Origin of the sequence: Cellulophaga baltica (genome assembly GCF_900102165.1) — a bacterium.
Classification (GTDB): domain Bacteria; phylum Bacteroidota; class Bacteroidia; order Flavobacteriales; family Flavobacteriaceae; genus Cellulophaga; species Cellulophaga baltica.
Window position 1 is genome coordinate 274,732 of the sequence record NZ_FNBD01000006.1, and the last position, 46,554, is coordinate 321,285.

Below are 46,554 nucleotides of genomic sequence, written 5' to 3' on the forward strand. Positions count from 1 at the left end.
AGTATTGAGTATTGAGTATTGAGTATTGAGTATTGAGTATTGAGTATTGAGTAGTATAAAAAAGCCTCGAAGAAAATTCTTCGAGGCTTTTTTAATTGATTTAAGTAGCAGAACTCTGTTCTAATTTTAATCGATATGAGGGCAATATCCATAGCATAAAAGCGTATTAAGTACAAGAACTTAAAAAGTATCCCATGAAAAAATCCAGATTATTTTTAGGAATGGTATTCGCTGCAACATTGTTTGTTTCATGTTCAGACGACGACAATGATAATGATGTCGAAGAACCGCTAGACCAGCGTGAACTTATATTAGGAGAATGGAATTACATCTCACAAACTTTAAACGGTGAAGATATTGAATTTAATGATGAGTGCCAAAAAGAAAATGAATATCAGATTTATACTAGTGATGGTGTTTACCATCAAACCGAATTTGAAAACATTACAGGAAATGGATGTGAGCAAGTCGCATCGACCGTAGGTACTTGGAGTATTGAAGATTCAATTCTAAACCTAAACATAGGCAGCGATCCTGAAGACCATAGCGCCCTAACTATTTTAGAATTATCAGAAAACACCTTAAAGTATCAAATCATGACTGATTATGATGGTGATGGTGTCCTAGATGATTATATTGGAATTTTATCTAGACGTAATTAATGTCCATTAATAGGCATAAAAAAACCCTCGAAGAAAATTCTTCGAGGGTTTTTTGTATAAAATAGTCTTTAATTATTTCGCTTGTTCGTTGATCGCATTGATACCAATATTCCCTTGAGCAATAACTGTTTCTAAATCACTTGCACTTTGGTGTACTCTAATGTTTCCATCAAAAAACAACAATTCATCAAACGTAATTGCCGTACCGTTATCTAACATAGAAACTTCCGTTGTACTTTCTTCACAATTACATTCAATAGGTGCTAAAGTAATGGCAACTTCACCTGTAGAAGTTACATCATCTAAATAAATAAATGCTGGGTGAATATCATTATTAGAATTGGTTAAACTCAAGAAGATGGTTGTTGTACCGTCTTCTTTTTCTGTAAATGTAGCCGTTCCAGAAATTTCTGCATTATCAGCAGCATTTAAAGCAAATACTTTAGTACGTAATTCATTTTCAGTAGTTTGGTTTTCATCTTTAGAGCAACCAACAAAGGTAAATGCCGCTGCTAAAAACAATACTAGGGAGATTTTTTTCAAGTTCATATTTAGTTAAAATTAGTGTTAATACTCGCGCAAATGTATATAAAGGAATTCACATTTATTGATGCAATCAACGCATTTTTTATTGCGAAAAATGCAATTCTTTTAAGTGGTTCAAAAAAGACGATAATAGGTTTATTTTTAACGCTCAAAAGCAGTTATTGAAAATTATTCCTACATAGAAAATTATCCTAATTGGCCCTAGTTTATTCTTAAAAATCAATTCTTCAGATAATGGAGCTCTCCATGTGGGTTACAATCTGTAAATTTGAATCCCAAATAACAAGCACCCATTAGTTACCTTTAATACGTAGGATGAATTGAACGAGTTTATTCAAGAAAATTCAAAGGCAATTTACCATATTCTAGCAACCGTTGGAACCGTAATTATATTACTCGTAATCACCAATTACTTTCATAAGTGGTTAAAAGCTAAGCTAAAAGCAAAATTTCCTAATCAGGATTCTAGTACCTTAGACTTGCTACGTCGTATTCTTAAGACCTTGTGGATTGTTTTAGGGTTCATTTCTTTGATTTTTGTATTTATAGATGAGCAGTATTACCAGCGGGTACAGAAAGATTTCTGGCTGATTTTTTACTTAGGTTTTGTTCTTATCCTTACCATTATTGGGGTCTCTGTTGTGCAAATGCTTTTTGCGCATGTTATTGCCAAACGGGTAGAAGAAAAGAGCGATCCTACGAGTTACAAATTTTTACGAAATCTGGCCGTATTTGGCGTGTATTTTTTAGGTGTCCTTTTTGCTGTGATGGCCTTCCCTTCATTACGCGGTTTGGCACAAACAGCCTTGGGTGGGGCAGGAGTCATTGCCGTTATTGCCGGTGTAGCCTCTCAAGAAGCCCTAGCAAATTTAGTGGGCGGTGTGTTTATTATCACCTTTAAGCCTTTTAAAATTTTTGATATTGTTCGTATTTCTGATGATATGGTAGGTACGGTTATAGATATTACCTTACGCCATACGGTGATTAGGAATTTTGAGAATAAAATGATTGTGGTTCCAAATTCCATCATTAACAAAGAGAAGCTCATTAATTATGATTTAGGCGATCGTAAATGTTGCCAATGGATAGAGATTGGTATTTCTTATGATAGTGATATTGATACCGCTAAAGAGATCATGCGCGAACAATGTACCCAACATCCAAGTATTTTAGACAATAGAAATCCATTAGATATAAAGAACGGAGATCCTAAAGTGCTGGTGCGCGTTATAGGTCTCAATGAATCTGAAGTTACGCTTAGGGCATGGACCTGGGCAAAAGATTATCCGTCCTCATTTGTCATGAAATGTGATCTCTTAGAAAGCATTAAAAAGGAGTTTGATGCCAAAGGCATCGAAATTCCGTTTCCACACCGTACTATGGTTTTTAAAGAAAACCAGTTAGCTGAATTAAAAGAACAATTAAAGCCGAAAGATTCTTAGTACACATTGGGATATAGTTTTTTTATACCTGTTTTTTATTGTTATACCGAATCAGAATACTTGTGTATTTGAGATTATCCTGCGGATGATTTTAAATAGCGACGAGATGAAGCGTTGGACTTTTAAGTTTTATAGATGAACCTACAGAACAGATGATAATTTAGTTGATTTTGATTCAATTGAGAGAGGAGTCCCTATATTTTATATTTTACATACGCGAGCTTTTTGAATTATCCTGTGGATGATTTAGAAAGTCGGCGAGACGATGCAAGTGGCATTATGTATTCATTGACTTATAAGTCTAAACGGGATAGCAATTTTACAAAAGTGAAGAGGTTCTTAAATATTCTATTTTACATAATATAAATTATAGTACAAATAGACGTCATAAGTAAAACGGCGCATAGTGTTACAGCTAATTTAAAATCAAGACATGAATAAATTAAAATCAGTATAGTATTTGTCAATTATTCTCCAATTTAATTGCCTTATAGAAAATAACGTAACATTCCATTTTCGATTTTTGCTATAACAATATTATCTTTAATGTCTATTTGTCTAATTTTGCCCTCTGCTTCTATGTCTTTATTCCAAGTAACACCTCCGTCGGTAGTTTTAAAAATTATATTGTCAAGAAAAGAATAACCTACTGAGGTATCTAAAAACACAAAATTTGTATTAGGTAATAAAGTTTCTACTGTTTGCCAAGTAAATCCGCCATCTATAGTTTTTCTTAAACGAAATGGACTGTTGATATCACGAAATGTTAGCATGTAACCATTATTAGGATCTAAAAATTGAATTTTATAAACAGTAGTACTTTCATTAAAATCTAATTCTAAATCGTGCCAAGTTACACCACCATTATGAGTAAATAGTAAAGAAGGTTTTATACCATAAGATACATTACCTCCTCCTGCCCAAAAATGGTCATCGTCTAAACGAAAACCTGTACGAATAGTAAGGTATTCATAATTTGGATCATAAATAACGTCAAAATTTTCTCCATCTTTAGTTTGAAAAACTTTTTTGTTTCCACTTACAAATAATCCATTTTGTAGATCATCGCTAACACTCATCGCCGCAATGCCTCCATTCACATCATCAATTTCGCCAAAAATAATTTCATCATTACCATCAACACTACCTCCTGCTGGTATTTTTAATAATTTTAAACTTTCTGCCCAACCCTCATCGGTTGGAGTAGCATGAAAAGCATTGGTAAAACCTTGATAAACCCAACGTTCAAAAGTTAATCCACCATCTAAACTTCGTTCTACAGATCTAATAGTAGTATTATTTACACGAATGGCTCCATAATAAATTCTTTCAGGTGTAACCAATTGTGATGTCCATATCGTTTCATCAAAAGAGTTTTCCGTTCTAGTAAAAGCCCATTTTCCAGGAATTTTAGCTAAAATTCCTATATTTCCGCTATAATCGTTAGCTACCTCGAAATCAATCTGACGACCTTCCATATTAATTTCTAAATCAGGAATTCCATTTTCAACCAAAGGCAGCTTTACTTTAATCGTGGTATTGCTTAAAGCTATAATTTCTGAGTTAGTCCCGTCAAATAAAACACTTACTTTATCACTATCTTCAATAAAATTGGTGCCATTAATTTCTATGATGTCACCGGTATACCCAAAGTTTTTAGAATAAAATTGAATCTTGGCAATTTCAATTTGCTGTTCTGGTAATGAATCATCAGTTGATTGCTCATTTTCTGAACAAGATAATATTAATGTACATAGAATTCCTATTAAAATTGAAGGTGAAAAATATTTCATTAGTTTAGTTTTTTAATAATATTTTAAACGATTAAAATTATGAATTATTATTGCCTTTATAAGGCTTTAGAAATTATATAGATTAAACCACCTGCTTACTCTTTAGCTTTTTAATAATTAGGTCCATTAATTATAGTACAAAAAGGTTGCTTTGTAGCTTGTAGGGGAATTCACGTTTGTAAACTATAATGATATTATGTAAAATAGCATATTCGAGAAAATTTCAATTTACAATCTTAATATCTATAGATGTTCTACTCTGCCAACCGGTTTGATCAGTTACCAGTATGCACAATGATAATCACCAGTATCTATATCATTTAGCAAAAAATCCGTTTTTAGCATTCACATTACTGAATACTGTTTCAGATGTTATACCCTCAGAAACAAAACCGATGCTTACACTTGCATCTGCTTCGATACCTGCGGTATTCCTTAAATTATTTTCATGTAATTCAAAAATGTAGTTTTCAAAATTGATTTGATCTGTCGGTACTTTATAGTCTCCATAATCTCTGTACGTAAGCCTGGTTCGATAAAACCACTTATCTTTTATAGAACTTAAACCCGCAGAAATGCCTAATAAATCATTATTACTTTCACCAAGAATATTCACTTCGCCATCAAAATAATTCGGAGATGGTATTTTATTGGCTTGTATATCAACAACTCCGGCAATGGCATCAGATCCGTACAATAAAGAAGCGGGGCCTTTAATAATTTGTATGTTTTGAATACCGTGTTGGTCTATTTCTATTCCATGGTCACTTCCCCATTGTTGTGCTTCATGTTTTATACCGTTTTGTACAACAGCTACACGATTAAAACCTAAACCTCTAATGACAGGTTTAGATTGCCCAGAACCAATTGTAATAGTGCTTACTCCAGGTATTTTACTTAAAGTTTGCATTAAACTATTCTCTCTATTATTATTTAGAAATCCTTTAGTAACCGTTTGAGAAACTATAGGAACTTCCATAGCTTTTCTTTTTTTAGTTTTTTCACTAACTTTTACTTCGTCGAGAACAGTGGTTGATTCCGTTAAAAATATTTTAAGTTCATTCATATTTGGACCCACATCAATACTAATTGTTTCAGATTCACAACCAATATGAGATATAGTAAACACGTACTTGCCTTTGAACACATTATTTATGGTAAAAGCACCAGTTGATGTTGACACTGAAAAAAGTTTTTCTCCGACGATAGTTGCACCCTTAGCAGGTTCTAAGGTGTTCGCATGTATTACAAACCCTTTTATTTGATAAGAATTTTGCGCAAGCGCGGTTGAGCACAGACTAAAAAATAGTCCTACACTCAATATTTTATAAAGCATATTTTTATACTATAAGATTTAAATTGGAGTCCTTTAAAATGAACCAAGACAAAGCCTATAAGTTTAACCATTTGAAGAATATGGTGCATCACGAATTCCAAAAACACTTTTAGGGTAAAAAGGGCTCAAGGAGAATTCAAAGTGCAAAGGAAAAAATGTATAGAAAACTTATAGCAAAAAAGGCGGTGGTCTACAAAAAAGCTTGCTTGTTACTATAGTATTTATAACGGTAGTCTTGTAATTGCTCGCAAATTTTTTTTCGATTGGAAACACCTTGTTTTCAATATGAAAATCAACTGTGGAAGGGAAAATAATTGGGGTTAAATTATGTGCAATGGCATGGTCACAAATGGCACAGACATCATCTACTGTATCGTCAGTCGTATGTGACAACGCATGAAGACCTGTTATTTTCATAGATAGAAAAAGAACAAGCAACAAATAGGTGATAGTATGTTTTATGCGACTAGGCTTCATTAAAAATTGAAACGTTATGATGTGATTGGGCTGTTAGTGATATGTTACTTATTTTGCAAAGATAGTATCTTTTTTAAACTAACGCAACTAAGTTGCGTTAGTTATTTTAATAGTAGACCATAGCAATCTGTAAGTATATAATTAAAATGCTCCACATCATCCTTATTGAGTTTTAAGATGCCCGTTATGCTAACCACTTGATCTGTTTTGAACTTGGGATGCACAACAAATTGAAGTTCTATAACCGTTTCTGGACCGCCTTGACCACAAAAAAAACAAGCAGACATAGGACCTTTTGATAGTATGAACAATTTCCCATTTGGGTCAATATTTAGAAAATATCCTGTCACGGTAATTTGTTTTCCTTCCAAATCTTTTACGGATCCAGAAAATTCAGGATACAAGAAATAGTCATCATACGCAGGGAAAAACTTATCTGTGTATCTAACTTTGGCTAAATCTGCCCATGAAGTTTCTCGTTGACTATACCCTAGAGCGTATGTAAACAGTATAAATGTGAATAAAATTTTATTTTTCATTACTTAAAATTGTTGCTATATCCATCTTTAAAATTGGATATATAGCCAATAAAACGGATACTGTAGTTAATATAATAATTGAACCTCCGGTGTGTAAAAGGTCTTGATAAGGCAATTCTTGGAGCATATATAATTTATCATCTGCATTCATCATTTTGAAGACGTACTTAAGACCAATTTTCAAGAACAAAAAACCTAAAGCAAAAGCTGTAAAAGCGATTGTAAACCCTTCGTAGGCTACTATTTTAATCAATTGAAAATTACGTGCGCCATAAGTTCTTAACAACGCCAAATCAAAAGCACGTTCCTTGACCATTTTATAAAGACTTGTGAAAATCATAATTCCAGAAATTATAAGTATGATATAGGCAACTGCTGTGATTGTCTTAAAGCCAACACCGGTATAAGCATAAAGGCGATCTAACTCATATTTTGGCAACGCAGCTTGCAAACCCACCTGTTTATTAATTTTTCTGGGCAGGGTAACCAATCCCCTTGGGTTTCTAAATGTGATGAGTAAGGAGGTTATTTCTTTGGAATCGTCATGTTCTTCATGGGCATGCCCATCATGGTGTTCTTCTGATTCTTCAAGATGTTCTTCTTTATGATCATGAACATCCCAGACACTTTGTAAATTGGTTATAATTAAACGATCTATGACTTTTTTAGTAGGCTTTAAAATACCTACTATCGTTAATTTATCAGAATGTACTTCAACAGTAGCATCCACTAAACCATGAGTGCTCAAAATAGTATCGCCAATATTAAGTTTAAGGTGTTGTGCAACACTGTTTCCTAAAACCACATCCATAGATTTTTTAACACCACTCCCTTGTTCCAATTCAGCATGATAAAGGGATCCAAAATCTGCCGTTGTTCCCACAATTCTATATCCTTCATAGTTATCGCCATACGAGATTGGTACCGCCGATTTTATCATTGGATTTTTGCCGATCTTCAGTGCTTCTTGGTAAGATATATTTCCCGTAGGATTATCTAGATGCAACACTGAAGCCAATACAAGTTGTAACGGACTTCCTTTAGCACCCACGACCATATCAATACCACCCAAATTACGTTCCATTTGGTATTCGAAGGATGTTTTTAGTTGCTGAATTCCTAAAAGCAAGGTAATACTCAGCACTAAAACAAAAACGCTCAAAAAAGTATAAAGCGGTTTAGATTTTATATTTTGCAGGCTAATCTTCCAAATATTCATAGGGTAATGACGTTTTGAAAGAATGGTTTTATTCTAGAGTCGTGCGTAATTACGATGAGGTTTACCTTAGTTTTTTTTGCTTGCGCTATCAATAGTGCTATTACAATCTTACAGTTTTCATCGTCTAAGTTAGATGTTGGTTCATCTGCCAAAATTAAACTTGGTTCGTGTATAATGGCAGATGCAATACCTAAACGTTGTAATTGTCCTTCGCTGAGTTGGTGCGCTTTATGATGTTGAATTTTGTGTAGGTCTAATTGTTTTAGTAAAACATCAATAGCGGAAGGTTCTATTTTGTGTTTACTAAAATAAAGGCGTGCTTGTAAATTTTCTAGAACACTTAATGAGCTTATAGCGTGATTCTTTTGAAATACTAAGCCTATTTTTTCTCCTCTAAATTTATCTAATTGACGATTGCTTAGTGTATTGATAGCTATAGCATCAATCCTAATTGTTCCATGTTTAGGTTTTAATAACCCTGCTATTAGATGCAACAAGGTTGTTTTTCCAATACCCGATTTTCCTAAAATGAGTAGATTTTCATTCTGTTTCAAAGTGAGATCTGGGAAGCTAAAGCTAGTATCCTTTTTTTTATATTGAAAAGTAAGGTGATCTGTTTGTATCATTTTTAATTCTTTAAAACCTTCTTTAATTTTTTTTTAAGCTATTGGCCATGCATCTTGTTGAGGAAATTGTTGATTTTTCCAAAGGTCTATTTCACAAGCTGTAAGTAAACATTCCTCTAACTCCCTTAGCATTTCATCTTTGTTCATATGCTGCCCTATAAAAACCAACTCTATTTTTCGGTCTCCAAACAAAGGATCCCAATTTGCTTCAATTTCATCCTTATGATCAAGAAAAGAGGCGTAAGCTAAACGTTCTCCAAAAGTCATAGAAGCCCACCAAACACCTGCATTATCTGCTTTACATGAACCACCTGCAGAGCTCCACAATAAAGCATGATTAGTTCTTGAAGCTAACCAAAACAACCCTTTGCTTCTGATAATATTTTGAGGAAAATTTTGGTTCAGATATGTTAAAAAGCGCTCTGGATGAAATGGCTTTTTACTTCTAAAAACAAAAGAACTTATTCCGTATTCTTCTGTTTCAGGTACATGATCATTTTCTAATTCTCTTAACCATCCAGCAGACGCTTCTGCTTTTTCATAGTCAAACAAACCTGTATTCAGTACACTTTCTAAAGCAACCTTAGATTCATTGGCAGTAAGTATGCGCGCTTCTGGATTTAATTTATGTAGAATAGCATGTAATTCATCAAGCTGTTCTGGACGTACCAAATCAATTTTATTGATAATAATAACGTTAGCAAATTCAATTTGATCGGTCAATAAATTAACAATAGTCCTATCGTCACCTTCAATAGAGGTAAGCGCTCGTGTGGTTAAATAATCTGAACTTGAAAAGTCTTTTAAAAAATTAAATGCATCTACTACGGTAACCATAGTATCTATAAAACTAAACCGACTTAAATCTATTTTACCATCTTCACTTTCAAATGTAAAAGTCTGTGCTACGGGAATAGGCTCACTGATCCCTGAGCTTTCAATAAGTAAATAATCAAATCTGTTTTCGGCTGCCAACTTTTCAACTTCTACCATAAGATCTTCACGTAAAGTGCAACAAATACAGCCGTTAGACATTTCTACTAATTTCTCCTCCGTTCTAGAGAGCGTGTTTTCATTTGCAATGAACTGAGCATCAATATTAACCTCACTCATATCGTTAACAATCACGGCTACTTTTATTCCTTTTTTGTTATGGAGCACATGGTTTAACAAGGTGGTTTTACCAGCACCTAGAAAACCACTTAATACAGTTACAGGTAATTTTTTCATGTGATTTATTGTTTTGTATGCTTACTACTTCTGCTATTCTTTTTGTGGGGTATTTTTATCAATAACTTGATTTTTTGAAAGAATGGATGTAATAATTTTTTGTAATAGATACGTCTCACTTCCTGGGCCAATTGTCAACAATTTAGAGCCTGTTATAGGAACACCATTAAAAGGCCTTATATGCACTTCGCCATCTGGAGTGCGCTCAAAATAAGTATAATGTGCATCGTCACTAATTATCGTACAACCCTTAACTCTCAGTAAACTTTTAGGAAGTGCCGCACAAATACCATCAATAGCTTTGGAATGGGGCAAATTTGGCAAATCTACAGCGCATGAAGCCCAGTGTGCTTTTTGATGGTCTAACTTTTGAGCAGAATTTAGAGAAGGTCCTAATTCAGGTAACAATAAAACATCTAACTGCTGCATGGGGATTACTTTCGCGGTTGGATTCCATATTTTCAATTGCTGTATAACTTCTGCTTTGCGATTCTCTGATACCTGTTCAAGATGTGATAAAACCAATAGAGAAGAAATTTGAATTTGGTTTGCTTCCAGTTCGTTATGTGCTCCCCTTTTTTGCCAGTTTTTAACATCTACCACAGAAATTTGAATGGGTGGTAAAAACCGATCATGAAGCCCTACCCCCAAAAACTCCATTAAGGAACAAGCATCTGATGTTCCGTTGGCTTCGATAAGTGTAATCCCGTTTTTTCTATCAGGAATTCTGTTTACCGTATTTCTAAGTTCCATAATACCACTACAACAGATACAGCTACCGCTTAAAGGCTTAATAGCATTTGATGCCATCTGCTTGGTTAATTGTTGTGCATCTAAATGGGCATTTTCATAATCGTTTAGAATCACATAGGGGTTAAACCCTTGTTCAATAAAACTGTTAATTAAGAACCTTAGTAAGGTAGTTTTTCCTGCTCCTAAAAAACCTACCACCGTAATTATAGCCTCCATAATGCAATAGGTTTTATTCGTTAGATTATTTCAAATTGATTCAACTTGTTCATTTTTTCGATTAAATCTCCTGTAATGGCAACTACAGCAGGTTTTGGGATACCATCTTCATCAAAAGGCCATGTACTGGTAGGGTTTTTCAAATCTGTAGTTTGTTCCCCTGGGTGTTGCACACTTAAGAATAAAGTTTTTCCGTCTGGTGAAAACCAAGGTCCCGTTAACTCCGCATCTTTTGGTGCTGAAGCGACACGAATTACCTTGCCTGCATCTTCACCAAGTCTAGGAATTACGAATAGACTATTATTTTTGAAAACCATATAAGGCTTATCTTTTTTATTCATAGAATTACCCGACATATCTGAAGTTAACCAAAGGTTTCCTGATAAATCAAACGCTAAATTATCTGGACAAGAAAAACCTTTTTCTTCTCCGCCAGCCAAATAGGTAGAAGCTTTAAAATGTAAAGCATCAAAGGCACCATTATTTTCTTCTATTTTTAAAATAGAACCGTGAACATCTCCTTTCTGTTTATTATTTGTCAACGAAATAAAAATGTTTCCCGTAATTGGGTCTATTTCGATATCCTCTGGTCTATTTAATGCAGTACCACCAAGAAGTTTGGCTGCTTCTCGTGCCCGGATCAATACCTCGGTCTGATCTTTGAAATTACTTTTTAAAACGGCTTGAGTTTCCCAATCTAATGCCAACCAAATACCATTGATAGTATCTGCTACAAATAAAGTTCCCTCCTTTAAAGAACCTGGCTCAGATGAAATAAACTTGTATAAATGTTCATCATTTTTATCATCTGCGGTATAGGCTACTACCCTTTTATCTTCTAATTCATATAAGGTGCAACACTCGTGCGCAAATCGTCCTAAGGCAATATGTTTTTGAGCTGTGCCATCTTTTGGGTTTACTTCTACCACCCAGCCATAATGTTCTGGTGGATAGTCGTAAAAATTTTCCCAACCGTAAGAACTAGGTCTACGTGTAGCTACATTATTTGTATCGTATTCGGTTTCTCCAAAGAAACCATCATAGTTTTCCTCACAGGTAAGAAAGGTTTTCCATGGTGTAATGCCGCCAGAACAGTTGCTATTCGTGCCAATAATAGTCGATTTGCCTTTTATGGGGCTGTCCCAATTAACGCTTATTGGTGTTTTACCATTAATTCGGCGATTATGAGGGTCGTTTTCAACGACTTTCCATACGCCATTCTCTTCTTTGATCCTTACGATGGTACCCCCCACATCATACATCTCTTTATCAACCTGCTCTTTGGTTCTATGTTCAAAAGGATTTTCATATTTTCTAGCATCAAAATCAGAAACAAAAAGTGGATTCACATATTCATGATTAACCCATAGTAAACCGTCTTTCGGGTTGTTTTCATCGAAAGGTATAAAACATGTGAAATCATTATTAAACCCAAATGTATCTGTATCGCTTATTTTATCTCCCCACTTTATAATGGTATGATAATTTAATCCCTTGGCTAATAACAAATCGTCTGTATCAGAAGCAACTAACCCTTCCAAAGCAAAAGCTTTTAAAGTGTTTAGTCTTTCTTTTGAAATGTTTCCGAATCCGTTAGTAGGTGTTGCCGTGCTACCACAGCTTACTAAAAACTGTGGCATAACTACAGTTCCTAGTCCTACTTTACCCATAAAGGAAATAAATTTTCTACGGTTGTATTCCATACTTTTTGTGCCTAAAAATTTTATAAATAGATTTAATGTAATCGCTCTTGTCCTATAATTTTTAAAAACTCATTCCGGGTATCTGAATCTGAAAAACAGCCTCCATATTCCAAAGTCGTAGTAAAACTGCTTTGGTCTTTTATTCCTCTGGAAGACACGTACAAATGTTTTGCAGTTACCGAAACAATAACATCTCTAGTATCCAAGATATTTTGCAAATCATTTAAAATTTGAAGTACTAAGCGTTCTTGCACCTGAGGACGGCGCGCATAATAATCTACCAAACGGTTAATTTTAGATAACCCAATAACCTTATCTTTAGGCACGTAGGCCACATGGGCATGTCCTACAATTGGTAAAAAGTGATGTTCACAAGCTGAGTCAATATTAATATTTTGTTCCACAAGCATTTTTTGATACCCGTATTTATTTTCAAAAGTTGAAAGTTTTGGTTTGTTCACTGGGTTTAAACCATAGAACAGCTCTTTTACATACATTTTAGCAACACGGTATGGAGTTCCTGATAGGCTATCATCTGTTAAATCTAGTCCCATTTCTTCCATGATCATTTTAAAATGATGTTGAATGTTAATGATCTTTTCCTCATCTGATTTCTCAAATGCATCTGTACGCAGCGGCGTTCTAATACTTGCTGAGAAGTGATTATCTCCCGTAATTTCTACTTGACTCTTATCCATTATTTACACAACATTTATCAGCATTACATTTACAGTGTTTTCTATTATACAAGTGCAGTGCGACCAAGGCAATAGCAGGTATATAAACGACTGGTTCTGGTAAGGCTATTAGTTCTAGTTTTTCATTTAATAGTATTGCAGCCAATACCAACCAACTTAGCCAAAGCGCTGGTGCCAGCCATTTAATTGTTGTGGTTTTTGTAGACCATTGAATGGCAACAAATGAAATAGCTAAAAATAAATAGTCCATAAATTTCCACCATGCTGGAGGATCCTCACAACAGAAAACTGAACCCGCTTGAGCCATAAAAAGAAATGGCGTGGCCATACAATGTACAAGGCACAAGCTACTTGCCAAAGTTCCAAGAATATCTGCTTTCTGTTTTAATACGATCATTCTATTTCATTATTATTACAACTGAGTTGCAAATGTAGAAATAATATTTGTTATTGCAACTCCGTTGGGTTATATTTGTTTCATGGGAGTAATTAGAAAGACAAAAGCGGTTGAAGTTTTGTTAGCAGCATTTGATACTAAGGCTGTAGCACTTTCTGCCAAAGCACTTATTGATCAGCTAGGTACTACATTTAATAAAACCACCATCTATAGAGTTTTAGATAAACTGGAAGATGATGGTGTACTACATTCTTTTTTAGGGAAAGAAGGATTAAAATGGTATGCTAAATGTCATGGTTGCACTTCAACTGCGCACCATGACGTTCATCCTCATTTTCAATGTCTTAACTGTGGGAAAGTTGAATGCTTAGCGGTAAGCGTTACGCTTCCAAAAATACCGAACAGAAAAATAGAAGTATCCCAATTATTAATTCAAGGGAAATGTGAAGAATGCTTTATTTAAATTTACTTTTAATCACCTCTTAAGAAATTCTGAACTAAATTTTCCCTTTGTAAATTTTCAAATTAAAGAACACAATCAGATCACCCAAAGAAAAGGATAGTCTCATTAAAAGTCCATGATAAGTACTACTGGCCGTTAATTAATAAATGTTTATTCCTAGGGTTTTATTACTTTTTAAAGGAATTCCTGAACCATAAATGAAGCTTGACTATTGCTTAAGCAGTGCTCTATAGGAATAAAACTAATTTAGCGTAGGATATAGTGATAAGCGTTCTGTTCTATGAAAAGTAATGTGGCCTGCAAATGGAGTTGGTGCAGTAATCGTGGCTTCAAAAATAATGCTATTTGTCTCCATATCTATTTCTATACTTTTACCAAAAGGTTGAGCGCCTGATGTAATACCTCCAGGAGAAAACAACATATGATTATTTGCTTCTAAATAGTCTACATCAGATACCACCCTAGAATAGGTTTCTTCTCCCCGTTCTTTACCATAATGCCATATTTGTTGAATAGTACCATTAGTTTCGTCTATTTTATACTGTACTGCCCTACTGTATGGTCCCAGACCAGTATAGTTTCTATTATCGCCATTATCAAAAAGTATAACAGACCCATCTGCCAATACCTTAGTGGCATGTTGGTACCAATTCCATTCAAAATCAGAATGATTTTCTGTACCATCTAGAATAGCTTCATTGGTAATTGCTGAACCGGAAGCATCTAACGGTTGTAATAAATTAGAGCTAAGGTCCTTTAAATTACCTGAAGTTTTCCAATCTGCATGTGGTGCCATTATCCAAACCACTTCATTTGCTGCAGTAAGTTTTACCACACCTTGTGTTCGTCCTGAAATAACTAAAGTATCATCACTAGCATCATAACTAACACCGTTTACATGAATCCAATCCTCGGAATCGGTAGTCAATGTAGTTCGGGTATTATCTAAAGATTCATTTAAATCCCAAATAGTTATAATTTCATTAGCAGACCTGTCTATTTCTATAATATAATCTTCTATCGTACTCGCATCATGCTTGTCTACCAAAACAATAAAATTTCCATTAGGTTTTTCTAGTACTTCATGGTGAAAACTAAAACCAGGCATATCCCAAGTATTTATAATGTTTCCAAAAAGATCTACTTCATAAATTGCATCTGGCTCATTATTCGCAAAATAAAAATTACCATTTGCCAAACGACCTGGACCGTTATCATAGTGTAAATTACTTAATATAGGATGTTCCTTGTAATTTAAATACCACCTAATAGCTCCGTAAGAGTCAAAAATAAAGGGCCTAAAAGGGTGAATGTCAGTATCGTAGCCATAATAGCTTACCAAGGTCATTCCTGCTGCCATTTGGCTTCTATCTGCTGTGTTTATTGTAATTTCTGGCATAGCAGAAATAAGGGAAGCTGTTTGTATTTTAAGTGTTTGAGTGCATAAGGAAACCTTGTTGGTGTCATAAAAAGTGAATTCTACTTCATTTTCATAATCTGGATATAGTCCATGAACCGGTATCTCAATATTAGTTCCAATTTCAGGAAAACTTTGAATAATATCAGCGTCAGCGCCATTTTTTCCGATAACACGCATAGTTACAGAAATAGGTTCATCGGTATTGAAAATAACAAGTGCGGATAAAGGTGCGTACCCTGAAGGGTTTAGAAGCGTTTGTACTTCAATGGCTAATTCATCCGAACAACTAAAAATTTCATTTTCAGTAGAATCAGTAGCTACATTGGAAACCGAATCATCATTATTACAGGATACTATAAACAACCCCAATAAAACAAGTAGTTTAATTTTTCTTATATCCAAGGTATCATTATTTAAATTAAAATGAGTTAAAATGTAAATATACACATTACACTCCCTTCCTATTGTCTACTCGCATAAATAGTATGTTATTAGCATCGGCAAAAAAAATGTAACACCAAATTTTGTTAAGGCAACTGCTTACTCAAAAATCTTAAGTTTATATACCATCTTAAGTTTTTATACCATAAACAAAGCTCAAATTACCCTACTACAAAAGCCGAAACTAACTCCACTTGGTTTATTTGGTTTTGGAACGGGCATCATAGCTTTTATTTTTAGTATTCTTATTTATCAGTCTAAAACAAAGGTTTATCACCTCTTTGCGGAAAACCGCAGTTTAGACAGCTTTTTTAATTTCAGAGGGAAAAAAAGGCTTTGTAGGTAGAATTCTAGGACAAAAAAAAGAAGTGCCTCCTCACCTACTATTGTTATCATAAAAAAGTATTTTAGCTGCTAGATGAAGGATATATTTAAAAAATTTAAGAAGTATCTAACAACGCCCTACCCGTATTACTATGACAATACCAAAAGAGTGCTTTTTTTGTTGTTACTTATTTCAGTCTTAAGTTTTGGCTTCTCGTACTTTTTTGAACCTTTTGAAGTGAATGCAGCAGAGCATAAAATTAATTCCATAGCCATACTACTCGTGCATGCTTTTATTCCATTTCCTATAGCCTTTTGTTATTTCAAGCTAGTAGATAGGACCTTAAAAGAAGATACCAAGTGGACACTCGGTAAAGAACTTTTTCACCTCTCCATAATTTTGTTACTTATAGGCATAGCCGGTTTTTTAATTCGGGATTTTATTTATACTAACCCAGATAATTGGTCTCTCACCTATTTTTGGGAAGAAATACGGAATACCTTTTTAGTAGGATTTCTATTAATTATTATTGTGCTCCCCTTAAATCTAGAGCGGCTGATACATAAACATGCACATAGCGTGCAACAGCTAATCAAGAAGCAAACCAAAGCTGCACACAACAAGCTTATTTCCATTAAAGATGCTGCTTCACAGGAGATTTTTGAACTACATAGTAGTGAGTTTCTTTTTGCTAAAGTAGAAAGTAATTATACCGAAGTGTATACGTTTTCCGCTACGGGAGTTCATAAAACTCTACTTCGTATCACCCTTAAGGAATTAGAAGAACAATTAACCCCCATGGCTCCCCAAGTATTCAAAACACACCGTTCTTATCTGGTACATTTAGGGGCTATTGAAACTATTACAGGAAATGCGCAAGGATATCAATTAAGCTTGAAGAACTGCGCTACAACAATCCCTGTTTCGCGTTCCACTATCGCGCGCTTTAATGCTGTGTATTCTAAATTGTAAGAACTTGCCCTTGTATTTCGTCACATTTGCGTGTACGCCATCACAAATCAAAAAAATCATTCAAATTAGTTTTTAGGTTTGTTTGCAAAACATAAAAACAAGGATTTGAAAGAAAAGAAACGTAGGTATGATTTAGATTGGTTTCGTGTTATTGCCATACTTGCAGTATACCTGCACCATATAGGGATGCCATTTAATGGCGATACTTTTCACATCATGAATGAAGATTCTAGCAAGCTTTTGGATGATATCATGGTTTTCTTTGAGCAATTTAGATTGCCGCTCCTTTTTCTAATCTCAGGAACCGGAACCATATATGCTTTTTCTAAAAGAACATGGCGTCAGTTTTTAAAAGAGCGCAGTATTCGGTTAATCATTCCTCTTATTTTTGGGGTCTTGTTTATTGTGCCGCCACAAACCTATTATGAACATATAGCTAGCTATGGTTCTTATCTAGATGTTTATAAAAGTGGCGCCTTTGAAACCAACCATTTATGGTTTATTGAAAACCTCTTCGTGTATTCTGTTGTACTTATTCCGCTAATTCTGTTCCTGAAATCTCCTAAATCGGATAGTGTTATGAGGTTTTTGGATAGTATTTCGGCTAAAAAATATGGCATCTTACTTTGGGTCCTTCCATTAGTGATTATTACAATGCTTCTAAAGCAAATCTACCCGAGCGATTCTAAAGCTATAACAAACCTCTCCTCTACCTTTTATTACGGTTACTTTTTAGTAGCGGGAATGCTATTTGCCTCCTCAAATACAAGTTGGACCCACCTAAAGGCGTACCGGAAATTTAACGCGATAGCTTTTATCTTAAGTACGGTCATATTTTACGGCTATTACTTGTTGCCCAATGCCTATATAACGCCATATCTTTCTATTAACGCAAGGTGGAACGTGTGGTATCTAGTGTGCGGATTCCTAAGCTGGACACTCATAACGACAGTACTGGGTTATGGACAAATTTGGTTCTATAAAAAGAGTAGATTCCTACAAAAATGCAATGAGGCCATTTACCCGTTTTACATCTTACACCAAACCATCATCGTCATTCTGGGTTATTACATCATCCAATTAGAACTCCCTATTGTCGCTAAAATTGCCATACTTCTAATAACTTCTTTTCCTGTAGTCATACTTATATATAGGCTGCTAATTTATCCCTTCAAAATTCCTAGACTATTATTTGGGATGAAAAGGAATTAACCTCTAGTGGCTAATTTGAATGGTTATAGCAATTGGAAAATTATTGTATTCTCTCTTTCAGGATAGGGTTAAAAATAATCTTAATTTATCCCTAAATTCCTAGTGGATCTGCAGTACCTGTACTTTTACTTGTCTACTTCCTTAGGCTTATTTAAATCATAAATCAAAGCTAATTTGTAAGCACTGTCTCGATAACCTGAAAAGCGCCCAGAACCACCACTATGGCCGCTAGAAAAATCTGTTTTAAGTAATATTATATTTTCATCTGTTTTAGTAGCTCTAAGTTTAGCCACCATCTTGGCAGGTTCCCAATACCCGACCCTAGTATCATTAAGCCCCGTAAAAAATAATAGGTTAGGATAAGCTTGTTCTTTTACATTATCATACGGGCTATAAGACTTAATATAGCCATACTGCTTTTTATTCTGAGGGTTACCCCACTCATCATATTCTCCAATGGTTAATGGCAATGTTTCATCGAGCATGGTATTTACAACATCTACAAATGGCACATCTAATAGTACGGTTTTAAACAATTCTGGCCGTTCATTTACCACAGCCCCCATTAGCAAACCACCGGCACTAGCTCCTTCTGCCACAATACTACCTTCCTTCGCATAATTATTTTCAATTAAATACTCTGCGCAGGCTATAAAATCTGAAAAAGTATTTTTTTTATGAAACAGTTTACCGTCTTCATACCACTCATTCCCTAAATCATTTCCTCCTCTAACATGTGCTATAGCATAAACAAAACCTGCGTTGACCAGATGGTGCACTTTTGGGCCACTGGCTATATCTTGTCCGGCTCCATAGGCACCATAAGAGCTTAGGTATACTTTATAATTATCTCCTTTTCTTTTAGCGCGCCATTTGCTACTAATGAGTGTTAGCGGAATTTGTTTTCCATCTTTAGCCGTTACCCATTTACGTTCAACTACATATTTAAAATACGGAAGTGTAATAGGCTTACTATGCTGTTTCACCATGCGTTTTTCTTTGGTCTTCATATGATAATTAAACGTAGTCAGCGGCGTTTCAAAAGAGCTGTAGTTAAACTGTAAACTATCCGTTTTAAAATCTGGATTGTATCCTAGAGTTACATTGTAAAATTCCTCGTCTAATTTTAGAAAGTGACTGTTTTTAGTCGCTAAGTCTATAACTTTAATTCGCCCTTGAGCTTTTTCTTTTTCATTAATCACCAAATAGTCGTCAAATAATTGAAAATCTTGGATTAATACTCCTGTTTGGTGCGGAATTATATCTACCCAATTTTCTGCAGAAGGACTATGAATAGGAGCAGCAACTACTTTATAATTTAAGGCTTCTTTATTGGTAATTATATAGAATAGTTCCTTGTGTTGAGCTGTACCGTAGAGATGGTTCTTTTCCCGCGGCTGAATAACTTTAAAGGCGCCCATAGGTTCTTTGGTTTCTAAATACCAATTCTCCGAAGTGGTACTACTTCCGGTATTCAAAAAAATATATTCCTTGGACTTTGATTTTTGAATGCTAACGCTAAAACTAGGATCTTCTTCTTGGTATACTATTACATCATTTTCAGGCGCTGTACCTAACACATGACGCAATACTTTGGAAGAATTTAATGTTTTTTCGTCCCTATTCACATACAGAAAACTAGCATTATCCAACCAAACCATTGATCCGATTTGAGCAATGGAATCTGCTAAATATGTTTGGGTTTTTAGATCCTTAATTTTTAAAACATAGGCATCTTTACCCGTAGTATTTTCATAGATACTAATAAATTGGTTGTTTGGGCTAACCGCCCCAATACCTGCATTGTAATAAGCTTTGTCTTTTGCTTCTATAGTAACATCTAATAATTTTTCTACTACCGTATCATTTTCAACCGCTTTTCTATAATAAATAGGGTGCTCATCTTCTTCTGTAAATGCGCTATAATACAGGTATCCATTTTCTCTAATTTGCAATGAAGTACTATTTTCTTCTACCCCTTTTATTAATTCTTTATAAATAGTTCGTTGTGCTCTTTTAAGTGGAATGTTATAATTAGCGGTGTACTTATTTTCTTGGCGCAAATATTCCATCACAGCGGTATTATTGCTAGGTGCTTGCGTATCTTTTAGCCATGCATAGTTATCAGTATAGTTCTCACCATGAATTTTAAAACTTGAAGGTACTATTTTTGCTATAGGCGCTGGCATAGCATCATTCCGGATGTGTTTATCTCTAAATTGCTGCTCCAAAGGCGCCTCTTTTTGCATATCCCTCCTGATAATGGTATCTATTGCGGCTATGGCATTATTCTCGCTGTAAACTTGCCAAAAATCAGCATCATAATCCAATGGCAATTCATACAACTGATTAGACATAGTATTGGCAAAATTTTCTTCTTCAGAAAATTTCTTTATGTCTTTAGTATTGGTTCCTGTGGTTTTGAATTCTGAAATGGCGGAATAATACGTAGTGGCTTGACTGATACTGTCTTTATAAATAAACTCATCTTCATGTCTCATGGCAGCTATGAGATACTTGCCCTCTCTTTTCTTAAATCGCACATCTAATTTATAGTCAAAATGTTTCACTTGATTATAATCATAACCACAAAAATATTGCTTAAGATCATTGGGCACGGCACACTCATAGCGCAAAATTGCTAGGTCTTCTCTATCAATATAAATTCTGCCTTTTAATAATTTACGATTATTAGCCGTACGCCATTGGCGTCTGTTTGAAGCCGTTTCAATAGCATCCAATTGAGCCTTAGTGGTTTTAGTATGAAAATCTAATACGTAGACATACGTACCTGTTTCATCTAGCTCCTCTGAAACCGTAAAGTTAAAATCACGGCTAGCTTTCTTTCCTAAAAAACTCTCTTGGTATTTTACCCTATTTCTAGCAAGTAATCCTAAGGGGCCACCTTCTATATTGGCATGAAATTCTTTCTTACTTAAGCTACTACTAGCTCTTGCCTTTACAATATGTACCTGTTCTTCTTTTAAAGTTTTGTGATGAAAATGAATTCTGTGTAAAGAGTTTGTATCAAAGTTTAACATCCCATTACCCAACAGATCAAACGGATTTTGATAGTCTTTCCACTTATAGTTTGCGTTCGTATAGGGTGTCTCATAGTAGGTACATACAGCATCTGAATACTTAATATATACCCCATTTTCTTTCATAGTTTCCCGATAATACCCGGTAATATTAGCTGGCGTATCTGTATAATTTGTCGGAATTTTTTTTATAACTTTCTTTAATAAAGCCTTTGCACTAGGCATTTTCTCTGGCTTTAATACAATTTCATTTAAAGCAACGGCTTCGGATGTCATCTGAATAATTTGGCCACTTCTAGTTCTAAAATCTGCTACTGTAAATTGTAAATCTTCAAAGCCCAAATAGGTGATTTTAATGGGATAAGCGTCATACTTATTAGGAATAGTAATTTCAAAATTCCCATCACCATCCGTCACTGTTCCTAGACCAACCTCACCTATGGTAATATATGCATAACTTAAAGGTGCATTACTCGCCGCTTCTACGACGGTACCACTAACTAGTGTTTGATTTAATGTACGCGATTCTTCATTGGTTGTTTGTGCAGTTGCAGATAATACTAAAAATAATGTTAAAAATAGATGTAATCTGGTTTTCATAGGTATCTGGTAGTTTTTAGTAATTAACTGAGCTCTAAAACTAAGAACTAATTAATAGCAAAATGTTAGCGTATAGTTAATTTTTTATATAAAACATCAAAAATGTGGGCTACGGACTATAAAACTAAAAAAAAGTAATAGTCGAAAAAGCTAGAAAACAACTCAAAATAAAATGATTACAGTCCTTAATCTTTACGTCAAGGCTAGAAGTAAACTACTGCCTGTGGTTATTTTTCTATTATCATAATGCAGTTAGGGCTTCTGTAGCAATTTACGAAACAGACTTATCTAAGCCATAGCTAAAATTTCATCCCTTTATTTCACGTAATAATAAATACCATCTACAGCGATAATAGTGTCTTTTAAATTTTTAAACTTTATAGCTTTAACAGGGTTTAAATCAAACCATGGGCTACAACTCGTTAAACTATCTATTTTCGCTTTATTTTCTTCTAAAATATAATTCTTTGTTAAACGTAACTTATGTAATTTTTTACAATGCTGTATGGCTGTAGGCAAATCTTTTAATCTGTTTTTCTCGAGAAATAAATGATAAAGGTTTTTCATGTTCCCTATAGATTCAGGAATATCATATAAGCTATTATTCGTGGCAAAAAGAAATTCTAAATTCGATAGGTTTCCTATATTCTTTGGTAAATGAGTAAGTTCATTATTTTCAATGGAGAGTGTGGTTAGGGATTTTAGATCACAAAAAGAGTCTGGCAGCTCTTTTATGTGGTTGTTGCTAAACCATATGGTTTCAAGCTTACTCAGTTTCCCGATATCCTCAGGTAAACCTTCCAAATTGTTTAGTTCTATTTCTAATGTTTCTAAATGTTTTAGTGACCCTATCCAGTTTGGGAGCTTTGAAATAGCATTCTTGGATAATTTTAATACTTTTAAATCTTTAAAATCCTTAATGATTTCTGGTACTTCAGCTAGATTTGAATTTGAAAGATCTAAGCTTGTTATTTCAAGTTTTTCTTTTTCATCTTCAATTAATAGTAGATCTTTTCGAGGCAAATTACCGATACTTATAGACCAAATTCCCTTTCTAATATCATCACGATAATAGATTTCCATATTTCTATCAAAATACAGATAGCTCGTTGAGGTTAACTCTCCACTATCCCAATCATCAGTTGTGGTTATTTTATCCGCTTTACCAAAAACCCGTTCTATATCTTCCTTTGAGATGTTTTTATAAGCATTTAAAGCTGTACCACTCAATAGCAAAGACTGTACCCTGCCGTAATTTAAAACATAATAGTATCCTTCATCATAGGATACATGTATATCTTTAGTCAAAGAGAAATCTATTTCTTTCGCCTTTTTATCCTCTTGAGATTCATAATTTAATACACGAATGTTTATCTTACTTTTATCAAAAACAGTAACGGAATCGCCTATTTTAATATCATTTAAAGTAAGATTTCTTGGGTTTATAGAACTATTATATAACACCTCTGGATGATTCATGATTTCAAAAGTCATTGTTGTAGTATCACATGATAAAAAATTGAAAAAAGATAGGATTGCTAAGGTCAGGTATTTCATATCAATTAATTTTTATAGCGATCTCTCGCACGGTGCCTAAATCTTTCTTTTTGTGCTCTTTTAGAAACATAACTTTGAAATCTTCAATGGCTTCTAAAAACTCTTGCTTGGAATAATTATTATCATACGGCGAAAAATAAAAATAGTATTCCTCATTATCTAAGTCTATTAATGGTGCCATTAACCTATGAATCCCTGAATTCATTTTTCTATTGACGAGTTCCTCATGGCTTAGCACCGCTCCTTCTGTATTATATACCGTATCCGTTTTTTTAATAGATTCCATATAAGGATGCTTAGCCATGCTCTTTTTCTTATATTCTTTTTCCCTAGCTGACATTTTATAATCTGCCAAAAGACGGTATTTTTTCATAGTTTTTGGTGGGAATACCGAGTCATAAAAATATCCTTGTATTAGTTGTACCCTACCGTTATCCAACACCACCTGGTACCCTAAACTCTTGTGGTTCAATAATTCTATAAGTGCTTCTGTTTTAGATTGTATGTTAGTGTATGAAGGAACATACGGGTTTTCATATACCTCTATATTAGGACTAATATGTGCTTCTAATAAGCTTGTATCATTGGTATACACCAAAATTGTCTTGTTATTTTTAAGGATCACATCTCTTTGCAACTCATAGCTAGTCACCACCTCATTATAGGCTTCTACAGCTTCATTATGAGCTTCTATAATAGGATCTTTTTTACGTAGCACTACGGTATAAAACACTATTCCACCTAAAAAAATTATTCCTCCAATAAACAGTGCTAACGTACTACAGCCGTTATTCGTCTCAGAAGCAGCAGTACCTAATTCTGAAGCCATTGAATCATTCAGTGGAGATTCAAATGTATCTTCTAGGTGCTTATATTCTTCTGATTCAGGATCTTCTTCTTCCAGTTCTTCCTCATCAATACCCGGAAAAGCGTTCTTGAGGAGTACTTTAGTTTCTTCCGTATATAAATTACCATTGAACCAAATTTCCAGACTTTCCCTATGTAATCTAAAAAACGAACTTGGGAAGCTGCTTATCTTATTATAACTAAGGTCTAGAAAAGTTAAGCTATGCAGCAAACCAATGGTACTTGGTAGTTCTTGCAGGTTATTGCCATCAACACTTAACCACTCCAACCTTCTTAGCTCACCAAAAGATTCCGGTAGGTATTTTAATTGACCATTCCCAAAATTGATTTTCTCCAATTGATGGAGTTTACCAAAATTTTCAGGTAAATACTCGAAGGAATTGTCCGCTGCCCATAGCTCCTTTAAATACCTCAAATTAGCAAAATTTGCCGGTAGGCTTTCTAACTGATTACCATCTAAAGACAGTACTTCTAAGTATTTGATACGCGTAACTACTTCTGGTACCTGCTTTAATTTAAGACTAAAGATTGCTAAATCTCTTAACGCATATAGTTTATCAAGCCACTGCGGGAATTCAACTAAAGGGTTAGCACCAAAACCAAGTTCTTTTAAGTTTGTTAATGCACTGAAAGATTCAGGAATAATTTCTAACTGATTTTCTGAGAGCGAGAGTGTTTTTAAATACCTAAATTGAAGCAGGAATTCAGGAACACTCGTAAAATTGTTGCCGCGAAGATGTAAAACTTCTAAATATTTGAGTTCCGTAATAAAATCTGGCAACGCTGTGAGTTGATTATCACTTAGATTAAGTTCTCTTAATTTAAGATTCTTCAGAATACTTTTCGGTACTTCTTTGAGGTTTTGATTGGATAAATCTAGAACATCTTTCTTTTCCTTTTCGTAGGCCATGTAGTTTGGTAAATGCTATAGGATATAGTACGGATTTAAATTATTAAATTTTGGCTTTATGCTTAGATTTATCGGTAGCTCAATCAAATCGAAAAACTAACGCTTAAAAAATTGCTTATTTTTTGAATATAGAAAATAGCTTTTTTAAGAAGGTGTCTTTTGGTTTTGCATCACTGCTGGTCGCCACTACAACCTTTTCTTTTGCATAAGTAACAATATGTTTTTCTATATAATTATGTTGTGCTAATATTTTTGCTACACGTTCTTTGAAGCCCCTGCCTTTCTCTTGATCTATTTGAAAAATAAAATTAGCATACCCGTCTATTTCTGCCAGTACATTAGCTCCGCCATTCCATGTTTTACCTTTGATACCATCTTTTTCTATTTGATATATTAAGGCTCTAAACCGTTTTAAAGAGGCTTTGTTAATATTGGGCTTTTCGTTTACAACAACGCCCGTTACCTCTTGCCGTTGATGGCGTTTCATAATCCTTAATTTATCTGGATGTAACGTAAAGTTTTCACTAGTTACTATTTTCTTTGAATATTTTAAAAGTGCTGTAATTTTTGAAAATTGATTTTTGTCTCCTGAAAAGGTGATATCATCTACATATCTTGAGTATGTAAAGCCGTATTTAGCTCCTAAACCATCCAAACGATAATCCATTTTCTTACAAATAATATTAGTGATAGCCGGGCTACAAGGCGAACCTTGCGGTAAAAAACGATGACCTTGTTGCGCAAAATAATGCTCGCCTAATAAAGAAATATCTAAGATTTTTGGCTCTGAACAGAGTAATGCAAATAGTATGGATACTTGTTCTGAATAACCCATTGCTTTAAATACGCCTTTGATTCTTGTATAGGTAATGGATGGAAAGAAATTTTTTAAATCTTGATTGATAACCACATCTTTATTCACATGAGGTAAAGCATTAGAAAGTATTGATTTTTCTAAGACACAGCCATGTGCCTTTGGGTGCATGGTTATTTTATTTAAAATATGCTCTAAGATATAGTGTTGTGCTTTTTTTAGACGGGGCATCGGGGCTGAAATTAATCTATGCCCTCCAGATTTTTTGGCTACTTTAAAGCGTTTATAATGACTTGTTTTTGAGTTTTTACGAGAATAGGCTAGAAACCGCAATTCTCCTAAGCTAATTTTCATAGCCTTGGCAATATCATTAGCTGATTCTAAAACGGGTAACCCTTGAGCTTTTAGAAGATCTGTAGCTGTATTTTTATCGTTTAATTGATGTGAATACCCTTCACCCAAATAAATAATATCTTCATTCTTTAAGAGCTGCCAGCGCTTAGCTTTTTCTATACGTTCTAAAGCCCTTTTCTCTTTGGTTTCTTTCTGCTTTTCTTTAGAAATTCGTTTGCGCTCTATGTGCTTTGCGGCAATAAATGCTTCTGTATCCTCTACAGACTTTTCTTTCTTTAATAAGTCATGGAGTTGCTTAGAAAGCTCGCTTTCCTTTTTGAAAAACCTATCAACTTTATCAAAATCAACATTATCTTCTCCCCAAAAACCCAATCGTTTCATTTCTGAAATGATGTACTCTTGTTTAGACGACTGTCTAATTTTATCGTAGATTTCCTGTCTTCTTTCTGTTGAATTACTCATAAAAAAAAGGTAGCAAATAAGATGTATTTTTTCCCTTCGTACGACTCTAAAGACTGAATTGAACAACTCCAGTGAAATAGGTACTAGTGTACTATTTCACTTCATAGAAGTCTAACCGGAAATGGTACACTAGTACCTATTTCACAAGTTAAGTTCGAGTCAGTGACGCGTTCATTGTCTGTAAACAAGATTGGCGATCCACCAATCAAAATGCAAGGTTTTTATCTTATTGCTACCAAAGTTTAAATATATTAATTATTTTTTATCAAAGCTTATTCTTGTTGCTAAAATATGCTCACAAGGGCCTTTTGTCATCTTATTCATGTAATAATAATTGCAATTACACTTACCATCTGTAATCTGTAAATCTTTATTAATCACTACCGTTGTTTTGAAGCTATTACTCACTACGGCAGTAACTTCTATTTTATCATTTTGAACTTCGGATTTTAAATTACGAACTTCACCATTTTCCATTAATTGGTAGGCTTCTTTATCCGTGGAACTAGAAAAGCGTAATTCTTCAAGATCAATACCTTCGCGTTTTAATTCTCTAACCCTATACACCTCGTTTTTTAAATCATAAATAACCTTACCCGCTTGTGTAAAAGTTTCTAAAGACTGTTTTACGGTTTGTACGTCTAAGTTTAGTTTAGTGGCAATCCCTTTTTCCGTATTCAACCAATCTTTTCTTAATTCTAAATAAATACTTTGCATTGTGGTTGCTGGAACTTTACCTCTAGGTGCTAATAAATCTAGTTGCGTGGCTTGAGACCAATCATTAGCAGTCCAACCAGAAAGACCTAAGGTAAAATACATGTCGTTAGCCAAATGAGCTATGTAAAAAGAAGGCATTCCGGTTCCTAATAAATGCACCGTAAATTTTCCTGTTATGGGTAATAAGCGTTCTAATAATTGAATTCTTCTTCTTCCCCAAACTCTAATTTCTTTAGCTTCATTGCCAGTATAGATAGACTGCAAACAAGCTACCTCTATATTCCAAGGCTCAAAGACAGCAAGAATAGGTTGTCCTGGTTTTAAAATATACTTAATCGCCCTAGGCCCTTTTTTTTCTTTATTTCGTTTTAATACAGCAATAAAATTAGCAATATCTATAGGGTGCAAATCAAAAGAGACCTTGTCACTTGTCATCGCAGAGCTTACTTGTAAGAAACCACGAACCCAACTATCTGGTAAATCAATTTTCACCTCTCTATACGATTCTTCACCTGAAGTTTGAACATCAAAACCTTTAGGATCTATTTTAAATTCTGTGTCTTTATAAGTTCTAATTTTCTGAAATTCATTATAAAGTTTTTGCGAATAGTCAATGTTGGTAGTTCCACATTTAAACTCGTTGATGTTATTGAATACATCAAGACCACATGATAATTTTCCATAGACCGATTCGTCTTTACTAAAGCACTCAAAGAAAACTTGATCTGGGTGCACCGTAATTACAGGATCTAATACTAACCATGCAGCATAGTCTCTTGTATAGATATATTTAAAATATTCCTTTTGAGATTTATAGTAAGGTCTAGTAATCTCTTCTCGTTGTTCGCGCAATCCTTTTAATTGTCCTTGTAATTGTCTAATCTCATATTTTATCTTAGGCAATTCTGCCGAGGCTTCTGCTATCCAATTTGTTTCTTCATTTTTTAACCACGCTAAATATTCAGAATTATCTTTGGGTTGAAAATTAAAATCTGCTACTACTACTTCATGCAAAGCTGAAATTGCTTCTCTAAAAGGCAGTTTTTTATCTAAACTGCCCACAAAATATGTAGGCTCTCGTAAAATATCTGGTGCAAAACTCACCCCTGTAGACGAAGTTCCGTTAACTATACTGCTGGTGCCACTATATTTATAATTAAATTTCATTACTTAAATCATGGATTAAGAGTGGAACTTCTATAGTTGGATATTGTACTGCTATGGCCAATAAAACATCTATACTTCTGCTTTTATCTCTCAATGTTTTAGTACCTAAAATAGCACTGATAATACGCACTGTCATAACCGCGACTTCTTCATTTTTTAGCGCCTCTTGTTCTAAGAATGCGTAAATTCTTGTTTTTGCTGCTCTGTTTGAATTGATCCGGAATAAACTGGTTTTAAAGTAATTTTCTAAGGCTAAAATTACTTCATGCTTATCTTTAGCATATCCTTCTAAATAATTAGTAACAAAAAACTGCATACGTTCTGTAGGGTGTTCCTGCAGTTTTTCCAGTAATCGCAAACCTTTATCTTCTGAAAAATGTTTCGTGACCATTTTCATTCCAAAAGCCTGAACATCTTGTTTCACATGATCACAGGCATATAAAAGCATTTCTACCGTCCAGTTTTTTGCTTCTATATGTTCCTCAAAATACGTACAAGCCCAATCTATAACATCTTGCCATTCTGTATTAAAAATATGTAATGCGTCTTCTAACTCATAATTTACACGGGCTGTATTATCCTTGAAAAAATTATATAATTTTGCCCTAATTAAATAGACATCACTATGTGCTAATTGTACCAATTCTAACATCGTTAAGCTAGAAAGGCTGATGTTTTTTTCAAAAATTGGAGTTCCTAAATTCTGAGCACTCTCATATTTTGATCCTATAAGCGTCATAATATGCGCTTTGGATAAAGACGACAAATCTCTTTCGAAATACTTAATCAGTAACTCATAACAATTCTGATGCACCCCTTGGTACGTTTCTGCCTCTGTTAGAACTTGTAATAATTGGTGCAATAAATTAGCTTTAAAGGCATGGTCTAAGTTTACTAATCGTTCAATAGTAGGCTGAATAGCTTCTCTGACTTCCTGAAATTCAGAAAATAAAAACCCTACAATATCTTGTTTATTCGCTAATAAAAAATCATCTGGAAAATGAGCTAACAATGCAATTCCTGCTTTTCGTAGGGTTGCTTCATCTGAATTAATGTACTCCTCGAACGAGTCTTTAAATAACTCATAGGCGGGTACACTATTATATTTTGCCAGATTGAGTGCAAATAATTTATTAGTTGTTAGATTAGAATTAGATAATTCTGCAATTTTATAAGAAGGTGTTTCCTTTAAGAGTTTGCCAAATTCCGACTCACCAATCAGCTCATTAACCGCAATTAAAAAATCTTTGTTAAAACTATTTATAGGGTCAAACAGGGGTTGTAAGGACGCAATTTGAATAGGATGATTACAAGGAAGATTGTATTGAAATAAGCTTTTCAAATAAGTGATTACTTCAATAGCATTACTAAGTAATAAAGCGGGTATAAAATGGCTGTTATCAAAATAATTACGTTCGTAGGTTTTTAACCAACCCAATCCTAGTTCGATTGCTTTTTCATTATCAGATTTTAAAAGAGCCAATAAAACAGTTTCCTCTGGTTGCACTATTCTGTACTTGTTTTCTAAAATATCAAGTATTAAATCTAACACCTTCGGATGATAATGACTTACCAACTTCGCTATCAAATCATCGTCAATTGTATCTAAAAAATGTGCATTTTCTTTTATAATTCGCAATGAAAAATCTACCGCAATCGTACTTTTAGCATTAGCTAAAATGTTTATTACATCATCTGGTTTTGTATCCCATACACTAGATAGCGCTTCTTCTCTGGGGCTATCTGATTGAATTTCATCTACATAATACCATTTATTTTTTAAATGCTGTACTCTTGATGAGTTCCCGTACAAAATGTACATTAAAGCTAGGTAGTCATGGTATTTAGGAAAAATTCTTTTCTCCGAAGTATAACGACCCGTATAAGAGTCATAATTGTAGGCATATTGAACTTCTTGTTTTGCGCCATCATCCTCGTCATTAAGCGCACATAGCGTTTCTGTAGCATATTTGATATAGGCATCTGTATTTTCTGTGCTTATTTCATATACTTTCTTATAGGTGGCCTTATTAAAATAATTTTTTGTCTTAGCTGAAAAGGCTATAGAAGGATTCTCTTTCTTCTTTTCATCTATTGCTAGTACCCATGAATCGTTGCTGTAAATATAGTCTGATGCATATCCCGGTTTACTTACGGCTATACGCTTGGAAAGTAACGCAAAGAATGAAATATCATTTGTAATTTGTACTGTTCTATAGATGTATCTTATAGACTTAAATACATTAACCTCTAAACTTATTTTGTCTAATAGCTGGTATATCTTGTGGCGTAAGGCCTCATTCTTATTAGCGAAAACATACGCATAATATAACAGAGAAGCATCCACGGTATTCTCGCTAATATATTGCATGGGTAAAGAATGAATCTGATCCTCAGAAATATACTTAGAAACTTCTGTGTGTATAACTTGTTGGTCTACAGTATTTCCGTACTTTAAAATATATGCACATGCTGCTCTACCCGCTATTGTTTTGAAAGTATGTTGTTTAAATACTTCTAAAATTTTTTGGGTATATGTAGTATTTCCAAATGATGCTAATACTGTTATGGTGTTATGTTGTTGAAATTCATCCGTAGCTGATAAAAATTGAGCAATTACATCTGAAGCAGTAACCATTTTTAAGGTTCCTGCTCTTAAAATAATTCGCGATACCTTCCAGTTCCTTGTATATGTCTGGTTTAAAGCTTGTTGCAAATTTTTTAAGATAGTTTCTTCTCTAATCGTATTTACAGAAGAACTTGGAATCTTAGCCGTTTCAGCCGATACTTCCAGTAGCGTATCGGAGTATCCTTTTTTTTCTTTACTATCAATAAGCGCATTAAAAATTTTATAAGCTTCGTCATAAGCTACCGGAAAAACAGTTTTGGTACCTTCCCGTAACTGTGCTCCTCGCCTCCCGTACCTGAAGTTTACTACAAATAAATCTTGATTTTCACAGAGATCTACTTCATAAACTTTGTCCGATTTTCCTTCAGAAAAATAGAGTTTCTTTTGTTTTACTAATTTCAACCTATAAACATTTTTAGTTTTTAAATATATAAAACTCTAAGAAACTATCAACGGATTTGAACGAGTAAATGAATAAAAAAAGCTATAAATAACACAACTAATTTTCTATATACTGTAAACTTGATGTACATAAATCAGTATTTACCCCCCTTTCCTCCCCAATTTAACATTTACTATTTGCCCTCATCTTTAGAAACAAAAGCTCTAAGTAATTGAACGATAAACAGATAGTTTTAAAAAAAGTTAAAACTTTGTAAAGTAAACTAATTCTTACACGGATTTTAACTATTGCAACAAGCAAAAACAAGTATATTTACCGACGATTAAACAAAAAAAACAACACTTTAAATTAATTTAATAACTAAAATCAAATATTATGAAACATATTTTTATAGCGCTTACCGCGCTTATAATGACAAGTTCAGCGTACAGCCAATTTCAAGTTTCTGCCAGTACAGGATATGCAGTAGGTAGTGCCGGAATGAAATTAGGAGAAATAACTACTGTTTCTGAGACAGGAGCAAATGTTGAGAACTCTTACGGAAGTTACGGTGAAGGTGTAAATTTTCAAATAAGAGGTACGTATTTTTTTAATGATACTTTCGGAGCAGACGTAAGTTTAGGATACTTACATGGATCTGACCAAGATGTTACGGTAGTAAATTCTACAAGTCAACAAGTAAACGCCATTGCTAGAGCGCGTGCTTTTGGAGGATCTGCTTCATTGGTTTATAAGTTTAATAATAATGTTTTTGGACGTATAGGTGGTTTGTTTAAGGTAGCTGGTAAAACAGAAGCTGTAGTGTATAACAAAGCAGTATTTACTGATCAGGAGGCTGAAGCACAAAATTTACCATCTGGATCCTATTCAGAAACAAACTATAAAGAAGATTTTCACGGACATTTTCCAATCGGTTTAGTAGCTGCTCTTGGATATAACTATGAATTAAGTCCTAACCTTAGCCTTTTTGCTGAAGCAGAATATTATGGGATTAGCTTAAAGCGTAAAGATTCTGAGATTTCAGAATTTAATACGGATATTGTTTTACCTGATGGAACTGTTGCTGCTGCTGGTGTATTTTCTATAGACAACCTACCTGATGGCACCAACAAAAAAACAACGTACGTAGATAACTTATCAAGTAGTGATACAGATACTACTAAAAGATTATCGCAAAAGGTACCTTATTCTTCTTTTGGAATTAATTTTGGTATTACGTACAAATTCAAGCCTTCGGCTGCTAAAGAATAACAACATACTTCATATTAAGTATTGTCATAAAAACCTGCCTTTTCTAAAGCGCAGGTTTTTTTATTTTACCAACAAGCACATTACCCTAGCATTCTTACAAAAGCTTATTGTTTCTTATATAGATAAATTAAGCCTCTCTTTCCTTTCCTCTATTCTTAAACTCTCCGCTCTCTATGATTTTTGGAATCTCTTTCTTGAAATTATTATCAAGCACACAAGCTTAAACGGAATTAATAGTAAAGCAAGGTTTATAGCTCAAACCATCATTCCTACGCCTTAATTTCAAATCCGATTTTTCAGTACCAAATTGCTATTTAAAGCGATGTGTTTAGAAAACAAATTTTCAATACCCCATAAATACTCTAAAACATATACGGCAAAAATCAAATGGTATGAAGTAATAAAGCGTAAAACTCCCCCCTACCTTGCATCTTAGTAAGTTATAGCATACCCTTTTAAAATTAGTAGGGAATCTTAATCCTATAAGATTCTCACTAACGAACAGTCACATCAAGTTAAAACCACGAGAAAAATGAATCATCAATTTACAAAATATGTATTAGCAGGAATTTTAGGAACCGTCTTAATGACTATTATTATGATTATGGCTCCAAACATTGGAATGCCAGAAATGGCACCTTGGAAACTATTAGCAGGCGCCATGAGTGTTTCTATTACAATAGGGTGGATATTACACTTTATTATGGGAATTACTTTCGCCCTATTATACGGGTATGTTTTCGCACCCAACATATCTATAACGAATATCTGGCTAAAAGGAATTGCCTTTGGTATTGTAGCCCTAGTGCTAGCCCAAATAGGGATAAAAGTGATGGGGATGTTATTTGAAATGCCTCCGATGGATGGCTCAATGCCTATGAGATTAGTTGCTATGACTATTGGTCACATTGTATTTGGTATGGTTACGGCAAGAGTCATTGGAAAATAAATAAACTTTTACATAGCAGTAAGGTGTTTTATAGCAACGGATTACTATAAGGTAGGCACAACCCTAAAATAATCAATTGATGAGTAATCTTATGGCAATATACGTGCTATAGAGACTTTTAAAAAAAACAGAATCTTTAAAAATTATAATTATGTCTAAAAATGTATCAGAACAATTATTAGATATCCTAGAAAGCGTCGGCGTAGAACATGTATATGGTGTGACTGGTGATGCCTTGAACTTTTTTGTAAAAGCAATAGAAGAGCGCGATAGCGTAGATTGGATAGGAATGAAACACGAAGGTAATGCCTCTTTTGCTGCCTTTGGTCAAAGCCAGACCACCGGAAGATTAGGGGTATGTGCAGGAACGGTAGGTCCTGGAGCGTTACACTTAATTAATGGCTTATACAACGCCAAAAAGGAACGCACCCCACTCATTGCTATCACGGGGCAAATAGATCAACGACAACAAGGAACTAGCTTTTTTCAAGAGGTAGATTTGAAAAAGGTATTTGATGATGTGTGTGAATATCAGGCGATTATTAAAACACCAGAGCAAGCACCTATGATTATTCAACGGGCTATTAAAATAGCCTTGGCCAATAATACGGTTTGCAGAATAGAATTGCCAGCAAATGTGGCAGAAATGAAAGCCGAAAATCAGCAATTTATTCACCCTATACAAACATATGCTTCTCGTTTGGTTCCCAATGAGGAAACTGTTTCTGAAGCTGCTGCACTTTTAAATACCGCCAAAACCATCGGTATTTTGGCCGGTGACGGATGTAGAGAAAGTAGAGAAGCAGTACTGACCCTTTCAAAAAAATTGAACGCCCCTATCACACACAGTTTACGTGCTAGTGACATTTTTGATCACGATACAGAAAATGTAGTGGGACTTACGGGTTTAATCGGGAATCCTTCTGGTTACAATGCCGTAATGAAATGCGATTTATTATTGATGCTAGGAACCGATTTTCCATACATTGATTTTTTACCTCATGATACAAAAACTATTCAGGTAGACATTCGACAGGAAAATATAGGAAATAGAACCGCTGTTTCTTTAGGAGTTTGGAGTGATATTTCTTCATTTTTAACTTTACTAAATCCTAAGATACACCAGAAAGACGATACCTCATTTCTTGATAAACTAAGAAAAAGCTTTCTCGGTTGGAAAGAAAACATGAAAGAACAGGCTTCTCCGACACGTGAGAACGAGCCTTTACACCCACAGATATTTGCTGGTTTTGTAAATGAATATGCCGCGGATGATGCCATCTTTACCGTAGAAACGGGAACATCAGCAATTTGGGCTGCACATCATATATCGTTTAACCAACAAAGACGCCTTATTGGTTCTTTTAATCATGGTTCTATGGCAGTTGGCCTACCATCTGCTATTGGAGCGCAATTAGCGCATCCTGAGAAAGAAATTTGGTGCCTTAGTGGTGACGGTGCTTTTAATATGGCGATGCAAGATTTTATTACTGCGGTTAGATATAAGCTTCCTGTTAAAATCCTAATCTTTAATAATTCCGAACTTAGTTTTGTAAAATTAGAAATGGAAGAAGTAGGTTTAGCGGCAAGCTTAGATGCCTTGCATGAAACCAATGTTAATTTTGCAGACTATGCTAAGCTATGCGGCGGCGACGGGGTACGTGTAGAACATGCTAAAGATATTGGCGCTGCCATACAGCAAGCAAAAAATAGTACAAAACCTTTTATTATAGATGCCGTAGTGAGCAGTGGAGAGTTATCATTACCCCCACATATTGGACTCAAACAAGCCATAGGATTTGGTACAGCGAAAGTTAAAGAGGTAGCACAAGTCATTACCGGAGATAAATCACAATGGGAGAATATAAAAAAAGAACTACAATCTTATTTTGACTAGTTACTTTTAAAGTAGCACTTGTTAGATTTGTTATAAGTCTACACCCAATTACTAATCAAAGATCAAATAAGCCGAAATTGGTTTGCTTGATCTTTAATTTTACTAGCTGTTTTGATGGTTTATCTAAAATTCCTATTTAGCCTATAAATAAAATAGTAGCAAAATTTCCTGGAAAATAGTCTTAAGAATTAACTTTTTTTAAGAGGTAGTTCTGCTTTTATACCCTAAATTTGCCGCCTTAAAATAATTATCAAGAATCTCAAAAAAAGAGATAGCAACCTGCAATAACGAGCAAGGTGCTAAAGAGATAAGCCAATTACTTGGAACCAATGTTAATTCATATTTCTATTTATTGCTGCTATTTCTTTTTTTAAATATAAGATCAGATGGCACAGAAAAAAGAACGTATTCCTAAATTTTCAGCATTAATTCCCCTATTCGTATTTGTTTTTACATTTTTAGGCGTGGGCATCTATCAAAATGATTTCTATGCGCTGCCGGCTCCCATTGCCGTTATTGTGGGTATTATCGTTGCTTTTGTTCTGTTTAAACAATCTATAGATTCCAAAATAAATACCTTACTCAAAGGTTGTGGAGATGATAAAATATTGACCATGTGCCTTATCTATTTATTGGCGGGTGCATTTGCCGCAATTACCAATGAAACAGGTAGTGTAGATGCCATTGTAAACCTTGGATTAGATTATATTGCACTTCAATATATCTATGTGGGCATCTTTATTATCGCTAGCTTTTTATCGGTTTCTACTGGAACTTCTGTAGGAGCTATTGTGGCCTTAGCTCCCATTGTTGTAGGTTTTGTAGATAAAAGTAGTGCAGATTTAGCCATTTTGTGTGGGGCATTATTAGGAGGGAGTATGTTTGGAGACAACTTATCCGTAATCTCTGATACCACCATAGCCGCAACACAATCTCTAGCCTGCAAAATGAGTGATAAATTTAAACAGAATATTAAAATTGCAGTTCCTGCTGCCTTGTTTACCATTGCTATCTTAGTTTTTCAGGGATTAGGGCTAAAATCTGATGAAACAGCAAACATTATTTATAGTTATTCAATCATTAAAATAGCCCCCTATGTATTGGTTATCATCCTTTCTATAGTTGGCGTAAACGTATTTGCCACCTTATTGTTAGGTACTATTTTTGCAGGACTTCTAGGCATTTTTTATGGCGATTTTACCTTGATAGCCTCCACGAAAATTGCGTACCTTGGTTTTACCAATATGACAGAGATCTTTTTACTGTCTTTGCTCACGGGAGGGTTGGCTGCATTAGTAGAAAAAAATGGAGGTATTGATTTTATACTCGTTAACATCAAAAAACTAATCAAAAACAAAAAATCAGCACAGTTAGGAATAGCAGGCTTGGTAAGTACTATTAATATGGCTATAGCCAATAACACGGTATCTATCATTATTGCTGGCCCAATTGCTAAAACTATAAATGATGAGTATGCTTTAGACCCTAAAAAAACAGCTTCTATTTTAGATATATTTGCCTGTATTATTCAGGGGTTATTACCGTATGGCGCCCAAGTATTAATGATTTTGAGTTTCTCAAAAGGAAAAATAGATTACCTAGACCTAGTATCAAACACTTGGTATTTACTATTACTATTTTTATATACTATAGCATTTATAACTTTAAAGCCCTTGAGAAAAGCGTAAGAACTTTTGATTATTCCGTTTCTAGTTGGTTTTTAGAAGTGTAAAGTAAAAGGTAGTTCCTACGCCTTCTTCGCTTTCTAACCAGATAGAACCTTTGCAAAACGTTACTATTTTTTTCACGATAGAAAGGCCTATTCCAGATGAAGATCCTGTGCTTTCTAATTTGGTGAAAATTTTAAAAATGCGTTCAAAATAATCTGCCTTAATCCCAATGCCGTTATCTTTTACAAAAAACTCATAAAAATCGCCCTTTTCTACAAATCCGACTTCAATACTCCCCTGTTCCTTATCACTATACCGTACGGCATTCTGAATTAAATTTTGAAAAATTTGCTTGTAGCGCCAAGCATTGCCAAAGAGGGTAGGTAAGTTTTCTTGAATTTTAATTGTAGTCGTATCTGGAATAAGCATGGTTTCTAGCACTTCTTTCAACATCACATTAAAATCTATCTGTGCATCTTGAGATTCCATTCTATCTATCGTAGAATAATCTAATATTCCTTTAATTAGAAAATCCATTCGTTCTACATTAAACAAAACTTGGTTTAACGGATTCAAGAGTTCTTCTCCCAAAGTCTCCTTATGATCATCCATAAACCAACCTATTAAAGTGTGAATATTAATCAGCGGTGCCTTTAAATCGTGTGATACTACATGCGCGTATTCACTCAATTCCTGATTCTGTATAGATAAGTTTTTTAGTAATTCTTCTTTCTTTTCTTCCTGCGCTTTTATATGTTCTTCGTTCTCTTTTCGTTGAATAACATTTACGAGCATATTGGCAAAAACAAAAAGAATCTCTTTTTCATTCTCGGTGTACTTATTTATTTTTTGAACAGAATCAAAACCAACAAAACCAATCAATTCATTGTTTTTAATCTTCGGAATAACGATTAAACTTTTAATTCCTTGCGGTTCCAATATCGCTCGCAATCCATGTTCTCCATCTTCTGGTAAAAGACTTACATCTTCTACATAAAATGCCTCTCCGTTTTGATGTGCTTCAAGCCATTGATTGATATAGTCCGTAGGAATATTTTGCAGATTATCTATCTCGGGTTCAACACCTTCCGAACACCATTCATACGTATTAGAGCAAGTTCTATTTTCAAAATCATACGAGAAAATATAACTCCGATCAGAAGAAACAAATTCACCAATCTGCTTTAACGAATCATTAATTAAGGTATCTATATCTGATAAATCTGAGTTGATATATTGCGTAGAGATACTAATCAATAGATTTTGAAAACGTAATTGGCGCTCAATAATCTTATCTTTTTCTTCTTGAAGAATTGCGCTTTCTTGCTTTCCTGAAAGTGAACTGTTGGTCTCTAGTGGTTGATTTTTCATTCGTTTCTAAAAGATTTAAGATAAAAAATAGCTCTTTCCCCCAAAATACTCTTTCCTTACTCAATATAAAAAATTAAGGAGGATAAAAAGAATTTGTAAGAACGTAAATAAATTTTAATGGCACAACAATTTCTAAAAGTAAGCATTATACTACAGCAATTAAATATGCCTTATCCCCAAAAAAATGGCTGTCAGAAATCAACATGAAAATTAAAATTACTTAATATACAATAAGTTATCGTTTTTATTCTAAACAAAACAGTGCATTAGGATTATCTAAAAAAACAAGTATTTAAGTCCTTGAGTTGTGAAACTTAAGCCCCTCTAGATATTTTAAAAACAAGAAATGATCACTGGCAAACAAAACTATTCCATTCACAACAAAAATTATGTGAGATTCATTTGTATTTGTACATTTTCTAAAATTACAAGTAATGGATTATTTCACTTTCCTTTGTAGGCGTATCATCATCACTATTATTTTCGTCATGTGTTATGCGCCTATACTTACAGCACAAGAAGAAAATAGTACCCGCACTAAAATAGAGGAACTCCGTTCTAATGTAAATTTTACGCCCCAGAATCCAGAGTACATAGATTTACTACTTAAACTGGCAAAATCTCAAATACGAAGCAATGCCGATAGTACGGAACTATTACTGAAAGAAGCCTACCAGCTAAGTTTGGATACGCACTACAGAAGCGGCGAGAGTATAGCACTATCTACCTACGGATATTTTTACTTTGAAAAAGGAGAAACCGATAAAGCTCATGACTACAACATGAAGGCTTTGAAGGTAGCAGATACCTACCATTTGAGTAATGAGAAACTGAAGGCGCTAAACAATATGGGCCTTGATTACTGGCTTCTAGGAGATTCTTCTAGCGCCCTAACTAAATTTTTAGAAGCATTGACCGTGGCTACCGAAGTTAAAAATGTAGACATGATGGTAAGCCTTAACGTAAATATTGCTAATTTATATAGTGAGAACGGAGATTTTGAGACCTCTTTAAGTTTTTTAGAGATTGCCAGAAAGTTAAACGTAGAGTTAGGAAACAAAGAAATACTGGCCTATACCCTTCTAAACATGGCTTCGGAATACGCTGATTTAGGAAATTATAAAGAGGCAGAACGCATGGTAGATGAAAGCCTTGATTATTTTTTAAAACAAAATACAAAAGACTGGATCTCTCATGCTTATGAGCAAAAAGGATCTATAGCCTTAAAGCAAAGTAACTATGAGGAGGCTTTACTTTGGTACAAAAAATCAGAGCAACTATGTGATGAAATAGATTTTTCTTACGGATACACTTTGCTTTACAACGGGATTGCGGAATGTTATTTAGGACTTAAAAATATTTCGGAAGCAGAAAATTATGCTTTAAAAGGCTTAGCAATTTCTACCGAGTTTAGTATTGCTGAAAGTGTAAAAGACGCCAATCTAATTTTATCTAAAGTTGCTCATCAAAAAGGAGACGATGGTTTAGCCTACTCCTATCAACAAAAATATATGGAGCTCTATGAAAAAGGGCAAGTAGAAAAATTTAGAAAGGGACTCGGCGTACTGCGCAGTAAGATGCAGTTTGAAAACCAGAAAAAAGCATTAATTGAAGAACAGCATAAAGCCATTGCTAAACAAAAAAATTACGCCTATCTAGCCGGAGCGGCGCTCTTAGTAGTTACCCTTACTTTAATCCTGATTTATAGAACTAATAAACTTCAGAAAAAATACACCGAGAATTTACAAGAGAAACAAAATGCTTTGATAATGCGTGAAGCACAACTCAAAGAATCTAATAAAACTAAAGATAAACTCTTCTCTATTATCGCTCATGACCTTAAAGGCCCAATAAACTCCTTTCATGGTCTTATGAAAATGTCTTCTGATGAAAGTATCAGCCAGGAAGACTATGATGAATTATTTCCGGAAGCGTTGAAAAACATTCAAGGTATTTCTGAAATGCTCAACAATCTTCTAGTTTGGGCAAGAACACAAATGAAGGGTATAACCTTAAAACAAGAAAATGTTGATGTTCATTTGATTGCTACTTCTACCCTTTTGCTCCTAATCCCTATTGCGAATAAAAAGGAAATTAGCATTCAAAATAATATTCCAAAAAACACCATTAGTTTTAGTGATAAAAATCACCTAGACATTATTTTAAGAAACCTTATTAGCAACGCTATCAAATTCACCCATCAAAAAGGTGAAATTATCCTTACGATGATTGAAAAAAATAATGAACTGCAAATAGAAATTACGGACAATGGTGTTGGAATGGCTTTGGAGACCCAATCCAAACTATTTGATAAAAAACATGCTACTTCTACCTATGGCACCCATAATGAAAAAGGTACTGGTCTAGGACTTTCTATCTGTAAGGATATGGTAGAAAGCAATGGTGGTAGCTTATGGGTGTCAAGTATTCAAAATAAAGGTACCACTATTTACTTTACAGTGCCTAAAGCCACCGTAACAACCGTGGCAGTTTAATATATTTAATAAGACAAGCATCATTTTCTTCTAAAACTATTACCTATAACAATGATTCTTAGTCTAGATGCCACTAGTAACTCTTTGAGAGCAACTAATGAAAGGATTGTTTATACCTTCCATTGGATCTCTTAATTTTTTCAATAAGCGTTGTATACTAATGCTACAACTCATTATAGTGTGTATTGGATTCGAGTACTCTCAGTTCTACTGAAAAATGCAAAAAAACACAGAAAATAAAAACTAATTAATTTCCATTCTTTTTTTTATTTCGCCTCCAAAAAATATAAAGAAGAATCATTAGTACAGGCATGATAATATACATCATGACATCAAACGGACTTGAAAAATCAATAGGACCATTGTCATCCGGGTTGCGAGTACCCATAGGTATCTGAAATAAATATAAAATATTTAACATAGTTATTTTTTAATGGTTCAAATTACAGGACACTTAATTATTTGATTTTCAACGCTAACTCCCAAATCATTATTTACTATTAACTTGGGATTTAACTCAAAGTTTTAAAATTTAAAGACCAAAATCTATCTTTCTCTACGCAATACTTCTAAAGGAGAACTCCTTAGAACCGTTTGTATACTACTTAAACCAATCGCTAAAACCAACAACGTAATTCCGGGTAAAAAGACTAAAAACGGAATTGCAGAGGGTGCAAATGGTTCTTTGAATACAAATACGGCCAAACATAAGCTACTTACCAATGCCAATAAAATACCGACTAAACTTCCGAGCAGTCCTAAAAAGACATATTCAAAAGCCGAAATTTTTAAAATCTGCGCGTTTTTAGCTCCTAGTGTGCGAAGCAATACGCTCTCTTTAATACGCTGGTATTTACTAGTTCTTACAGAACCAGTCAAAACGATAATTCCTGTGAGAATACTAAAAAATGCCATGAAATTAATAACCCATGAAACTTTATCCAATATATCTTCTACTACAGTGAAAACTTGTCTTAGATCAATAATAGAAACATTTGGAAATTCAGCCACTAAATCACGTTGAAAAGCTGCTGAACTTGCCTCATCGGGGGCTTTAGTAGTAAAGACATTAAACTGTGGCGCCTGTTCTAGCACACCTACTGGAAATACTATAGAAAAATTGAGTTGTATTTGTGTCCAATCTACTTTTCGAATGCTCCCCACTGTAGTTTCCATAAGAACACCTTGTACATTGAACACCACAGCATCACCAACCGTAATATTGGCATCAGCTGCAATATTATCTGAAATAGAAATAAGCACTGGATCACCTGACGCTATTCGCGGTGTCCACTTACCTTTGTCCAGTTTTTCTGATGAGACAAGAGAATCACGATACGTAGTTCTAAATTCGTGGTTTAAAATCCAACCGCGCACGTGCCGTGTACTATCTTGCCGTAATACGTTTACCGGTTGTCCTTTTATGCTATGCATCCGCATGGTCACCAATGGAATATTATTGAGTATAGGTAAGCCTTTAGATTTTATGTTGTGTGCCACGGCATCAACCTGTGCTGGTTGTACATCTAGTACAATAATATTAGCATTTTCAGTACCCTGACCTACTTCCGTTTTTGCCAGTAGAATATCCTTGGTAAAATACAAGGTGCTAATTAAAAAGGTTCCCAAACCAATCGCGACCACCAAAACTACGGTCTGATTATTAGGTCTAAACAAATTGAGTAAACTCTGCCGTAATGGAAAACTCCATCGTTTGGGAAAAAATCGTTTTATTGTTTTTATAAAAATTAAGGCTACCCCCGTTAACAAAGCAAAGGTAAGAAGTGTTGCCCCTACAAAAAACAGAGCGTAGAGCGCATCACGAAGCAACCAGAAAGAAAATAAAAATAGAAATATTAGAATAATAGAAAATACTAAAATCCTAATTCCAACGGGTTCTTTAACGGCCTGCTCATCTACACGCAGCACTTCCAATGGTGAAACGTACCAAGTATGAAGCAATGACAAAAGTGCAAATAAAACAGCCATAAATAACCCTAGAAACACTCCCATAAAAATAGGTTGTGCCGATAAATTCATCTCTATAGTAAACGGTAAGAAGTCTTTTAAAAGGTATGGAAAAATCTCCTGCAGCGCTGCTCCAATCAAGGAACCTATAAGCCCTCCAAGAATTCCAATCCCAGCAATTTGAATGATAAATATTAAAAAACTTTGCAGTCTAGATGCGCCCATACATTTCAATACGGCGATGGCACTTAATTTTTCTTTAATATAGATATGCACAGAACTCGCAATACCAATACATCCTAAGAGCAATGCTATAAACGCCGCTAAGTTTAAAAACTTACCTAAATTATCATAGCGTCTACCAAGACGTTTTGTTGTACTCGTATGGGTATCTAAATCTGCATCTTCAAAGTCGAGCTGTGGTCCGATTTTACTTTCAAGATTTGTCATATTTAAAGTGTCCGACGCTTTGTAGAAATATTGGTATTCTTTTCTACTTCCAAATTGCAATAATTCCGTAGTTGCTATAAAACGATAGGGAATAACAACAAGTGGTGCTACCGATGTAGAAATGGCAGTACTTCCAGGAATCGCTTTCAATGCACCGGAAATAGGCAATGTTAGTTTTCCAATTTTTATAGAATCTCCCGGTTTCGCATTAAATTGAAGTAATAAGGTTGCATCAACTAGGGCTCCTCCTGATTCCTGATATGTATCTGCTGCAACGGTAGGTTCTGTTTCAATCTCCCCATAAAATGGAAATTCGCCTTCCAGACCACGTACTTTTACCAATTTAGTACCGCCGCTTTTTGGAAACGTAATCATAGAGACAAAATTTACCTCATAGGCATCCGGTTGTAACGAATCTATAATCGTTTGTGCCCGTTCACTAGGTATTTGTTTTGAATCTATAATAAAATCAGCCCCCATTAAGCTCTTAGATTGGCGCTGTATGTTGTCCTTTAAGTTGGTGCTAAATAACTGTATGGATACCACAGCAGAAATACCCAAAATAATGGATGACATAAATAAAATAAGCCGTACTTTACTTGCTTTGGCATCACGCCATGCCATTTTAAAAAGCCAGGCTATTTGTAACTTATTTTTAGTGTTGGATCTGTTCACAGTGCTGTGGTAAGTTGATTTGCAATAATTTTTCCACCTTTAAGTCGTACAATTTGTTGTGTACGATTCGCTAATTCTAAATCATGAGAAATAATCACCAAGGTAGTTCCTAGTTCTTTATTGAGATCAAATAATAAATTAATCACCTTTTCACCAGTTTCCTCATCTAAATTTCCCGTGGGTTCATCGGCAAATAATATGGAAGGTGAGTTTACAAAAGCGCGCGCCAATGCTACCCGCTGTTGCTCGCCACCAGAAAGTTGTGAGGGGTAATGATACATACGCTTGCCTAACCCTACTTTTTCCAATAAAATTTCGCTCTTTTCTTTGGCATCTTTAGCTCCCTGTAATTCTAGAGGAACACTTACATTCTCAAGTGCCGTTAGTGTTGGTAATAACTGGAAGTTTTGAAAAATAAAACCAACTTCTTTATTTCGTAATTGCGCACGTTGGTCTTCATTCAGTGCACTTAAATCTTGACCACATAATTCTACAGTACCCTTATTAGGCTGATCTAAACCTGCACATAAACCCAGTAATGTGGTTTTCCCACTTCCAGAAGGACCAATAATAGAAAAAGTTTGCCCCTTCTCTACCTCTAAGAAGATATCGTGCAATACCGTTAATTGTTTGTTACCGCTAGTGTATGCTTTTTCCAACCCGGTAATCTTTAATATCTTTGACATCTTAAATTTAATTTAGATCGTGACTTATGACCAAGCCCCAAAATAAACAATTGCTTTCAAATCTACCAATATCAGTAGTGCCTAAACTCCTAAAGTTTTGTTATATTCTACTGGTCGTCTTACTCTACTCTTGTGGTGATGCCAAGACAGAAAAAACAACAGAAATCGAAAGTACCACTCCCGCAACAGAACAGACCTTAGCTACTGATGCCACCACCAAAACTATTCTATGTTTTGGTGATAGTATTACAGCCGGTTATGGTCTTGATGATACCGCCAATGCCTACCCTGGTATATTACAACAAAAGTTAGATTCTTTGGGCTTAACATATACAGTGATTAATTCTGGAGTAAGTGGCGAAACCACTGCTGGAGGTAAAAGCAGAATTGATTGGGTAATTAAACAGACACCTAGCATATTTTTATTAGAACTTGGTGCTAATGATGGTTTACGTGGTGTAGCGCTATCTGAAACCAGTGCTAATTTGCAGGCCATCATTGATGTGGTTAAAGAGAAAAGTCCGAATACAACAATTATCCTTGCCGGAATGCAACTACCTCCAAATATAGGTTTGGAGTATACCATTAAATTCAAACAGCTATTTATAGATATAGCTGAGAAGAATAGTTTAGAATTTATACCTTTTATCTTAAAAGATGTTGGAGGAATTGCGGCGCTAAATCAAAAGGATGGCATTCACCCTAATATTCAAGGCCATAAAATTTTGGCAAATACTGTTTGGGATGTATTACTACCATTATTGAAGTCCCAAAAATAACCTGTAGCATTCAGATTTCATAGGCTATTTTGACTCCCCTTCTCTTTAGCTACCTATATGCTCGCTATAAAAAAATCCTTCCATTTTTAATGAAAGGACTTTAATTACTTTGTTATTTCTTTACTTCAATAAAGCAAGAATACCTTCCATTTCCGTAAGACTCAGGCCAGCACTGTTGTCTGTATCCAGTACGCCAAAGTTATCAGCAATAGAACCTATAGCTTCTGATGAACTAACGGTTTCATCATTATTAGTATCTAAAAGACTGAAAAGACTAGTGTAGGCTTCCCTAAAAATAGGACAGTTTATAATTCGAATTTACTAACTTTAAATTCAAACTGTCACAATGAAAAACAGCAAATTTAGCGAGAG

32 protein-coding genes and 1 riboswitch are annotated in these 46,554 nt (G+C 34.5%); of the genes, 11 read left to right on the plus strand and 21 right to left on the minus strand.

Going from position 1 to position 46,554, the window contains the following annotated elements:
* The first annotated feature begins 194 nt into the window (after positions 1-194).
* On the plus strand, positions 195-662 hold the full coding sequence (locus BLQ19_RS12365) for a lipocalin-like domain-containing protein (RefSeq protein ID WP_074538551.1): 468 nt from the start codon (positions 195-197) through the stop codon (positions 660-662).
* Between the two features lie 72 nt (positions 663-734).
* On the opposite strand, the gene BLQ19_RS12370 is transcribed toward BLQ19_RS12365, so the two are convergent.
* Positions 735-1,205: a hypothetical protein gene (locus BLQ19_RS12370; protein WP_217637582.1), complete on the minus strand. Its 471-nt coding sequence runs from the start codon at positions 1,203-1,205 to the stop codon at positions 735-737.
* Between the two features lie 323 nt (positions 1,206-1,528).
* On the opposite strand from BLQ19_RS12370, the gene BLQ19_RS12375 reads away from it, so the two are divergent.
* Positions 1,529-2,650 carry a mechanosensitive ion channel family protein gene (locus BLQ19_RS12375; RefSeq protein WP_074538553.1) on the plus strand — a complete coding sequence of 374 codons (1,122 nt, stop codon included), beginning with the start codon at positions 1,529-1,531 and terminating at the stop codon, positions 2,648-2,650.
* A 488-nt stretch (positions 2,651-3,138) separates the two neighbouring features.
* Here the strand turns inward: BLQ19_RS12375 and BLQ19_RS12380 are convergent, their stop codons facing one another.
* The 10 genes from BLQ19_RS12380 to BLQ19_RS12430 all read right to left on the minus strand — a co-directional run bounded on the left by BLQ19_RS12380 (position 3,139) and on the right by BLQ19_RS12430 (position 13,637).
* A complete protein-coding gene (locus BLQ19_RS12380) occupies positions 3,139-4,443 on the minus strand; it encodes an IPT/TIG domain-containing protein (protein WP_024480972.1) in 1,305 nt (434 codons plus the stop codon).
* Between the two features lie 316 nt (positions 4,444-4,759).
* Complete coding sequence (locus BLQ19_RS12385) at positions 4,760-5,779, minus strand: TonB-dependent receptor (protein ID WP_083332241.1); 1,020 nt, start codon at positions 5,777-5,779, stop codon at positions 4,760-4,762.
* Positions 5,780-6,357: 578 nt separating this feature from the next.
* Positions 6,358-6,795, minus strand: a complete 438-nt coding sequence (locus BLQ19_RS12395; RefSeq protein ID WP_074538555.1) for a hypothetical protein — start codon at positions 6,793-6,795, stop codon at positions 6,358-6,360.
* Positions 6,785-8,014 carry an ABC transporter permease gene (locus BLQ19_RS12400; RefSeq protein WP_074538556.1) on the minus strand — a complete coding sequence of 410 codons (1,230 nt, stop codon included), beginning with the start codon at positions 8,012-8,014 and terminating at the stop codon, positions 6,785-6,787. Before BLQ19_RS12400 ends, BLQ19_RS12395 begins: the two co-directional genes overlap by 11 nt.
* Entirely contained in the window at positions 8,011-8,640 is a 630-nt protein-coding gene (locus BLQ19_RS12405; RefSeq protein ID WP_074538557.1) for an ABC transporter ATP-binding protein, read from the minus strand. Before BLQ19_RS12405 ends, BLQ19_RS12400 begins: the two co-directional genes overlap by 4 nt.
* A gap of 33 nt (positions 8,641-8,673) precedes the next feature.
* Positions 8,674-9,870, minus strand: a complete 1,197-nt coding sequence (locus BLQ19_RS12410) for a GTP-binding protein (RefSeq protein WP_074538558.1) — start codon at positions 9,868-9,870, stop codon at positions 8,674-8,676.
* 33 nt (positions 9,871-9,903) lie between these two features.
* Positions 9,904-10,839: a GTP-binding protein gene (locus tag BLQ19_RS12415; RefSeq protein WP_074538559.1), complete on the minus strand. Its 936-nt coding sequence runs from the start codon at positions 10,837-10,839 to the stop codon at positions 9,904-9,906.
* 20 nt (positions 10,840-10,859) lie between these two features.
* On the minus strand, positions 10,860-12,509 hold the full coding sequence (locus tag BLQ19_RS12420; protein ID WP_254788366.1) for a PhoX family protein: 1,650 nt from the start codon (positions 12,507-12,509) through the stop codon (positions 10,860-10,862).
* A gap of 65 nt (positions 12,510-12,574) precedes the next feature.
* Entirely contained in the window at positions 12,575-13,240 is a 666-nt protein-coding gene (gene folE, locus BLQ19_RS12425; protein ID WP_175444433.1) for a GTP cyclohydrolase I FolE, read from the minus strand.
* The gene (locus BLQ19_RS12430; protein WP_074538562.1) at positions 13,233-13,637 is read right to left on the minus strand and encodes a MerC domain-containing protein; all 405 of its coding nucleotides are present in this window, start codon (positions 13,635-13,637) and stop codon (positions 13,233-13,235) included. The genes folE and BLQ19_RS12430 overlap by 8 nt, the downstream gene beginning before the upstream one ends.
* A gap of 82 nt (positions 13,638-13,719) precedes the next feature.
* On the opposite strand from BLQ19_RS12430, the gene BLQ19_RS12435 reads away from it, so the two are divergent.
* The gene (locus BLQ19_RS12435; RefSeq protein ID WP_074538563.1) at positions 13,720-14,100 is read left to right on the plus strand and encodes a Fur family transcriptional regulator; all 381 of its coding nucleotides are present in this window, start codon (positions 13,720-13,722) and stop codon (positions 14,098-14,100) included.
* A gap of 241 nt (positions 14,101-14,341) precedes the next feature.
* Here the strand turns inward: BLQ19_RS12435 and BLQ19_RS12440 are convergent, their stop codons facing one another.
* Positions 14,342-15,922, minus strand: coding sequence for an aryl-sulfate sulfotransferase (locus tag BLQ19_RS12440; protein ID WP_175444434.1), 1,581 nt, complete (start codon positions 15,920-15,922; stop codon positions 14,342-14,344).
* 457 nt (positions 15,923-16,379) lie between these two features.
* On the opposite strand from BLQ19_RS12440, the gene BLQ19_RS12445 reads away from it, so the two are divergent.
* Entirely contained in the window at positions 16,380-17,258 is an 879-nt protein-coding gene (locus BLQ19_RS12445) for a LytR/AlgR family response regulator transcription factor (RefSeq protein ID WP_074538565.1), read from the plus strand.
* Positions 17,259-17,363: 105 nt separating this feature from the next.
* Positions 17,364-18,470, plus strand: coding sequence for an acyltransferase family protein (locus BLQ19_RS12450; RefSeq protein WP_074538584.1), 1,107 nt, complete (start codon positions 17,364-17,366; stop codon positions 18,468-18,470).
* A gap of 125 nt (positions 18,471-18,595) precedes the next feature.
* On the opposite strand, the gene BLQ19_RS20940 is transcribed toward BLQ19_RS12450, so the two are convergent.
* The 6 genes from BLQ19_RS20940 to BLQ19_RS12485 form a co-directional block, all read right to left on the minus strand.
* The gene (locus BLQ19_RS20940) at positions 18,596-22,111 is read right to left on the minus strand and encodes a prolyl oligopeptidase family serine peptidase (RefSeq protein ID WP_083332244.1); all 3,516 of its coding nucleotides are present in this window, start codon (positions 22,109-22,111) and stop codon (positions 18,596-18,598) included.
* Positions 22,112-22,426: 315 nt separating this feature from the next.
* Positions 22,427-23,668 carry a leucine-rich repeat domain-containing protein gene (locus tag BLQ19_RS12465; protein ID WP_074538566.1) on the minus strand — a complete coding sequence of 414 codons (1,242 nt, stop codon included), beginning with the start codon at positions 23,666-23,668 and terminating at the stop codon, positions 22,427-22,429.
* A gap of 1 nt (position 23,669) precedes the next feature.
* Positions 23,670-25,445, minus strand: a complete 1,776-nt coding sequence (locus tag BLQ19_RS12470) for a leucine-rich repeat domain-containing protein (protein ID WP_074538567.1) — start codon at positions 25,443-25,445, stop codon at positions 23,670-23,672.
* Positions 25,446-25,560: 115 nt separating this feature from the next.
* Positions 25,561-27,075, minus strand: a complete 1,515-nt coding sequence (locus tag BLQ19_RS12475; RefSeq protein WP_074538568.1) for a reverse transcriptase family protein — start codon at positions 27,073-27,075, stop codon at positions 25,561-25,563.
* 255 nt (positions 27,076-27,330) lie between these two features.
* Positions 27,331-28,959: a hypothetical protein gene (locus BLQ19_RS12480; protein ID WP_074538569.1), complete on the minus strand. Its 1,629-nt coding sequence runs from the start codon at positions 28,957-28,959 to the stop codon at positions 27,331-27,333.
* The gene (locus BLQ19_RS12485) at positions 28,949-31,990 is read right to left on the minus strand and encodes a hypothetical protein (RefSeq protein WP_074538570.1); all 3,042 of its coding nucleotides are present in this window, start codon (positions 31,988-31,990) and stop codon (positions 28,949-28,951) included. The genes BLQ19_RS12480 and BLQ19_RS12485 overlap by 11 nt, the downstream gene beginning before the upstream one ends.
* A 376-nt stretch (positions 31,991-32,366) precedes the next feature.
* Here BLQ19_RS12485 and BLQ19_RS12490 point away from each other — a divergent pair, with 376 nt between their 5' ends.
* The 4 genes from BLQ19_RS12490 (at position 32,367) to BLQ19_RS12505 (ending at position 37,776) form a co-directional block, all read left to right on the plus strand.
* Complete coding sequence (locus BLQ19_RS12490; protein WP_029446648.1) at positions 32,367-33,242, plus strand: putative outer membrane beta-barrel protein; 876 nt, start codon at positions 32,367-32,369, stop codon at positions 33,240-33,242.
* A gap of 532 nt (positions 33,243-33,774) precedes the next feature.
* Positions 33,775-34,191, plus strand: a complete 417-nt coding sequence (locus BLQ19_RS12495) for a DUF6789 family protein (RefSeq protein WP_074538571.1) — start codon at positions 33,775-33,777, stop codon at positions 34,189-34,191.
* A gap of 151 nt (positions 34,192-34,342) precedes the next feature.
* Positions 34,343-36,088 carry a thiamine pyrophosphate-dependent enzyme gene (locus BLQ19_RS12500; RefSeq protein ID WP_052085149.1) on the plus strand — a complete coding sequence of 582 codons (1,746 nt, stop codon included), beginning with the start codon at positions 34,343-34,345 and terminating at the stop codon, positions 36,086-36,088.
* A gap of 242 nt (positions 36,089-36,330) precedes the next feature.
* Positions 36,331-36,428: riboswitch (SAM-I-IV-variant riboswitch) on the plus strand.
* A gap of 46 nt (positions 36,429-36,474) precedes the next feature.
* A complete protein-coding gene (locus BLQ19_RS12505; protein WP_074538572.1) occupies positions 36,475-37,776 on the plus strand; it encodes a Na+/H+ antiporter NhaC family protein in 1,302 nt (433 codons plus the stop codon).
* 21 nt (positions 37,777-37,797) lie between these two features.
* Here BLQ19_RS12505 and BLQ19_RS12510 read toward each other — a convergent pair whose 3' ends face one another.
* Positions 37,798-39,129 carry a sensor histidine kinase gene (locus tag BLQ19_RS12510; protein WP_074538573.1) on the minus strand — a complete coding sequence of 444 codons (1,332 nt, stop codon included), beginning with the start codon at positions 39,127-39,129 and terminating at the stop codon, positions 37,798-37,800.
* Positions 39,130-39,563: 434 nt separating this feature from the next.
* Here BLQ19_RS12510 and BLQ19_RS12515 point away from each other — a divergent pair, with 434 nt between their 5' ends.
* Positions 39,564-41,624, plus strand: a complete 2,061-nt coding sequence (locus BLQ19_RS12515; RefSeq protein WP_083332245.1) for a tetratricopeptide repeat-containing sensor histidine kinase — start codon at positions 39,564-39,566, stop codon at positions 41,622-41,624.
* A gap of 546 nt (positions 41,625-42,170) precedes the next feature.
* Here BLQ19_RS12515 and BLQ19_RS12525 read toward each other — a convergent pair.
* Both BLQ19_RS12525 and BLQ19_RS12530 read right to left on the minus strand, forming a co-directional pair.
* A complete protein-coding gene (locus BLQ19_RS12525; RefSeq protein ID WP_074538576.1) occupies positions 42,171-44,666 on the minus strand; it encodes an ABC transporter permease in 2,496 nt (831 codons plus the stop codon).
* 47 nt (positions 44,667-44,713) lie between these two features.
* The gene (locus BLQ19_RS12530; RefSeq protein WP_074538577.1) at positions 44,714-45,403 is read right to left on the minus strand and encodes an ABC transporter ATP-binding protein; all 690 of its coding nucleotides are present in this window, start codon (positions 45,401-45,403) and stop codon (positions 44,714-44,716) included.
* Positions 45,404-45,429: 26 nt separating this feature from the next.
* Between BLQ19_RS12530 and BLQ19_RS12535 the strand changes: the two genes are divergently transcribed.
* A complete protein-coding gene (locus BLQ19_RS12535) occupies positions 45,430-46,182 on the plus strand; it encodes an arylesterase (protein ID WP_074538578.1) in 753 nt (250 codons plus the stop codon).
* Positions 46,183-46,554 lie beyond the last annotated feature (372 nt).

What these genes read in the sequence shown, in the direction of transcription:
- BLQ19_RS12495 (WP_074538571.1), top strand. Translation starts at nt 33,775, where the DNA reads ATGAATCATCAATTTACAAAATATGTATTAGCAGGAATTTTAGGAACC.
- BLQ19_RS12515 (WP_083332245.1), top strand. Translation starts at nt 39,564, where the DNA reads ATGGATTATTTCACTTTCCTTTGTAGGCGTATCATCATCACTATTATT.
- BLQ19_RS12525 (WP_074538576.1), bottom strand. Translation starts at nt 44,666, where the DNA reads ATGGCATGGCGTGATGCCAAAGCAAGTAAAGTACGGCTTATTTTATTT.
- BLQ19_RS12505 (WP_074538572.1), top strand. Translation starts at nt 36,475, where the DNA reads ATGGCACAGAAAAAAGAACGTATTCCTAAATTTTCAGCATTAATTCCC.
- BLQ19_RS12530 (WP_074538577.1), bottom strand. Translation starts at nt 45,403, where the DNA reads ATGTCAAAGATATTAAAGATTACCGGGTTGGAAAAAGCATACACTAGC.
- BLQ19_RS12500 (WP_052085149.1), top strand. Translation starts at nt 34,343, where the DNA reads ATGTCTAAAAATGTATCAGAACAATTATTAGATATCCTAGAAAGCGTC.
- BLQ19_RS12465 (WP_074538566.1), bottom strand. Translation starts at nt 23,668, where the DNA reads ATGAAATACCTGACCTTAGCAATCCTATCTTTTTTCAATTTTTTATCA.
- BLQ19_RS12510 (WP_074538573.1), bottom strand. Translation starts at nt 39,129, where the DNA reads ATGAAAAATCAACCACTAGAGACCAACAGTTCACTTTCAGGAAAGCAA.
- folE (WP_175444433.1), bottom strand. Translation starts at nt 13,240, where the DNA reads ATGGATAAGAGTCAAGTAGAAATTACGGGAGATAATCACTTCTCAGCA.
- BLQ19_RS12405 (WP_074538557.1), bottom strand. Translation starts at nt 8,640, where the DNA reads ATGATACAAACAGATCACCTTACTTTTCAATATAAAAAAAAGGATACT.
- BLQ19_RS12535 (WP_074538578.1), top strand. Translation starts at nt 45,430, where the DNA reads ATGACCAAGCCCCAAAATAAACAATTGCTTTCAAATCTACCAATATCA.
- BLQ19_RS12420 (WP_254788366.1), bottom strand. Translation starts at nt 12,509, where the DNA reads ATGGGTAAAGTAGGACTAGGAACTGTAGTTATGCCACAGTTTTTAGTA.
- BLQ19_RS12445 (WP_074538565.1), top strand. Translation starts at nt 16,380, where the DNA reads ATGAAGGATATATTTAAAAAATTTAAGAAGTATCTAACAACGCCCTAC.
- BLQ19_RS12400 (WP_074538556.1), bottom strand. Translation starts at nt 8,014, where the DNA reads ATGAATATTTGGAAGATTAGCCTGCAAAATATAAAATCTAAACCGCTT.
- BLQ19_RS12415 (WP_074538559.1), bottom strand. Translation starts at nt 10,839, where the DNA reads ATGGAGGCTATAATTACGGTGGTAGGTTTTTTAGGAGCAGGAAAAACT.
- BLQ19_RS12380 (WP_024480972.1), bottom strand. Translation starts at nt 4,443, where the DNA reads ATGAAATATTTTTCACCTTCAATTTTAATAGGAATTCTATGTACATTA.
- BLQ19_RS12385 (WP_083332241.1), bottom strand. Translation starts at nt 5,779, where the DNA reads ATGCTTTATAAAATATTGAGTGTAGGACTATTTTTTAGTCTGTGCTCA.
- BLQ19_RS12490 (WP_029446648.1), top strand. Translation starts at nt 32,367, where the DNA reads ATGAAACATATTTTTATAGCGCTTACCGCGCTTATAATGACAAGTTCA.
- BLQ19_RS12475 (WP_074538568.1), bottom strand. Translation starts at nt 27,075, where the DNA reads ATGAGTAATTCAACAGAAAGAAGACAGGAAATCTACGATAAAATTAGA.
- BLQ19_RS12435 (WP_074538563.1), top strand. Translation starts at nt 13,720, where the DNA reads ATGGGAGTAATTAGAAAGACAAAAGCGGTTGAAGTTTTGTTAGCAGCA.
- BLQ19_RS12365 (WP_074538551.1), top strand. Translation starts at nt 195, where the DNA reads ATGAAAAAATCCAGATTATTTTTAGGAATGGTATTCGCTGCAACATTG.
- BLQ19_RS12480 (WP_074538569.1), bottom strand. Translation starts at nt 28,959, where the DNA reads ATGAAATTTAATTATAAATATAGTGGCACCAGCAGTATAGTTAACGGA.
- BLQ19_RS20940 (WP_083332244.1), bottom strand. Translation starts at nt 22,111, where the DNA reads ATGAAAACCAGATTACATCTATTTTTAACATTATTTTTAGTATTATCT.
- BLQ19_RS12410 (WP_074538558.1), bottom strand. Translation starts at nt 9,870, where the DNA reads ATGAAAAAATTACCTGTAACTGTATTAAGTGGTTTTCTAGGTGCTGGT.
- BLQ19_RS12470 (WP_074538567.1), bottom strand. Translation starts at nt 25,445, where the DNA reads ATGGCCTACGAAAAGGAAAAGAAAGATGTTCTAGATTTATCCAATCAA.
- BLQ19_RS12430 (WP_074538562.1), bottom strand. Translation starts at nt 13,637, where the DNA reads ATGATCGTATTAAAACAGAAAGCAGATATTCTTGGAACTTTGGCAAGT.
- BLQ19_RS12395 (WP_074538555.1), bottom strand. Translation starts at nt 6,795, where the DNA reads ATGAAAAATAAAATTTTATTCACATTTATACTGTTTACATACGCTCTA.